40 protein-coding genes (1 of these 40 only partly in view) are annotated in these 43,376 nt (G+C 74.9%); 18 read left to right on the top strand and 22 right to left on the bottom strand.

Features of this window, described 5'->3' with window-relative positions:
- Together APR03_RS22645 and APR03_RS22640 are read right to left on the bottom strand one after the other, a co-directional pair.
- Positions 1 to 554, bottom strand: a 554-nt coding sequence (locus APR03_RS22645; protein ID WP_253839476.1) for an ABC transporter ATP-binding protein, incomplete at its 3' end; no start/stop codon positions are given.
- 130 nt (positions 555 to 684) lie between these two features.
- Positions 685 to 1,299 (bottom strand): TetR/AcrR family transcriptional regulator, encoded by a 615-nt coding sequence (locus APR03_RS22640; protein ID WP_253839474.1) that lies wholly within the window; start codon positions 1,297 to 1,299, stop codon positions 685 to 687.
- Between the two features lie 87 nt (positions 1,300 to 1,386).
- Here APR03_RS22640 and APR03_RS22635 point away from each other — a divergent pair, with 87 nt between their 5' ends.
- Together APR03_RS22635 and APR03_RS22630 are read left to right on the top strand one after the other, a co-directional pair.
- A complete protein-coding gene (locus APR03_RS22635) occupies positions 1,387 to 2,094 on the top strand; it encodes an SDR family NAD(P)-dependent oxidoreductase (protein ID WP_253839473.1) in 708 nt (235 codons plus the stop codon).
- 91 nt (positions 2,095 to 2,185) lie between these two features.
- Positions 2,186 to 2,569 (top strand): SgcJ/EcaC family oxidoreductase, encoded by a 384-nt coding sequence (locus tag APR03_RS22630; RefSeq protein WP_253839472.1) that lies wholly within the window; start codon positions 2,186 to 2,188, stop codon positions 2,567 to 2,569.
- 55 nt (positions 2,570 to 2,624) lie between these two features.
- Here APR03_RS22630 and APR03_RS22625 read toward each other — a convergent pair whose 3' ends face one another.
- The 3 genes from APR03_RS22625 to APR03_RS22615 all read right to left on the bottom strand — a co-directional run bounded on the left by APR03_RS22625 (position 2,625) and on the right by APR03_RS22615 (position 6,282).
- Positions 2,625 to 4,295 (bottom strand): alpha/beta hydrolase, encoded by a 1,671-nt coding sequence (locus APR03_RS22625; RefSeq protein WP_253839471.1) that lies wholly within the window; start codon positions 4,293 to 4,295, stop codon positions 2,625 to 2,627.
- Between the two features lie 83 nt (positions 4,296 to 4,378).
- Complete coding sequence (locus tag APR03_RS22620; RefSeq protein ID WP_275977920.1) at positions 4,379 to 5,026, bottom strand: response regulator transcription factor; 648 nt, start codon at positions 5,024 to 5,026, stop codon at positions 4,379 to 4,381.
- A gap of 83 nt (positions 5,027 to 5,109) precedes the next feature.
- Complete coding sequence (locus tag APR03_RS22615) at positions 5,110 to 6,282, bottom strand: sensor histidine kinase (RefSeq protein ID WP_253839470.1); 1,173 nt, start codon at positions 6,280 to 6,282, stop codon at positions 5,110 to 5,112.
- Positions 6,283 to 6,595: 313 nt separating this feature from the next.
- Between APR03_RS22615 and APR03_RS22610 the strand changes: the two genes are divergently transcribed.
- Positions 6,596 to 7,363 carry an SDR family NAD(P)-dependent oxidoreductase gene (locus APR03_RS22610; RefSeq protein ID WP_253839469.1) on the top strand — a complete coding sequence of 256 codons (768 nt, stop codon included), beginning with the start codon at positions 6,596 to 6,598 and terminating at the stop codon, positions 7,361 to 7,363.
- A gap of 37 nt (positions 7,364 to 7,400) precedes the next feature.
- On the top strand, positions 7,401 to 8,105 hold the full coding sequence (locus APR03_RS22605; protein WP_253839468.1) for an NADPH-dependent F420 reductase: 705 nt from the start codon (positions 7,401 to 7,403) through the stop codon (positions 8,103 to 8,105).
- A 74-nt stretch (positions 8,106 to 8,179) separates the two neighbouring features.
- Here the strand turns inward: APR03_RS22605 and APR03_RS22600 are convergent, their stop codons facing one another.
- Positions 8,180 to 8,812: a TetR/AcrR family transcriptional regulator gene (locus tag APR03_RS22600; protein WP_253839467.1), complete on the bottom strand. Its 633-nt coding sequence runs from the start codon at positions 8,810 to 8,812 to the stop codon at positions 8,180 to 8,182.
- A 241-nt stretch (positions 8,813 to 9,053) separates the two neighbouring features.
- Here APR03_RS22600 and APR03_RS22595 point away from each other — a divergent pair, with 241 nt between their 5' ends.
- Positions 9,054 to 15,284: a Spy0128 family protein gene (locus tag APR03_RS22595; RefSeq protein WP_253839466.1), complete on the top strand. Its 6,231-nt coding sequence runs from the start codon at positions 9,054 to 9,056 to the stop codon at positions 15,282 to 15,284.
- A 30-nt stretch (positions 15,285 to 15,314) separates the two neighbouring features.
- Here the strand turns inward: APR03_RS22595 and APR03_RS22590 are convergent, their stop codons facing one another.
- On the bottom strand, positions 15,315 to 15,746 hold the full coding sequence (locus APR03_RS22590) for a MarR family winged helix-turn-helix transcriptional regulator (RefSeq protein ID WP_253839465.1): 432 nt from the start codon (positions 15,744 to 15,746) through the stop codon (positions 15,315 to 15,317).
- A 68-nt stretch (positions 15,747 to 15,814) separates the two neighbouring features.
- Between APR03_RS22590 and APR03_RS22585 the strand changes: the two genes are divergently transcribed.
- Positions 15,815 to 16,252 carry a hypothetical protein gene (locus APR03_RS22585; RefSeq protein WP_253839464.1) on the top strand — a complete coding sequence of 146 codons (438 nt, stop codon included), beginning with the start codon at positions 15,815 to 15,817 and terminating at the stop codon, positions 16,250 to 16,252.
- A 52-nt stretch (positions 16,253 to 16,304) separates the two neighbouring features.
- Here the strand turns inward: APR03_RS22585 and APR03_RS22580 are convergent, their stop codons facing one another.
- Together APR03_RS22580 and APR03_RS22575 are read right to left on the bottom strand one after the other, a co-directional pair.
- Positions 16,305 to 20,153: a S8 family serine peptidase gene (locus APR03_RS22580; protein WP_253839463.1), complete on the bottom strand. Its 3,849-nt coding sequence runs from the start codon at positions 20,151 to 20,153 to the stop codon at positions 16,305 to 16,307.
- 184 nt (positions 20,154 to 20,337) lie between these two features.
- On the bottom strand, positions 20,338 to 20,931 hold the full coding sequence (locus APR03_RS22575) for a TetR/AcrR family transcriptional regulator (RefSeq protein ID WP_253839462.1): 594 nt from the start codon (positions 20,929 to 20,931) through the stop codon (positions 20,338 to 20,340).
- A 148-nt stretch (positions 20,932 to 21,079) separates the two neighbouring features.
- On the opposite strand from APR03_RS22575, the gene APR03_RS22570 reads away from it, so the two are divergent.
- Together APR03_RS22570 and APR03_RS22565 are read left to right on the top strand one after the other, a co-directional pair.
- Positions 21,080 to 22,291: an MFS transporter gene (locus APR03_RS22570; protein WP_253839461.1), complete on the top strand. Its 1,212-nt coding sequence runs from the start codon at positions 21,080 to 21,082 to the stop codon at positions 22,289 to 22,291.
- 48 nt (positions 22,292 to 22,339) lie between these two features.
- Positions 22,340 to 22,783 (top strand): nuclear transport factor 2 family protein, encoded by a 444-nt coding sequence (locus tag APR03_RS22565; protein ID WP_253839460.1) that lies wholly within the window; start codon positions 22,340 to 22,342, stop codon positions 22,781 to 22,783.
- 65 nt (positions 22,784 to 22,848) lie between these two features.
- On the opposite strand, the gene APR03_RS22560 is transcribed toward APR03_RS22565, so the two are convergent.
- Both APR03_RS22560 and APR03_RS22555 read right to left on the bottom strand, forming a co-directional pair.
- Complete coding sequence (locus APR03_RS22560) at positions 22,849 to 23,157, bottom strand: hypothetical protein (RefSeq protein WP_253839459.1); 309 nt, start codon at positions 23,155 to 23,157, stop codon at positions 22,849 to 22,851.
- 58 nt (positions 23,158 to 23,215) lie between these two features.
- Positions 23,216 to 23,602, bottom strand: a complete 387-nt coding sequence (locus APR03_RS22555; protein WP_253839458.1) for a hypothetical protein — start codon at positions 23,600 to 23,602, stop codon at positions 23,216 to 23,218.
- 82 nt (positions 23,603 to 23,684) lie between these two features.
- Between APR03_RS22555 and recC the strand changes: the two genes are divergently transcribed.
- From recC to recD, 3 genes are read left to right on the top strand one after another with little or no spacing between them, the layout of a single operon-like run.
- A complete protein-coding gene (recC, locus tag APR03_RS22550; RefSeq protein WP_253839456.1) occupies positions 23,685 to 27,056 on the top strand; it encodes an exodeoxyribonuclease V subunit gamma in 3,372 nt (1,123 codons plus the stop codon).
- Positions 27,057 to 27,083: 27 nt separating this feature from the next.
- A complete protein-coding gene (locus APR03_RS22545; protein WP_253839454.1) occupies positions 27,084 to 30,404 on the top strand; it encodes a UvrD-helicase domain-containing protein in 3,321 nt (1,106 codons plus the stop codon).
- The gene (gene recD / locus APR03_RS22540; protein WP_253839453.1) at positions 30,401 to 32,275 is read left to right on the top strand and encodes an exodeoxyribonuclease V subunit alpha; all 1,875 of its coding nucleotides are present in this window, start codon (positions 30,401 to 30,403) and stop codon (positions 32,273 to 32,275) included. The genes APR03_RS22545 and recD overlap by 4 nt, the downstream gene beginning before the upstream one ends.
- A gap of 27 nt (positions 32,276 to 32,302) precedes the next feature.
- On the opposite strand, the gene APR03_RS22535 is transcribed toward recD, so the two are convergent.
- From APR03_RS22535 to APR03_RS22520, 4 genes are all read right to left on the bottom strand, one after another.
- Positions 32,303 to 32,494 carry a hypothetical protein gene (locus APR03_RS22535; RefSeq protein WP_253839452.1) on the bottom strand — a complete coding sequence of 64 codons (192 nt, stop codon included), beginning with the start codon at positions 32,492 to 32,494 and terminating at the stop codon, positions 32,303 to 32,305.
- Between the two features lie 87 nt (positions 32,495 to 32,581).
- Complete coding sequence (locus APR03_RS22530) at positions 32,582 to 32,824, bottom strand: hypothetical protein (RefSeq protein WP_253839451.1); 243 nt, start codon at positions 32,822 to 32,824, stop codon at positions 32,582 to 32,584.
- Between the two features lie 31 nt (positions 32,825 to 32,855).
- Positions 32,856 to 33,866 (bottom strand): hypothetical protein, encoded by a 1,011-nt coding sequence (locus APR03_RS22525; RefSeq protein ID WP_253839450.1) that lies wholly within the window; start codon positions 33,864 to 33,866, stop codon positions 32,856 to 32,858.
- 255 nt (positions 33,867 to 34,121) lie between these two features.
- Positions 34,122 to 34,682, bottom strand: coding sequence for a TetR/AcrR family transcriptional regulator (locus APR03_RS22520; protein ID WP_253839449.1), 561 nt, complete (start codon positions 34,680 to 34,682; stop codon positions 34,122 to 34,124).
- A gap of 98 nt (positions 34,683 to 34,780) precedes the next feature.
- On the opposite strand from APR03_RS22520, the gene APR03_RS22515 reads away from it, so the two are divergent.
- Positions 34,781 to 35,530 carry an SDR family oxidoreductase gene (locus tag APR03_RS22515; RefSeq protein ID WP_253839448.1) on the top strand — a complete coding sequence of 250 codons (750 nt, stop codon included), beginning with the start codon at positions 34,781 to 34,783 and terminating at the stop codon, positions 35,528 to 35,530.
- 51 nt (positions 35,531 to 35,581) lie between these two features.
- On the opposite strand, the gene APR03_RS22510 is transcribed toward APR03_RS22515, so the two are convergent.
- Genes APR03_RS22510 through APR03_RS22500 form a run of 3 tightly spaced genes read right to left on the bottom strand, consistent with a single transcriptional unit; the run spans position 35,582 to position 37,289 of the window.
- Complete coding sequence (locus tag APR03_RS22510; protein ID WP_253839446.1) at positions 35,582 to 36,514, bottom strand: NADP-dependent oxidoreductase; 933 nt, start codon at positions 36,512 to 36,514, stop codon at positions 35,582 to 35,584.
- Positions 36,511 to 36,990 carry a DUF6640 family protein gene (locus APR03_RS22505; protein ID WP_253839444.1) on the bottom strand — a complete coding sequence of 160 codons (480 nt, stop codon included), beginning with the start codon at positions 36,988 to 36,990 and terminating at the stop codon, positions 36,511 to 36,513. Before APR03_RS22505 ends, APR03_RS22510 begins: the two co-directional genes overlap by 4 nt.
- A 14-nt stretch (positions 36,991 to 37,004) precedes the next feature.
- Positions 37,005 to 37,289, bottom strand: coding sequence for a nuclear transport factor 2 family protein (locus APR03_RS22500; protein ID WP_253839442.1), 285 nt, complete (start codon positions 37,287 to 37,289; stop codon positions 37,005 to 37,007).
- Positions 37,290 to 37,382: 93 nt separating this feature from the next.
- Between APR03_RS22500 and APR03_RS22495 the strand changes: the two genes are divergently transcribed.
- Positions 37,383 to 37,991: a TetR/AcrR family transcriptional regulator gene (locus APR03_RS22495; protein ID WP_253839440.1), complete on the top strand. Its 609-nt coding sequence runs from the start codon at positions 37,383 to 37,385 to the stop codon at positions 37,989 to 37,991.
- A gap of 31 nt (positions 37,992 to 38,022) precedes the next feature.
- Here APR03_RS22495 and APR03_RS22490 read toward each other — a convergent pair whose 3' ends face one another.
- Positions 38,023 to 38,868: an SDR family NAD(P)-dependent oxidoreductase gene (locus tag APR03_RS22490; protein ID WP_253839439.1), complete on the bottom strand. Its 846-nt coding sequence runs from the start codon at positions 38,866 to 38,868 to the stop codon at positions 38,023 to 38,025.
- Between the two features lie 111 nt (positions 38,869 to 38,979).
- Here APR03_RS22490 and APR03_RS22485 point away from each other — a divergent pair, with 111 nt between their 5' ends.
- Both APR03_RS22485 and APR03_RS22480 read left to right on the top strand, forming a co-directional pair.
- Positions 38,980 to 39,573 (top strand): TetR/AcrR family transcriptional regulator, encoded by a 594-nt coding sequence (locus tag APR03_RS22485; RefSeq protein WP_253839438.1) that lies wholly within the window; start codon positions 38,980 to 38,982, stop codon positions 39,571 to 39,573.
- A gap of 9 nt (positions 39,574 to 39,582) precedes the next feature.
- On the top strand, positions 39,583 to 39,834 hold the full coding sequence (locus APR03_RS22480) for a hypothetical protein (protein WP_253839437.1): 252 nt from the start codon (positions 39,583 to 39,585) through the stop codon (positions 39,832 to 39,834).
- Between the two features lie 9 nt (positions 39,835 to 39,843).
- Here the strand turns inward: APR03_RS22480 and APR03_RS22475 are convergent, their stop codons facing one another.
- The gene (locus APR03_RS22475) at positions 39,844 to 40,260 is read right to left on the bottom strand and encodes a MarR family winged helix-turn-helix transcriptional regulator (RefSeq protein ID WP_253839436.1); all 417 of its coding nucleotides are present in this window, start codon (positions 40,258 to 40,260) and stop codon (positions 39,844 to 39,846) included.
- A gap of 22 nt (positions 40,261 to 40,282) precedes the next feature.
- Between APR03_RS22475 and APR03_RS22470 the strand changes: the two genes are divergently transcribed.
- Entirely contained in the window at positions 40,283 to 40,645 is a 363-nt protein-coding gene (locus tag APR03_RS22470; protein ID WP_253839435.1) for an aldehyde dehydrogenase family protein, read from the top strand.
- A 228-nt stretch (positions 40,646 to 40,873) separates the two neighbouring features.
- Positions 40,874 to 41,566, top strand: coding sequence for an HAD-IA family hydrolase (locus APR03_RS22465; protein ID WP_253839434.1), 693 nt, complete (start codon positions 40,874 to 40,876; stop codon positions 41,564 to 41,566).
- A gap of 59 nt (positions 41,567 to 41,625) precedes the next feature.
- Here the strand turns inward: APR03_RS22465 and APR03_RS22460 are convergent, their stop codons facing one another.
- Positions 41,626 to 42,282 (bottom strand): TetR family transcriptional regulator, encoded by a 657-nt coding sequence (locus APR03_RS22460; protein WP_253839433.1) that lies wholly within the window; start codon positions 42,280 to 42,282, stop codon positions 41,626 to 41,628.
- A gap of 94 nt (positions 42,283 to 42,376) precedes the next feature.
- Between APR03_RS22460 and APR03_RS22455 the strand changes: the two genes are divergently transcribed.
- A complete protein-coding gene (locus tag APR03_RS22455) occupies positions 42,377 to 43,105 on the top strand; it encodes an SDR family NAD(P)-dependent oxidoreductase (protein WP_253839432.1) in 729 nt (242 codons plus the stop codon).
- A 100-nt stretch (positions 43,106 to 43,205) separates the two neighbouring features.
- On the opposite strand, the gene arfA is transcribed toward APR03_RS22455, so the two are convergent.
- A protein-coding gene (gene arfA, locus APR03_RS22450; protein WP_253839431.1) for an arabinosylfuranosidase ArfA crosses the window boundary here: on the bottom strand, positions 43,206 to 43,376 show its 3' portion. 1,341 nt of this gene lie beyond the right edge of the window; 171 of the gene's 1,512 nt are visible here — the last part of the coding sequence; its start codon lies off the right edge, out of view; it ends in the stop codon at positions 43,206 to 43,208.

Genomic DNA, 43,376 nt, shown 5'->3' with positions numbered 1-43,376 from the left:
AGGCGGCGCTGCAGGGAGGCGATCTGGGTGCGGGTCTGCACGCGCAGCTTGGCGTCCAGGTTGGACAGCGGCTCGTCCATGAGGAAGACCTGGGGCTGGCGCACGATGGCGCGGCCCATGGCCACGCGCTGGCGCTGGCCACCGGAGAGGGCCTTGGGCTTGCGGTCCAGGTACTCGGTCAGGTCGAGGATCTTGGCGGCTTCCTCGACCCGCTGGCGGATCTCGGCCTTGGGGGTGCCGGCGATCTTCAGGGCGAAGCCCATGTTGTCCGCGACCGACATGTGCGGGTAGAGCGCGTAGTTCTGGAAGACCATCGCGATGTCGCGGTCCTTGGGCTGCACGTCGGTGACGTCGCGGTCACCGATGAGGATGTGCCCGCCGTTGACGTCCTCCAGACCCGCCAGCATCCGCAGGGCTGTGGACTTGCCGCTTCCTGAGGGTCCGACCAGGACCAGGAACTCGCCGTCCTCGACCGCGAGCGTGAGCTCGTCGACCGCGGGCGTCTCGGTGCCCGGGTAGACCCGTGATGCGTGGTCGAACGTGACCGTAGCCATGAGAAAACATCCCTCCACCGGCAGGAACGTGCCGGACGATCCGTTGTGGTCCCACCGGGCCGGTGGGGCGAGATGCGGGGTGAACGCATTCGGGGCCCCAGTCCTTCCCGGCCAGGGCGACGCGACTCCGCTACCTCGTGGGTGAGGGGGTGGGCCCGAGCAGGCGCAGGCTGTTCTGCCACAGCGCGTCGAGCTGCGAGGGGTCGTTGAACACCTTCGCGAAGAGCACGAGCCCCTCGAGCTGCGCGACGATCGCCCTCGCGGCGCCGTCGACGTCGTCCGCCGGGCGGTCGAGCTCCCCGGACGCGACGGCGGCGGCGAGGGCGGAGCGGATCATGTCGATCTGCTCGTCGAAGATCTTCTCGAGACGCAGCCGCACCGGCTCGTTCTGCGAGCTGACCTCGAGCGCCAGGTTGCCGAACAGGCACCCGGTGACCCAGCCCGTGCCCACCCGCGCGTCGACCTGCATCTTCGTGGTGGCGGCGAACAGCGCGCGGAGCCGCTCCAGGATCGTCCCGGGGTCGTCCAGGATCCCGGCCCACACGCCCTGCTGCCACGTCCAGTGGTGGTCGATGACGGCGAGCGCCAGAGCCTCCTTGGACGGGAAGAAGTAGTAGAAGGACCCCTTGTTCACGCCGGCGTGCGCGCAGAGCTCCGCGACGCCGATCGACCCGTAGGGGCGCTGGGAGAACAGTTCCACGCCCGCTTGGACCAGGCGCTCACGTCCGTTCGAGGTTCTCGGCATGTTGACAGTATACGACCGGTCAACTATAACGGGAAGCGCTGGTAGTTGACCGACCGTCTACTAGCACCGACACCAAGGAGTCCAGACATGAGCACACGCAAGGTAGTCGTCGTCACGGGAGCGTCCCAGGGCATCGGCGAGGGCCTGGTGGCAGCGTTCCGGGAGATCGGGTACGCCGTGGTCGCCACCTCGCGCACCATCGCCCGGGAGGAGGCGGACGACCTCGCGGTCGTCGCCGGCGACATCGCCGACCCGGCGACCGCCGACCTGGTCGTGAAGACCGCCGTCGAGCGCTTCGGCCGCGTCGACACGCTCGTGAACAACGCGGGCGTCTTCATCGCCAAGCCGTTCACCGAGTACACCGCCGAGGACCTCGACACCATGGTCGCCGTGAACGTCGGCGGCTTCTTCCACATCACGCAGCGCGCCATCCCGGAGATGCTGGCCGCCGGCGGCGGGCACGTCGTGAACATCACGACGACGCTCGTCGAGAGCGCGCTCTCGGTGTTCCCCTCGGCCCTCGCCTCCGTCACCAAGGGTGGGGTCGCCTCGGCGACCCGCGCCCTCGCGATCGAGTACGCGGAGCGGGGCATCCGCTTCAACGCCGTCTCGCCCGGCGTCATCAAGACCCCGATGCACCCCGAGGAGACCCACGAGGCGCTGGCCGGCCTGCACCCCGTCGGCCGCCTGGGCGAGGTGGACGACGTCGCCCGCGGCGTGGTCTACCTGGAGCAGTCGCCCTTCGTCACGGGCGAGTTCCTGCACATCGACGGCGGACAGATCGCCGGTCACTGAACCGCACCGGGGCGGCCCACCCGGGCCGCCCCGGAGGGGGCGGGGAACCGGCCCGCCGCCACCACCGATCCACCGGACCAGGAGGTCCCGCATGACCAGCCCCGACGTCACCGGCCCCGACATCAGCACGGCCGTCTCCGCACTGCTCGACCGCTGGGCCGACGGCATCCGCCGGCGCGACCTCGACCAGATCGCCGCGCAGTTCACCGAGGACGCCCTGTTCCAGGGTTTCGATCCCGAGCCGGCCTTCGGCCGGGCCGCTGTCGTCGCCTACTACGGCAAGCAGCCGCCCGGGCTGACCGTGGAGCACACCGTGCTCCACGCCCGTGAGCTCGCGCCCGGCGTCGCCGTCGGCTACGCGGCCGTCACCTTCCACCGCCCCGACCAGCCGGTGCGGGTCTACCTCACCGTCGTCGCCGTGGAGGCGGACGGCGTCTGGCTCCTGCGCCACTACCACGTCTCCCGCAGGTCGTGACCGAGAGCGGGACCCGGGTCCCACCGGGACCGGGCCCCGCTCGGTGCGCGGGCCGCTACGCGCCGGCGCCCGCGGGCGCGGCGAGCGGCTTCGTGGTGGCGGGCGGCACGTCGCACACGGTGCCGTCCTCCGGCAGGATCCCGTCGATCAGCACGGCGTCCACGGCGTCGTCGACGCACGGGCCGCTGGTGCCGTAGGAGGTGTGGCCGACGCCTTCCCGGGTGAGCAGGACGGCGTCGTCCAGGCGCTCGGCCATGGCCTCGGCCCAGTGGTGCGGGGAGACGTTGTCCAGGCGGCCGCCGACCACGAGGACCGGGGGAGCGCCGGCGCCGTCGAGCACGTCGGTGAAACGGTCCCTGTTGTCGACGGGCCACAGCGCGCAGCTCAGCGCGCTGTACGCGGCCCGCCCGCCGAGCCGGTCGTGCCGCTCGGCGATCGTCCGCGCCGCACGGTGGTGGTCGGACAGCCGGTCGACCTCCGGCCAGTCGGCGCACCGCACCGCGGTGTGCGGTTCCTGGAGGGTCGCGAACGGTCCGCCGAACGGGGCGACGGTCACCGACGACACCATGGCGTGCAGCAACGTGCCGTTGCCCTGCTCCGCGCCGATCAGGCCCGCCGTGAGCAGCGGCCAGAGCGCCTGGTTGCCCGCGGCGGCCCGCACGCCCTCCAGTGCCGCGGCGCCGTCCAGGGGCCCGCCCGGCGTGAGACCGTCGACCGGCTGAACCTGCAGCGGCCGCTTCTCGAGCTGCCGGACCAGCGCGTCGAACGCGGCCTCGGGGTCCCCGTCGCCGAACGAGCACACGGCGGTGCCCTCGGCGCGGCAGGTCTCGAACCAGGCGTCGAGCGTCCGCTCGTTGGACACCTCGACGTCGTCCAGGAGCCGCAGCGGGTCGTTCTGCCACAGGTCGGTGTCGACCGGCCCGTCGATGACCATCTGGCGCACCCGCTCGGGGAACAGCGTGGCATACACGGGGCCGACCACGGTGCCGTAGGAGGCGCCGTAGAAGGTGATCTGCTCCTCGCCGAGCGCCGCCCGCACCTGGTCCAGGTCCCGGGCCACGTTGTCGGTGGACAGGCTGGCCAGGAACGTGCGGCTCTGGTGGTCGAGGCACCCGTGCGTGAAGGTGCGGGCGTCGGTGAGGAGCCTGCCGAACCGCTTGCCGCCGGGGATCGTCGGGTCCCGGTCCTCGGCGGCCTGTGCGGCGCGCTGCTCGTCGGTGAGGCAGCGCACGGCCTCGGAGTCGCCGACGCCGCGCGGGTCCACGCCGACGACGTCGAACCGGGCCACGACCTCCGCCGAGAACGGGCCCGTGCCGTGGGCGACGTCGATGCGCTCGACCATCTCGGTCGCGGACACCCCGGGGCCGCCGGGGTTGACGAACAGGCTGCCGATGCGCCGGTCCGGGTCGGTGGCGCGGTGCCGCGTCACGGCGAGCTCGATCCGTTCACCGCGCGGGCTGCCGTACTCCACCGGCACCTCGACGGTGGCGCAGTCGAAGCCGGTGCCGCACGCCTGCCAGTCGACGGGGTCCGGGGCGGGCGCGGCCGGTCCGGCGGTGGCCGCTCGGTCCGGTGTCCGAGCCGCCGCAGCGCCGGCCGCGCTCGCGGCGCCCGCCGTGCCCGCCCCGCCGGCGCAGCCGGTGAGGACGAGTGCGGCGGCGGCCAGCACCGCGGCGAGTCGCAGGGAGACGTGGGACGGACGGGTTCGTGGAGGTGAGGATGACATGTCCTCGACGCTAGGCGGGCCGTCCGGCGGTGGCCTCGGCCGAACGGTCCGAGGTGGCCGACCAAAGTCGGAGCCGGCGGTCGTCAGTCGTCCGTCGTGAGCCCCGCCTCGTGCGCGAGCAGTGCGACCTGCACCCGGTTGTTGAGGTCCAGCTTGGTGAGGATCGCCGACACGTGGGTCTTGACCGTCGTCAGGCCGAGGTGGTGGCGCGCGGCGATCTCCGCGTTGGTGCGGCCCGCGCCGATCTCCGCCGCGACGACGCGTTCCCGGTCGGCGAGCACGTCCAGCCGTCGGCGTGCCTCGGCCTTCCGGTCGTCCTGCCCCGCCTCGGCCACCCGGTCGATCAGCCGGCGGGTCACGCCGGGCGAGAGCACGGGACGCCCCTGGGCCGCGTGCCGGACGGCGACGACGAGCTCGTCCGGCGGTGTGTCCTTGAGGAGGAACCCGGCGGCACCGGCGCGCAGCGCCCGCAGCACGTGGGCGTCGGCGTCGAAGGTGGTGAGCACGACGACCTGCGGCGCCCCCGGCCGGCTCCGCAGGCTCTCCGTGGCCGTGAGCCCGTCGGTCCCGGGCATCCGGATGTCCATGAGCACGACGTCGGGCCGGTGGCGCCGGGCCAGCGCCACCGCCTCCGCCCCGTCGCCGGCCTCGGCCACCACGGACAGGTCCGGGGCGCCGCTCAGCATCATCCGGAGCCCGAAGCGGACCACGGGGTCGTCGTCGACGAGCAGGACGCGGACGGCGGGAGCGGACCCGGCGGACCGAGCGGCGACAGGCCCGGTCTCGTGCTCGGCGCCGTCCGGCGGGGTGCGTGTCACAGCGGCCACGGTAGACGTATCCGGACGCGCCAGCCGCCCTCGTCCGTCGGGCCGTGCTCCAGCCGGCCGGCCACGAGCCGGACCCGCTCCTCGAGCCCGCGCAGCCCGGTGCCGGGGACGGCGGACCGGGGAGGGGGCGGTACGCGGGCCGGCGACCGTCCCGCGGGCGGGGTGTCGACCACCTCGGCGGTGACGTGGTCGCCGGCGCGGCCCTCGATCCGCACCGTCACCGAGGAGCCGGCCGCGTGCTTGCGCACGTTGGTCAGGCCCTCCTGCACCAGGCGGTAGACCGTGCGCCCCTGCGTCTCCGGGAGCGTCTGCCCACCCGTCGTCAGGCCCGCGCCGTCCCGCAGCTCCACGGGCGTACCGGCCTGGCGTGCCTCGTCGACCAGCTCGCGCACGTCCTCGACCGCCGGCAGCGGCAGCTCGCCCACCGGCGCGCGGAGCACCCCGATCACGTCGCGCAGGTCCTGCAGCGCGCGGTGCGCGTTCTGCCGGACCACCTCGGCGGCGCGCGCCACGTCCTCGGGCGGCGCGCCCCGTGCGTAGGAGAGCGCGCCCGCGTGCACGCTCAGCAACGACAGGCGGTGCCCCAGGACGTCGTGCATCTCCCGGGCCAGCGCGTGGCGCGCCTCGTGCTCGGACCGTTCGGCCCGCAGCCGGGCCTCGACCTCGGCGGCTGCGGCCCGCTCGTGCAGGGACGCGACCAGCGCGCGTCGGCTGCGCACCGTGAGCCCCCACGCCACGGTGGCGAGGTGTCCCAGGCCGATGATCGTGAACACCGTGAGCGGAGGGGTGACGTGGTCCGGCCGGAGCAGCTGGTGTGCGGTGAGCGCGGCCAGGCTCGTCCCGCACACCGCGACCGTCGTGCGGACCGGGCGGTGGACCGCCACCGTGAACAGCCCGAGGACGGCCGCGCCGGCCACCGTCTCGGAGTACACGGTGGCGCAGGCCAGGGCCAGGGCGATCGGCACCGGGAACCGTCGTCGCCACCACAGCGCGACGCAGCCGACCACCCCGGTGGCGAGGTCGGCGTCCAGGAGGGCGGCGGGCAGCGGCTCCGCGGCAGCCTCCTGGATCCGCGCGGTGAGCAGCCCCCAGGCGACCGCCACGACGAGGACGGCGAGGTCGCCGGCTCTGCCTCGCAGCGCGCCCCCGGACCTGTCCATCGCCCAGAGCCTAGCCGCGCCCGGCTCCCGTCACAGCGACCGCAGGACGCGCACCCGGTCGGCGACGGCCCGGCGGGCCACGTCCGAGTCCGGCTCGCCCAGCCCATGACGACCTTCCCGGGCTGGGACGAGGCCGCGGCGGAGCAGCGCGCGGTCTTCCTGCGCGGGATCGCGGGCACCGCCGCCTGAGGGCCTGGGTGGTACCTGCGTTCCCCGGGAACGCGGGCGCCTGGAACCCTGGCGCGCCCGGACCGAGGATCGGTGCCGGCTGATCCAGCCGTGGTCCCGCACCTCTTCGAGCAAGGAATGTTCTATGCCGCAGCTACTTACTGGGAAGACCGCTCTCGTCACCGGGGGCTCACGAGGCATCGGCCGGGCGGTCGCCGAGCGTCTGGCGAGCGAGGGCGCGGCCGTCGCGCTGACGTACAACGCGAGCAGGGCGGGCGCGGACGAGGCGGTCGCGGCGATCGAGCAGGCGGGTGGCAGCGCGTTCGCGCTCCAGGCCGACCTCTCCGACGCCGGTGCGGTGCCGGACCTGTTCAGCAGGCTCGACCGCGAGCTCGTGGAGCGCACCGGGAGCACCTCCCTCGACGTGCTCGTCAACAACGCGGGCAACTCCGGCTGGGGCGGCCTCGCCGACAGCACGCCGGAGAGCTGGGACACGATGTTCGCGGTCCAGGCCCGCGCGCCGTTCTTCGTCGTCCAGTCCGCGCTGAGCCGCCTCGCCGACGGCGGGCGCGTCGTCAACGTCTCGTCCGCCGCCGGCGCGCGGCCGATGCAGTCGGTACCGGTGTACTCCATGGCCAAGGCGGGCATCAACAACCTGACCCGCGCCCTGGCCATGGAGCTCGGGCCGCGCGGCGTCACGGTGAACGCCGTGGCACCCGGCTGGGTGCGCACCGACATGAACACCGCCGTCCGCGAGAACGCGGACCTGGTGGCCTCCATCGAGGCGGACACCGCGCTGGGCCGGTTCGGCGACGTCTCCGACATCGCCGCGGTGGTCGCCTTCCTCGCCTCGGACGAGGGCCGCTGGGTGACCGGTCAGGTCATCGAGGCCAGCGGCGGCTACCAGCTCTGAGCCTGCCCGGCATCCCACAGCACCACCGGAGGAAGACATGCGTATCGGAGTAGTCAACGCAGGAAACATCGGTCGCGCCCTGGCGCGGGCCTGGCTCGCCGCGGGCCACGACGTCATGGTGGCCAAGGACGGCGGGCAGCAGAAGCTGGACGCGTTCGTCGCGGAGAACCCGGGGGCGGTCCCCGGCACGCCGGCTCAGGCCGCCGAGTTCGGCGACGTCGTGCTGTTCTCGGTGTACTGGCCCCGGCTGGACGCCGTGCTCGACGCCGTCGGCCCCCAGGCGGGCGGTCCGGCGGGCGGTCTGGCGGGCAAGGTGGTGATCGACACCATGAACCCGCTGCAGGTGAGCGGCGACTTCGAGCACTCGTACGACGCCGCGTTCATGGCGCGGACGTCGACCAGCGAGGAGCTGCAGCGGCGGCTCCCGGCGGCGCGGGTGGTGAAGGCGTTCAACACCGTGCCGTCCACCCTGCTCGACGCGCGGCGGTGGCCCGCGCCGGAGCCCGCGCCGCCGGTGCTCCTCGCCGGTGACGACGCCTCGGCCAAGGCCCAGGTGCGCACGCTGGCCGGGGACGCCGGCTTCACCGCGCTCGATGCCGGGCCGCTGACGTCCGCGCGGAACATCGAGCAGCTCAACGTGCTGGTGCACCTGCTGGCGGACCACCAGTTCGAGGGTGCGCTCGACCGCCTCGCACCGGCGGTCCTGGTCGCGGCCGGAGTCCCCACGCCCGCGCAGGGCTGACGGCGCACCCGTCGGCCACCCTGGTCGGCACGCCGGCCGGGCCGTACCGGGGGAGACCCGGTACGGCCCGGCCGTCACGCGCGGCCCACGGTGGCGTGCCCAGCGGCGGGCGCCGGCGGGCACGCCTCGCGCAGGCGGTTCACGGACGCCGTCACCATGGTGCGCACGTCCGCCTCACGCAGCGGTGCGGAGTGCAGGGCCGAGCTGAACGAGAGGCCCTCGACCAGGGCGAAGAGCAGGAGCGCCTCGCGGTGCAGCGTCTCCTCGTCGATCACGCGGCCGGTCAGCGCCGCGCCCAGCAGCGACCGGATCGTCTCGGCGCCGGCGGCGGAGGTGGCCGTGATCTCGGCCGCGAGCTCCGGGTCGGTGCGCCCCATGACGCGGTACTCGACGAGGGCCGCGTTCTCCTTGCGTTCCTGGTCGGTGGTCGGCGCGGCGAAGGCGATCGCCTCCGCGATCCGGGCCACCGGGTCGTCGGACAGCGTCTCGGCGCGGCGCAGGGCGCGCTGGACGAGCACGTCGAGCGTGAAGCGCATGACCTCGCGGAGGGTGTCGCCGAAGTAGTGGCGGATGCTCCCGATGGCCAGGCCGCTGCGGGCGGCGATCCGGGCGAGGGTGACGGCGCGGAGCCCGTGCTCGGCGATCTCGTCGATCACCGCGTCGGCGACCTGCTCCCGGCGGGCGTCCGGGTCGACTCTCTTCGGCATGGCCTCATCCTATCTAGCATGAGCGTGCCACCTTGACGGCGCGGGGATGCTCCGCTCCGCCCTGCCGTTGCCGATTCCCACCGCCTTCGTAGCATGGCAGGGACGCGCCCGAGCGCGGGTGCGTCGCGCGATGTGACTTCCGCGGGCAGCCTGGCCAGGGCCGGCGCCGGCGGTCACCGGGACCGGGCCGGACGAGCACGGCGGTCCCGCCCAGGTCTGGCACGAGGCGTAAGGGATCACCGTGCACCGTCGTCGCAAGGGTTCTGCCGGGTCGTGGCGTGCGCGGGCGCGAACCCGGGCGCACCGTCTGGTGGCCGCGGGGGCCGCCGCCGCGCTGGTCGGGTCGGGACTGCTCTGGGCGGCCGGGCCGGCCGCGCGGGCGGATCCGGTCCGCGGCGGCCTGACGCCCGCCGCGAAGCTGACCGACCACGCCTCCTGGCACCGCTACCCCGGGTCGCGGCCCGACAGCGACAACCCGAACGTCACCCACCAGTCCCAGAACCCGGGCCGCATCTGGACCGACAAGACCGTGTTCGGTGACGACGAGGCGGCCGAGGAGGCCGGGGTCGACCACGACCTCGACATCGCCGACGACGAGATGGCGGTCGTGCTGTCCGCTCTCGGCACCACGCGACAGGTGCGGTCCACCCGCGAGCCGGTCATCGACCTCGTGATCGCCATCGACAACTCCAACTCGATGACGCTGTGCGTCGGCACGTCGAGCACCTGCAGCTCGACCGGCTCCGGCGCGACGAGCTACCGCAACTCCCGCGCGTACGCGATGGTCGAGGGCGTCAACGCGGCGATCCAGCACATCGTCGAGGCCGACCCGGACGCACGCGTCAGCATCGTCGCGTTCGGCACCGCCGCCACCACCGTCACGCCCCTGACCCGGCCGCAGACCGTCACCGGCACGGACGACTACCTCGTGTTCGGCCCGCCCAACGCCCAGGGCCGCATGACGATCACCACGGTGGGGGAGAACCTCACCGTCGGGTACGTCGGCACCAGCGCCCAGTCGACGAACATCCACCGCGGTATCGACCGCGCCAGGTCGGTGCTCGCCGACCAGGCGACGAGCGCCGTCGCGGGCGACGAGCAGCACATCCCCAGCGTCATCGTCTTCTCCGACGGGGAGCCCACGCTGTCCGCCAACGAGGCGGCCTGGTGGAACCTGCAGGGCACGGCGAACCACGGACCGGCGTCCCCGACGGCGACCCAGTACTTCGGCAACGGCTACCTCGCCGCGCTCTCCGGCGCCTACCTGAAGAACCAGGTCACCGACGTCTACAACGACGAGGCGTACAACACCGCGCACGGCTTCTCGCCCGTCGAGACCAACGTCTACACCGTGGGCCTCGGCATGTCCGCGCTGCAGCCGCAGGGACAGCAGCTCGCGTACGCGACCCTCGACCCGCGCGGCACCCTGCCCGCACAGGGGCAGGTCAACCCGGCCAACGCGATGGCGACCTCGTTCGGCAGCGCGATGGGCACCTACGCCACCACCGGCTCCACCACGGTCACCGTGAACAGCACCGCCGCGTTCCGGGTCAACCGCCCCAGCGGCCAGGTGAGCAGCGGCTCGGCCTCCGTCAACGCCGTCACCTACGACCCGACCTACGAGCAGCTCCGGTACAACACGACGTTCGACGCGCCGAACACCGCCGAGGAGCTCGTCGCGGTGTTCGAGCGGATCGCGAACCAGGTGCTCACCGAGGAGCCCGTGCTGCCCGTCGAGACCACCACGCCCGACCCCAACACCGACGGGTACGTGACGTTCACCGACCCGCTCGGCCCCTTCATGCGCGTCAGCAAGATGGACAGCGTGGTGTTCTGCTCGATCCTCCAGCAGGACGGCCGCACCGACTGCGACCCCGAGGAGTTCACCGAACACACCACCACGACCAGCGGCAACACGACCACCTACGTCTTCGACGGCTCCTACGCGGCGAACGACCTGTTCCCCGAGACCGACCTGGCGAACATCGTGGTGACGGTCGAGTCCAACGTCTCCCTCGCCGTGGGCGACATCGTCACCGTCAAGATCCCCGTGGCCCTGCTGCCGATGATCAACACCTCCGTGCTGGAGGACCTCGACGGTGCGCCCCGGAGCATGAGCTGGTGGTCCTCCCACCCGGTGCACCTCTACTACAAGGTCGCGCCCAAGCCCGGCGTCGCGTCCGCGCTCACCGACCCGACGGCCCTGCCGGCCGCGGACCAGGCGGCGCTCGCGGCGTACGTCGGCGAGCACACCGTGGACGGCGCGCTCCGCTTCTACGCCAACGCGTTCGACACGGCCGACGACGGCACGCGCACCTCGCGCGCCGGCGTCACCTTCCGGCCCTCGACCCGCAACGACTTCTACCGGTTCGCGCGCGACTCCGTGCTGTACACCGCACAGGACCCGGGCGCGACGATCACGCCCGGGGAGTGGGACGCACTGCCGGGCACGGCCACCGTGTACCGCGCGCTGCCCCGCTACAGCACCACGGGCGGGCAGGGCGACGAACCGACCAAGACGCTCGTGTACCTGCCCACCACCAAGGCGAACCTGCTGGCCGGGCAGACGGAGGGTGCGCAGATCCGCCCGGTGGGCGGGGTGATGGTGGCGCCGGCCGGCCTGTACAACCTCTCCGAGCGGGTCGCGAACCTCGACATCCACAAGTGCGCCGAGGAGAACGTGGTCTGGGTGTCGGACAGCCTGACGTGCGCCGTCGAGGACCCGGCGGCCAACCGCACGCAGACCGACGCCTTCTCGCGCGAGGCCGCCGTGGAGCCCGACGTCGCGCAGTCGGTGCGCATCCGCCTCGGCAACAACGGCTGGCTCGAGTACGCGTCCCCGGGCGCGTTCGAGGTCGGCAAGACGGTGACGACGGCCCAGGCCGGGCTCGCACCCGACCCGGACCAGGAGTTCGCCTTCCGGGTCACGCTCACCGACCCGGCGGGCGGCCCGCTCGCGGGAGAGCTGCCGTACCGCGTCTTCGACGCCGACGGCGTGGCCGGGCGCGCCGGCACCGTCGCCACGGGCGGCACGATCACCCTGCGCGACGGCGAGCACGCGCGCGTCATGGGGCTGCCCGACGGCGCCGGGTACGCCGTGGCCGAGGTCGCGCCGCCCGGAGCGTGGACGCCCGTCGCACCCGAGGTGACGGACGGGACCGTCGCCGTCCCGCAGGCCACGGTCCCGCGGCTGGTGTGGGACAACGTCTACGACGTCGAGCCCGTCACCCTGACGACGGTCGCCGCGACCAAGGCGATGAGCCCCAGCTGGCTGGACGGCGCGTACCGCGTACGGCTGTGCCCCGTGGGCACCGCACCCGTCCCGGCGGACGGCGACGCCGAGAGCGGCTGCGTGACGCGCACGATCGACGCCGAGGGTCAGGAGACGGACTTCGGCGCCGTCACGTTCACGCGGCCCGGCACGTTCGAGTACGGGCTCGTCGAGCTCGCCACGGACGTGCCGGGCGTGCAGGACTCGCTCGCGCAGTACCGCTGGACGGTCGAGGTCACCGACACCGGCACCGGGCAGCTCCGGACGACGACGGCGCTCGCCCGCGTGCGCGACGACGCGGGCGGGGAGGCCCCCGGCGTCGTCGAGCCGCCCGCGACCTTCACCAACACGTGGAGCGCGGGCGACCTCGACCGGGCGCTCGAGGTGGTCAAGCACGTCCGGGACGCGTCGCTGGCCGGGCCGGGGCAGGTGCGTCCGCCGCTGATCCCGTACGCCTTCACCTTCGGCGCCGTCGACGAGGAGGACCCGGCCGAGCCGCCGCTCGAGTTCGCCGACGGCGGCCGTACGGCCCAGGTGCGGGCCACGCCGGGCAGCATCAGCGTCCCGTCGCCCCCGCTGCGCTACACCGAGGACCACGTGGGCGGCACGTACTTCTACGCCGCCCGCGAGGACCCGTTCGACCCGCCCGTCCCGGGGCTCACGCTCTCGGACGCGGTGTGGTTCTTCCGGATCGACGTCGGCAGCGTCGCGTCCCCCGACGGTCCGCTCGTCGACCCCGTCGTCACCACCTGCGAGACCACGGCCGACGCCGTCACCGAGGCGGACCCGTGGGGCGGCTGCGACCCGGCGACGGGCGACTACGGACCCGAGGGCGACGGCCCCGTCTTCGTCAACGCCTACGACCCCGAGCCGGCGGACGTCGCGCTCACGGCCACCAAGACCCTGGACGGCCGCCCCTGGGCGGACGGCGACGCGTTCACGTTCGACCTCGCCCCGGCCGACGACGTGACGCGCGCCGCCGTCGAGGCCGGGGAGATCGAGCTGCCGGACCCCGCGACCGCGACGGCGACGGCACCGGCCGACGGGGCCCCGAACGTGACGTTCGGCGCGATCACGTTCCACCGCCAGGGGGTCTACGGGTTCACCGTGACCGAGCGGGCCGAGCCGGCGGTGCCCGGCGTCGAGCCCGACCCGCGGGCCGTCGTCTACACCGTGACCGTGACCGACGAGCCCGCCGGCGACCGCCTCGACGGGCAGCTCGAGGCGGCCGTGAGCACGGCCCGCGGTGAGGCCGAGCTCGTCAACCGGTTCCGCGCGCGGGTGCCGTTCGCCAACGTCGTCGTGACCAAGACGCTCACCGGGCGCGAGCCGGTGGCGGGTGAGTTCGAGGTCGTGGTCGAGGCGCAGGACGACGCGTCGCGCGAGAAGCTCGGCTGGGACGAGGCCCGCCAGGTGTTCGCCACGACCGCCGACGCGCCGGACGGACAGCCCGCCCCGGTGGTCCAGCTGCCGCAGATGGAGCTCACCCAGACGGACCTCGGCCGTGCGTACACCTACGTGATCACGGAGCAGGAGAGCGCCGCAGGCGGCGTCACCTCGGACGACACCGTGCACACGGTCGAGGTCCGGGCCCGGTACGACGAGGTCGCGCGCGAGATGTGGGTCGAGACCACCGTGACGTCCGAGCGCGGCGGCACCGTGGTGCACGACTCGCGGACCGGCGGCGTCCCCGAGGTCGGCTTCGCCAACACGTACGAGGCGGGTCCGGGCACGGCGACGATCCCCGTGGACAAGCGGATCGTCGGGCGCGACTGGCGCGCGGGCGACACGTTCACGTTCCGGCTGTCCCCGGCGACGCCGGGCGCACCGATGCCCGAGGAGACCACCGTCGAGGTCACCGCGGACTCGGCCACGGCGTCGCCGCTCATCCGCAGCGCGGAGCTCGGTCCGATCACGTTCACCGAGCCCGGCGAGTACGCGTACACGATCCGGGAGGTCGCGCCGTCGTCCGACCCGATCGAGGACATCGTGTACGACACCGAGCGGGTCGTGAACGTCACGGTGCGGGTCACCGACGACGGGTCGGGCACGCTGCGGACCGAGGTCGTGGGGCCGGACGGCCACATGGAGAACATCTACCGCACCCCGTACCACTACGAGATCCGCAAGCGGCTGGACGGCCGCGACAGCGCCGACGGCGAGTTCGGCGTGCGGGTGGTGCCCCTGGACGAGCGCTCCGCCGAGATCACCGACGGCCAGGTGCCGTACCCCGACGGCACGGTGTTCGCGATGCCGGGTGCGGCCGACGGCGAGCTCGCCCTGTTCGAGCGCGAGGCCCGGCCGGTCCTCACCGAGGATGTGCTCGGGTACTCGTACTGCTACGTCTATGCCGAGGAGATCCCGGACCCGCCGCTACCCGGCATCACCTACGACGAGACGCGCTACCAGGTCTGCACCACGCCGAGCCGGCGCGAGGACGGCGTGCTGCAGGCCACCTCCGTGATCCGCGACGCGGACACGGGCGAGCTGCTGGACGAGGTCGTCACGGCCGAGGACGACGTGCCGCGGCAGTTCCCGCAGATCGCCTTCCGGAACACGTTCAACGCGTGGACCCTCACCAAGACCTCGGACCCGGGCAGCGGCTCGACGGTGGCGCCCGGGTCGGTCGTGACCTACACCCTCACCGCGACCAACACCGCCACGACGACCCTCGTGGGGGCGGCGGCGACCGACGACCTGACCGGCGTGCTGGCGCACGCCACGCTCGGCGACCTCCCGGACGGTCTCGTCCTCGACGGCACCACGCTGACCTGGACGGTCCCCGACGTCGCCGCGGGGGAGCGGGCCACGGTGTCCTACCGGGTGACCGTCGCGGACGACGCGGGCGGGCAGGCGCTGCGCAACGTCGTCACGGGAGCCGGCTCCGCCCCGCCGCCCGCGCCCTGCCCGGACGACGACGCGGCGTGCCGCGCCACCGAGCACACCGTCTCCGACCCGGGCCCCGAACCCTCACCGCCCGGGGAACCGACCCCGACCCCGACGGCGCCCCCGGAACCGCCGCCCTCTGCCGAGGACCCGGGGGACCCCGGGGCAGCGGGCCCGCCGGCGTACCCGGGGGCGGGTGACCTGCCGGTCACGGGCTTCGACGCGGTGTGGCTGGGCCTGCTCGGCCTGGTGCTGATCCTGGTGGGCGGCACCCTCGTGGCGGTGCGCCGCCGCTCCGCGGGCCGGGTGGCGTGAGGCGCGGCCGACCCCGCGCGCGGTGCCCGGTCACCGGAGGGTGTCGAGCACCGCGCGCAGCGTCAGCCGGGCCGCACGCAGCTCCGCGCCGGTGAGGCCTCCGGCGGCGAGCCGCGCGCGCCGGTCGGCGTCGGAGCGCTCGACGAGCTCGGCCAGCACGGCGGCGCCCCGTGCGGTGGTGCCGATCAGCGGTGCGGTGCGGTGGTCCGGGTTGGGGGAGGACGTGAGCAGGCCCTCGGCGAGCAGGTCGCGGACGACGCGCTGCACGCTCTGACGGGCGAGGCCGAGCCGGCGTGCGCCGTCGGCCACGGTCATCGGGTCGGCGGAGAACACGCTCAGCGTGTGCCAGCGCGCCACGGTCTGGCCCGCGTCGGCGGCCAGGGCCTCGCTCGTGCGCCGGGACGTCCCGGCGAGCTCGTACACGTCGGCGATCAGGAGGCGGTACTCCTCGGCGGCGCTCACGGGACCACTCATGAAAAAGAGGCCCCGCGCAGGAGCACGCGGCGCGGCTGGCGACCTTCGGGCAGTTCGTGGGCTCGTGGGACCTGCGCTGGTCCGGCACGGACGCGACCGGCGAGCAGCGGGCCGCCGTCGGCGAGCTGCACGTGGGCTGGGTGCTGGGCGGACGCGTCGTCCAGGACGTCTGGATCGTGCCGGGCCCCGGGCAGCCCGGTGCCGGCGTCGCCCCGCGGGCGTTCCACGGATCGACGCTGCGCTTCCCCGACCCCGCCCTCGGGGCCTGGCGGTCCACGTCGATCGAGCCGGTCAACGGGCGGGTCCGGACGTTCGTCGGGCGCGAGGAGGGCGACGAGATCGTGCTCGTCAGCCTCGGCGGCGACCCGCTGCTGCGCTGGCGGTTCACCGACATCACGCCGGAATCCTTCACCTGGCTCGGCGAGGCCTCCACGGACGAGGCCCGGACCTGGGTGCTCGAGGAGCGGATGCTGGCCACGCGCCGGCCCGGCTGACGGCGAAGGCCCCCGCCGCGAGGACGGGGGCCTTCGTCGTGCCACGGGTCGCTCAGCGGCCGACCGCGTACGCGTCGATCACCGTCTCCGAGAACGTGGCGCCCGCCGCGTCCCGGGCCTCGGAGCGCAGCGAGACCGTGGTCGCGCCGGGCGGGGCCGTGACGGTGGCGGTGTACGCGCCCGACCCGCCGTGGCCGGGCTTACCGGGCTTGCCTGGCTTACCGGCCGGCGTGACCGTGACCGGGGTCCAGTGCGCGCCGCCGTCCGCCGACGACCACAGCTTCAGGCTCGTGACCGGGGAGGCCCCGGCTGCGCCGTCCTGGTGCGACACGCTCAGGTCCAGCGTCGCGGTGCGCCGGCTCGTGGTGTTGTACGCGTCCAGACCCTGCACGCCGTAGTCGAGCTGCAGCAGCGGCAGCACCGCCGGGGCCGTGGTGCGGCCCGAGGTGAAGCCCCACTCGGTGGTCACGTCGGTCGACAGCGGCCACCACGGCGTCTCGCGCCGGGTCTCCAGCCGGATGCGGAACCGGTCGGTGCCGGTGCCGACGTCCTGCGTCGTGTATGTGCCGAACGCGTCGTCGGTGAGCAGGTCGTCGCCCTGCCAGACCCGGAAGCGGCCCGTCGAGGCCTCGTCCGGACCCCACTCCTGGGCGTGCCCCGCGCCGTCGACCCGGTAGGGCAGGTCGATGCCGAGGGTGCTGCCGTCGCGGTGGACCGCCGCCTCCTGCGGTGCGGACGGGGAGGGCCAGAAGCCACCGTGGTAGACCGCGGCGTTGTAGGTCTCCTTCGCGCGGCGACCGGGCGCGTAGGTGACCGGCTCGCCGAGCATCCACGCGGGCCAGGCGTTGAGACCCTGGGCCGCGGTGGCGTCACGCTGGAACCGCACCCCGGGCTCGGTCGAGTAGTACACCGTGCGTCCGCTCACGGCCCCGTCCGGCCACGACTGCTGCCAGCCGCTCAGCGTGCTGCCGCTGGTGATCGTTATCTGCTCCGCGTTGCGGAGGCCGGGCGCGAACGGCTTGAACGAGCGCAGCTCGGTCTCGACCGCGGCCAGGTCCTTGTCCCTCGACCGGTACGTGAGCGACCGGGGTACCGCCCGGCCGTCCTCGTGGTAGCCCAGCACGTACTGGTAGGCCGGGGTCACGCGGCCCGTGCCGCGCAGCGTGGCTCCGCGGCGCGCGGCGTCCAGGAGCGCCAGACCGAGATCGCGCTTCAGCGTGAGCGTCGGCAGGGCCTGGTCCTCCATCGTGTTGATCGTGTAGTTGTCCACCTGGTGGAAGAACGGCCCCGGCGTGGAGCCGTACACGACCAGCGCGGCGGCCCCGGCGGCCCGGGCGGCCTGGGACTGCGGGTTGAGCGACGGGTCGCCGGTGTCCTCGATCAGCACGACGGCGCCCTTCGCCCGGACGGCCGCCAGCTCCTCGGGGGTGCCGGTGCCGCCGTCCACGATCCGGGCCGCCATCGTCCCGTCGTACCGCGGCGAGCGGACCGCGTAGGCCAGCTCGCGGGACACGTCGAGCGGCTTGCCCTTGCCGGTCGTGGCGACGTCGAGCAGCGGCTGGTCCAGCAGGAACCGCGACGTCACCGTCAGGTCGCCCGCGAGCGGTGCCGTGTCCGGCAGCACGTACGCGTCGAGGTCCATGCCGCCCACGTAGTCGCCCGTGCTGGCCGAGATGCTCGTGGCCACCGGCCACGGCCGGCCGGGCAGCATGCGGGTCACGTCCGCGCTGAGCGCGCGGGGCCGGACCTTCCGCGGCGTCTCGGCGCGGACGGGGACAGGCTCGCCGTCCAGCACCAGCGTGGCGCCGCTGGTGGTCAGGTCGGCGTCCCGGGTGAAGGTCACGACCGTGTCGAGGAAGTCCGCCTCCGGGGAGACGGCGTCGAACAGCTGGCCCTGCACGGCGTACCGGCCGGCCGGGAGGCGCACCTCGGCGACGCCGTCGGTGAACTGGAACCACTGGTTCACGTCCGGGTCGTCGATGCCGTGGATCCAGCCGGAGTCGGGGTTGCGCGCCGGCGTACCGCGCAGGCGGTCGGCCTCGATGCGCAGCGTGTACATGTCCGGGTCCACCTGGAAGGCGAGCACCGTGCGCACGGTCGGGAACCCCGGCCCGGAGGCGCGGAGCACGCCGGCGAACAGGTCGGGGTCGTCCGCGCGGGGGTCGACGGTCACGTCGGCCGACGCGGTCCCGTGGGCGGGGACGGTCAGGGTGTCGGTGGACAGGGAGCCCACCCCGGCCGGGACCGGCTCGCCGTCCCCGGCGTTGAGGGAGAGGCTGAGCGTCACCTCGACGTCGGCGTCCGAGTCGTTCGTGTACGTCACGGTCTGCGTCCGCGGCTCCTGGTCGGCGCGCAGCTCGTCGAACAGGCCGAACGAGAGCGACGCGGGCGTGGCCCACACCGTCTGCGCGATCGCGCCCGGCACCCAGGTGCGGCCCGCGCCCTCGGCGAACACCGAGTTGCCCGTGGGCTCCGCGGAACCCATGAGCACCGACTTCATGGCCTCGCCGTCCAGGTCCGGTCGTGCCTGCTTGAGCAGGGCGGCCGCCCCGGCGACGTGCGGCGTCGCCATCGAGGTGCCGGACATCGCCGCGTAGTGGTCGCCCACCGGCTCGCCGATGGAGGTCCCCGCGGCGCGGGCGGCGACGATGCCGTCCCCGGGCGCCGTGATGTCGGGCTTGATGGCCAGGTCGCCGTACCGCGGGCCCATGGACGAGAAGTAGGCGATGCGGTCGTCGTCCGACACCGCGCCCACGGTCAGGGCGGAGTCGGCGGTACCGGGGGTGGTGACGGTGAACGGCGTGCCGCCGTTGCCCTCGTTGCCCGCCGCGATGGCCACGAGCGTGTCATAGCGCGCCGAGATCGAGTCGACGGCGAGCGCGGAGGGGTCGGTGCCGTCGGTGTACCCACCGCGCACCCCGAGGCTCATGTTGATGACGTCGGCGCCGTTGGTGGCCGCCCACTCCATGGCGTCGATGGCCCACGACTCCTCGCCCTGGCCCTCGTCGTTCAGCACGCGGGCGTTGAGCAGGCGGGCACCGGGCGCGACGCCGCGGTTCTCGCCGTCGGACGCCTCGCCGGTGCCCGCGATGATCGAGGCGACGTGCGTGCCGTGGCCCAGGACGTCGGTCGTGCTGCCGGACCCGGTGAAGTCGTGCTCCAGGGTGACCACGCCCTCGTCGAGGTCCGGGTGGCCGGTGTCGATGCCCGAGTCGAGCACCGCGACGGTCACGCCGGTGCCGTCCACGCCCTCGGCCCAGGCGTCGGTGGCACCGATCTGCGGCGTGGAGTCGGCGTCGGTGGTCTCCAGCGGCGCGTCGAGCCACACCTTGCCGACGGTCGCGCCGTCCTTGACGGCGTCCAGGAGGGCGGGTGCCCCCTCGGCGGGGACGTCGCCGGCGACCGCGTCGATGGACTCGAGGGTGCGGTCGGCCTCGACGTCGAGCGTGCGCCAGGTGGGTGCCGCCGCGCGGGCCGCCCGGGCGGTGGTGGTCTGCACGATCACCGGGAGCGGCTTGTCGCGGCCGGCCGCCTTGTCCACCGCGGCGACGTCGAACAGGCGGAGGTCCAGCTTGTCGGGCACGAGGGCCGCGACGTCGGACGGGACCACGAAGTAGTGGCCGGCGGCGTCGCCGAAGGCCTCGTAGGTGACGGGCAGGCCGTCGGGCCGCGGCGCGGCCTCGAACCCGACCACGGGTGCGCCGTCGGCGGCGGTGCCGGTGGTGACGCGGTCACCGGTGATGAGGGTGACGTCGGTGTCGGGGACCGACGGCGGCGACTGGTCCGCGCCGGCCGCGGCCGGCGTGGCCGGTGGTGCGGTGCCTTCGGCGGCCGCCGTGGGCAGGACGCCCACGACGAGGGCGGCAGCGGTGGCCGCGACGACCGATCTGTGTCTTCTCACGACGAACTCCAGTGCTCTGCGGTCCGGGGAGCCGGACCTGTCGCGGGAGACGCTGGCAGGCGTCGGGTGCACCTTAGTGACGGGCGTGTGTCGAAAACGTTTCTTCGGTCCCGGTCGAAGTCCCCGCCGCAGGGTCGAGCGGGCCGTCGTCGGGCCTCGGGCGTGACGTCGCCGGGGTCACGCGTCAGTCCGGCGCGGCGAGGCGCCGGGCCGCCGCGACGACCGCCGCGCGCTGCCGGGCCGCGTCCGCGGCGTCGTCCGTCGAGGTGCCCGTGACCATGCGCGCGACCTGCGGCAGCACCGTCCAGTAGGCGGCGACCGCGAGCAGCACGAGGTGCAGCTCGGCCGGGGCGAGCGTCGAGGTCAGGCGGCCCGCCGCCTGGCCCTGCGCGAGGGAGGCCGTGCGCCCCTCGTAGGTGGCGCGCCGCTGGTCCTCGTCCGGCACCTCGCCGGTGTGCGTCAGCGCCTCCCACATGAGCAGCCGCACGAACTGCGGGTGGTCGCGGCTGTAGTCGTACATGCGCCCGGCGAACTCGCCGACGGCGTCGGGTTCCGTCGCGTCGAGCGGCACGGCCCCTGCCGTCGTGGCGAACTGCTCGCGCAGCACGACGGCGAAGAGCTCGGCCCTGCCGCCGTAGTAGTGGTAGATGCGTTCCTTGTTGACGCCGGCGCGCCGGGCGATCCGCTCGACGGTGGTGCCGTCCGGGCCGTGCGCGACGAACTCCTCGGTCGCCGCCTCCACGATCTTGCGGCGCGTTCCCTCGACATCCCTGACCACCGGCGGGTCCTTCCTCTCGACCGACCACCTCGACTGGCGCAGACGCTACCTCCGGAGGCCTACGGTACGCCGGGAACAACGCCAACGTTGGCGTTGTTACTATCGCCGTGAGGGCACCCGCCCGCACGACCTTCCCGCAGGAGCAGCGATGACATCACTCGCAGAGGTTCGCCGACGGCCCGGCATGACCCGCGGCGCGGCCTTCCTCTTCGCCCTCGCCGCCGGTGCCGCCGTCGGCAACCTCTACTGGGCGCAGCCCGTGCTCGGCACCATCGGCGACGAGCTCGGCACCACCACCGACACGGCCGGGCTGCTCATCACCCTGACGCAGGTGGGGTACGCCGTCGGCGTCTTCTTCCTCGTGCCGCTCGGCGACGTCGTCGACCGCAGGATCCTGGCGCCCGCGTTCATGCTGCTCGCCGCCGTGCTGCTCGGCGCGGCCGCCCTCGCACCGACCTTCCCGGCGCTGCTGGTGCTGCTCGCGCTGGTCGGCGCGAGCACCGTCTCGGGCCAGCTGCTCGCGCCCCTGGCGGGCGACCTCGCGACCGAGGAGCAGCGCGGGCGGGTGCTCGGTGTGGTCGCCTCCGGCGTGCTGCTCGGCATCATGGTCGCGCGTGCCGTCAGCGGCGTCGTCACCGACCTCGTCGGCTGGCGTGCGCTCTACGCGACCGTCGCCGTCGTCATGCTGCTGCTCGCGCTCACCCTGTACCGGGTGCTGCCCCGGCTGGAGCCGCGGGCCCGTGTCGGCTACGGCGCTCTGCTCGCCTCGGTGCTGCGCACCACGGCGAACGCGGACGTCCGGCGGCTCGGGCTCGTGGGCGCCGCCGCGATGGCCACGTTCACGCTGTACTGGACCGGGCTCACCTTCACGCTGTCGGACGAGCCGTTCGGCCTCTCGGGCGCCCAGATCGGACTGCTCAACCTCGTCGGCATCAGCGGGGCGCTCGCGGCGCAGTACGTCGGGCGGCTGCACGACCGCGGCCTGGCGGTGCCGGCGATCGGCGTCGGCCTCGCGGTGGCGCTCGCGGCGTTCGTGGTCGCCGGCGTCGCGCCGGGCTCGATCGTCGCCGTCGTGGTCTCGATCGCGCTGTACTCCGCCGGCGTGCAGTCGGTGCTGGTGCTGGTGCAGGCCCGGGTGATGGCCGTCGACCCGTCCGCGCGCAGCCGCCTCAACACCGTGTTCGTCGTCGGCAACTTCGTCGGCGGCACGATCGGGTCCGCCGTCGCGAGCGCCCTGTGGGGCCTGCGCCCCTGGGGTCTCGGTGGCTGGCCCGTCCTCATGATCGCGGCCGGCGTGCTGCTGCTGCCCGCGGGGCTCGGCTGGGCCGGCCTGCGCAGGAACGCGGTCCGCGCCCGCTAGACCCGTCCCCCAGATCCCACCCGATAGATTCCAACCAAGGAGACAGAGATGACCACCGATTCCGTACTTCCTTCGGGCGACCCCCACGGCTCGCTCGTCCGCACCGCCGTGACCGGGTTCTTCGACGCGCGACTCGCCGGGGACTCGCCCCTGGAGCTGGCGGAACGTTTCCACGAGGACGTCGACTGGTACATCCAGGGCGACACCGAGACGGTGCCCTGGATCGGCCGCAAGAAGGGCCGGGCCGGGGTGGCCGAGCACTTCACCCAGCTCGGTGAGGGCGTGCGGCCCGAGGGCTTCGAGATCGACACCGTCCTGTCGGACGGCAACCGCGCCGTGGTGCTGGGCACGTTCCGCACCAGGGTGGCCGCCACCGGCAAGCTCATCGACAGCGAGTACGCCTTCGACGTCGCGGTCGACGACGCCGGGCTGTTCACGCGCTACCACATGCTCGAGGACAGCTACGCCGTCTCGCAGGCGGCCCGGGCGTAACGCCCCCGCGCACCACCAGCGGCCGGATCCCTCGCGGGGTCCGGCCGCTGTCCCTTCCTGCCGGCTCACCGCCGTCCGGTGCGCCGGGGTGCGTCCGTGACGTGCAGCCACACGCCGTGGGTCCAGCGCCGCGGGTCGAGCACCTCGACGAGCACGAGCCGGCGCGGGGCCCAGGCGTAGGCGATCGTGTCGCGGTACTCCACGCCGCTCACCTCCCACACCAGGCGGGCCTGGACCGGCACCCAGCAGTCGTGCTGCAGCCGGCGGCGGGGGATGGGGTGCTCGTTGAGGATCCGCTGCCACTGGTCGTGGTGGGAGTCCCAGCTGTGCCGGGCGGGGTCGTGGAAGCCGGGTGCGGTGGTGCGGTGGTGCATGCACGCAGTGTGACCCACATGCGAACACATGTTCTACTCCGTGGCTGGAGCGACGCGGCTACCGGGGGCGCATCAGCCGGCGCGTGATCGCCGCCACGATCGTGCCGCCCCCCAGCGTGCCGACCAGCACGAGGATCGCGCCGACCGCCCACAGCCCGGAGTCGTCGGAGGACGCGGCCTCGACCGTCCAGGCGGCCGTGAACGGCAGGGCGACGCCGAGCACCGCGAGCCACGCCGGGAGCAGCACGGAACCGATGACCACCAGGCCGACGAGCGCCACCACGCAGGCGATCACCTGGACCGGCCCGTAGGGGCCGCTGACGTCGCCGGTGGCCGGGTCGACCGTCCGGGACGTGTCCTGGCCGAGCGCCCACCACGTGGCGACCGCGAGCGCCGCGAGCGTGAACGTGCCGAGCGCGATGAACGAGGGGTTCCGGTTCGTCATGCCCCTATTCAACCCTCCGCCGGTCGGCCCTTCGTCCTCCCTTCGTCCTACGGGGCGTCGCCGACCGCGATACGTTGGCGCGATGGCAGTCGTGCTCCACCGGGCCCCGCGCACGGACCTGCTCGCGGGGGCGCTCGGCGACCTGCTGGCCGTACCCCTGGAGGACCCGTTCGCGACGGAGGTCGTGGTGGTGCCCGCGCGCGGCGTGGAGCGGTGGCTCGCGCAACGCCTCAGCCATCGCCTCGGCGCGGCCCCGGGAGGAGACGACGGCGTGTGCGCGGGCGTGGACCTGCGCTCGCCGGGGTCGCTGTTCGCCGAGGTCACCGGCACGCGCGACGACGACCCCTGGGCGCCCGACGCCCTGACCTGGCCGCTGCTGTCCGTGGTCGACGCCCACCTGGACGAGCCGTGGGCGGCGCTGCTCGCCCGGCACCTGGGCCACGGCATGCCGGGGGAGGAGGGCGACCTGCGCAGGGGCCGCCGGCTGTCCGTCGCGCGGCGGCTCGGGCGGCTCATGGCGGCGTACGCCGGCCAGCGCCCGGCGCTGCTCGCGGACTGGGCGGCCGGGCGCGACACCGACGGGTGCGGGCGGCCGGTCCCGGCCGACCTGGCGTGGCAGCCGCCCCTGTGGCGGGCGCTGGCCGAGCGCGTCGACGCCGACCCGCCGCACGTGCGGCAGGCCACCGTCGTCGAGCGGCTGCACGCCGCGCCGGACGCCTTCGACCTGCCGCCGCGCCTGTCCCTGTTCGGTCACACGCGCCTGGCGGCGAGCGAGGTCGAGCTCGTGGGCGCGCTCGGCGCGCACCGCGACGTGCACCTGTGGCTGCCGCACCCGTCACGGGCGCTGTGGTCGGCGCTCGCGGGCCTGGGCGGACCCGTGGACCGTGCCGAGGACCGCTCCCACGAGCGCGTGGGGCACCGGCTCCTGGCGACGCTCGGCCGGGACACGCGGGAGCTGCAGCGCACCCTGTCCGCGATCGACCTGCGCGACGAGCCGGTCGCGGCCAGGGACGACGCCCCGCCGTCGACCCTCCTGGGCATGCTGCAGCACGACCTGCGGGCCGACGCCGTCGGCGACGCGGGCGCGCGGGTCCTGGATCCCGGCGACCGGTCCGTCCAGGTGCACGCGTGCCACGGCCCGGCGCGGCAGGTCGAGGTGCTGCGGGACGTGCTGCTCGGCCTGCTCGCCGACGACCCGACCCTCGAACCGCGCGACGTGCTCGTCATGTGCCCCGACATCGAGACGTACGCGCCCCTGGTCACGGCGGCCTTCGGCCTGGCGGACGTCGTCGGGCCGGGTGGGCACCCCGCCCACGGCCTGCGCGTGCGGCTCGCCGACCGGGCGCTGGACCGGACCAACCCGCTGCTCGCCGTGGTGGTGCGCCTCCTGGACCTGGCGGGCGGCCGGGCGGGCGTCGGCGACGTCCTGGACCTGGCGCACGCCGGGCCCGTGCGCCGCCGGTTCGGGTTCCGCGACGACGACCTGGAGCAGCTCGCCGGCTGGGCGCGCGAGACGGGCGTGCGGTGGGGGTTCGACGCCGCGCACCGGGCCGGCGTCGGACTGGCCGACTACGGCACCGGCACGTGGCGCGAGGGCGTGGACCGGCTGCTGGCGGGCGTCGCCATGTCGGACGACACCGGTACCTGGCTCGAGCGCACCCTGCCCCTGGACGACGTCGGCAGCGGGCAGGTCGACCTCGCCGGGCGCCTGGCCGAGCTGGTCGAGCGGCTCCGCGACGTCACCGACGCGCTCACCGGCGAGCACCCCCTGGAGCACTGGCTCACCGCGCTCGAGGACGGCGTCGCGGCCCTCACCACCGTGCCCACGGCGGACTCCTGGCAGCTCGCCCAGGTGCGCCGCGAGCTGGCCCGCGTGCGCGCCGACGCCCCCGACCACGGCGTGCCCCTCCGGCTGCCGGACGTGCGCGCCCTGCTCGCCGACCGCGTCTCCGGCCGCCCCACCCGGGCCAACTTCCGCACCGGGACCCTGACGGTCGCCACGCTCGTGCCCATGCGGTCCGTACCGCACCGCGTCATCGCGCTGCTCGGGCTGGACGACGGCGTCTTCCCCCGCGTCGGTGTCACCGACGGCGACGACGTGCTGGCCCGCGAACCCCGCACGGGCGAGCGCGACCCGCGGTCCGAGGACCGGCAGCTGTTCCTGGACGCGGTCCTCGCCGCCACCGAGCACCTCGTGGTGACCTACAGCGGCGCGGACGAGTACTCGGGCCAGGACCGGCCGCCCGCCGTGCCGCTGGGCGAGCTGCTCGACGCCCTCGACGAGACCGCCCGCACCCCGGACGGCCGCCCCGTGTCGCGCGCGGTGACCGTGCGCCATCCCCTGCAGCCCTTCGACCGCCGCACCGTCGAGCCCGGCGCCCTCGTGCCGGGGACCGCCTTCACGTTCGACCGCGCCGCCCTGGCCGGCGCCCGCGCCGCGGCCGGCCCGCGCACCCCGGCCGCCCCGTTCCTCACCGCGCCGCTCGCGCCCGCGCCGCAGGACGACGTCGTGCCGCTCGACGACCTGCTGGCGTTCTACCGCTCGCCCGCGCGCGGGTTCCTGGCCCAGCGCCTCGACGTCGGCCGGCCCTGGGACGAACCACCGCTCGACGACGGCCTGCCGGTCGAGCTCGACGGGCTGGGTCGCTGGGCCGTGGGCGAACGGGTGCTGCGTGACGTGCTGCGGGGCGCCACGCTCGACGACGCCGTGCAGAAGGAGTGGCGCCGCGGTCAGCTGCCGCCCGGCCGGCTCGGCTGGCGCCCCCTGACCGGCGTGGCGCGGGAGATCGAGCCGCTCGCCGACGCCGCGGCCGACCTGCGGCGCAGCCCCGCGCGCGTCGTGGACGTCGATGTCGACCTCGGCGACGGGCGCAGCCTGCGCGGCAGCGTGCCGGGCGTGCACGGCGACCGCCTCGTGACCGTGTCCTACGCCCGGCTCGGCGCCAGGCAGCGCCTGCGGACCTGGGTCCGGCTGCTGGCGCTCGCGGCGTCCGACGACGACCGCCCCTGGGTGGGCTACACGCTCGGCCGGCCGACCGGGTCGCGCTCGCGCAGGACGTGGCAGGGGTCCCGGGTCGGGCCGCTCGACCACACGGCCGCCGACCTGCTGCGCGACCTGGTCGCGCTGCGCGACCGGGGCCTCACCGAGCCGCTGCCGCTGCCCGTCAAGGCATCGGCGGCCTACGCGGAGGCGCGCCGGAACCGGTCCGACGCGGCCGACGCGCGCTACCGCGCCGGACAGGTCTGGGCCGGGCAGAGCTGGGGCGGGCAGCAGCCCGACGGCGAGGCCGCGGAGCCCGAGCACGTGCGGGTCCACGGTGCCGGCGCCCCGCTGCCCGGCGTCGACCAGGAGCCGCGGCCCGGCGAGGAGCACCACGGCGAGACCACCCGGTTCGGTGCGCTCGCGATGCGCGTGTGGACGCCGCTGCTGGAGAACGAGAGGTTCAACGACTGATGGGCACCGACTGATGGGCACCTGCTGATGGACGTCTTCGACCTCGCCGGGCCCCTGCCCCGCGGTACCGCGCTGCTGGAGGCCAGCGCGGGCACCGGCAAGACCTTCGCGATCGGCGCCCTGGTGACCCGGTACGTCGCCGAGGGCGTGGTGCCCCTGGACCAGATGCTCGTGGTCACCTTCGGCCGCGCCGCCACGCAGGAGCTGCGCGACCGGGTCCGGGGCGCCCTGCTGCGGGCCGAGCGGACGTTCGCCGCCGCGCTGGCCGGGCGGGACACCGGCCCCGTGGACGCCGTCCTGGCGGCGCTGCTCGACGTGGACGACGCCGAGCGGGCCGCCCGGCACCGTCGCCTGTCCGACGCCCTGGCCTCGTTCGACCACGCCACCATCGCCACGATCCACCAGTTCTGCCAGCTTGTGCTGCGCTCCCTGGGCGTGGCAGGCGACACCGAGCCGGGCGCCGAGCTGGTCGAGTCGCTGACCGAGCTCACCGTCGAGGTGGTCGACGACCTCTACCTGCGGCGGTACGGCAACGCGCCCGAGCCGCCGCCCTTCGACCGGGCGTGCGCCCTCAAGGTCGCCACGGCCGCCGTCGAGGACCCGCGCGCGGCCCTGGCCGACGCCGACCCGGAGGACGCCGTCGGCTCCGCGCGGGTCGCGTTCGCCCGCGAGGTGCGGGACGAGATGGAGCGGCGCAAGCGGCGCCTCGGCATCCTCTCGTACGACGACCTGCTCGGGCGGCTCGCGGACGCCCTCGACCCGGCGTCGGGCGACGGCGGGGCCGCCGTCGGGGCGCGGATGCGGGACCGCTGGGCGGTGGTGCTGGTCGACGAGTTCCAGGACACCGATCCCGTGCAGTGGCAGGTGCTGGAGCGCGCCTTCGGGGGTGCCCAGGGGCGCACCGCGGGTGCCATGGTGCTGGTCGGCGACCCCAAGCAGGCCATCTACGCGTTTCGCGGCGGCGACGTCGTGGCCTACCTCGACGCCGCCCGGCACGCCGGCACGCGTGCCACGCTGGGCAGCAACTGGCGCTCGGACGCGCCCCTGGTCGAGACCCTCGCGGTGCTGCTGGGCAACGCGGCGCTCGGCCACGCCGAGATCGTGGTGCACCCGGTGGTCGCGGAGGGCGGGGCGGAGGGCCGCACGAGCCGGCTGACCGGTGCGCCGCACCCGGAGCCGTTCCGGCTGCGCCAGGTGCTGCGCGAGGGGCTGCCCACGGTCCGCAGCGGCGCGATCCAGGTGGGCGCCGCCCGCCGGCACGTCGCGGGGGACCTGGCCGCCGACGTCGCGAACCTGCTCGCCTCGGGCGCCACCTGGGACGGACGCCCGCTGCTGCCCGGCGACGTCGCCGTGCTCGTGTCGGCGCGGGCCCACGGCCGGCTGGTGCAGGACGCGCTCGCCGAGCGCGGCGTCGCGGCCGTCATGCCGGGCGGCGACGTGTTCGAGACCCCCGCCGCCGACGACTGGCTCACGCTGCTCGAGGCCCTGGAGTCCCCGCACCGCGCGGGCCTCGTGCGCGCGGCGGCCCTCACGCCGTTCCTCGGGCGCACCGCGGCCGACCTGGACGCCGGCGGGGAGGACCTGACCGCCCGCGACGCCGACACCCTGCGCGGCTGGGCGCTGCTGCTGCGGCACCGCGGCGTGGCCGCGCTGCTGGAGGCCGCGGAGGAGCGGGGGCTGAGCGGCCGGGTGCTGGCCGGCGCCGAGGGCGAGCGGCTGCTGACCGACCTGCGCCACCTGGGTCAGCTGCTGCACGAGGTGAGCGTGGCCGAGTCGCTCGGCCTGACCGCCCTGCTGGCCTGGTTCCGCGACGAGCGGCGCCGGGCGGGCACCGCCGAGCGGCCCCGGCGCCTGGACTCCGACGCCGCTGCCGTGCAGATCGTCACGGTGCACGGCAGCAAGGGGCTGCAGTACCCCGTCGTGTACCTGCCGTTCGGCTACGACAACTACGCGCGGCCGGTCGACATCGCGCTCTACCACGACGAGCACGGCGCCCGGACGATCGACGTCTCCGGCTCCGGCGCGCAGTGGGACGCCCGCTGCGCCGCGCACCGCGCCGAGGAGGACGGCGAGGAGCTCCGCAAGCTCTACGTGGCTCTGACGCGTGCCCAGTCGCAGGTCGTGGCGTGGTGGGCGCCCACGTCCAGCACCCCGACCAGCGGGCTGCACCGGCTCCTGTTCGGCCGCACGCCCGGCACGCGCGAGGTGCCCGGCACACAGCCGCTCAAGGACGACGAGTACGCGACGCGCGTGCTCGGCCTGCTCCAGGAGCTGGGCGGCCCCGCGGCCGAGCTCGCCGTGCCCGTCGAGGCCTCGGCGCCCCTGCCCGCGGACCGGCACGCCCCGTTCGAGGTGCGTGCCTTCGGGCGCGCCGTCGACACCGCCTGGCGCCGCACCTCCTACAGCGGCCTGATCGCGGCGGCGGACGACGCCCCGCACGTGGGCAGCGAGCCCGAGACCACGGGCACCGACGACGAGCCGGATGCCCCCGAGGCCGCCGCCGGTGCGCCTGGTCGGCCGGAGGCGGCCTCGCCGATGGCCGACCTGCCCACGGGCGCCGCATTCGGCTCGCTCGTGCACGCGGTGCTCGAGCACGCCGACCCCTTCGCGCCCGACCTGCGCGCCGAGCTGCTGGCGCACGTCACCGAGCAGCTGCGCTGGTGGCCCGTGCCCGCCGACCCCGAGGCGGTCGCCGACGGCCTGCTGCCGCTGCACCGCACCCCGCTCGGCCCGCTGGCGAACGGTCTGACGCTGGGCGAGATCGGGCTGCCGGACCGGCTGCGCGAGCTGACCTTCGAGCTGCCGCTGTCCGGCGGCGACCTGACGGGCGACGGCGGTACGGAGGCGCGGCTGCGCGACCTCGCGCCCCTGCTGCGCGCCCACCTGCCCGCCGGTGACCCGCTCGCCGCCTACGCCGAGCGCCTCGAGCAGCCCGACCTGGGGGACCAGCCCCTGCGCGGCTACCTCACCGGCTCGGTCGACGTGGTGCTCCGTCTGCCGGGCGGGCGGTTCGTCGTCGTCGACTACAAGACGAACTTCCTGGGCCCCGCCGTGGCCGACTACTCCCACGAGCGGATGGCGGAGGCCATGCTGCACTCCCACTACCCGCTGCAGGCCCTGCTGTACGGGGTGGTGCTGCACCGCTACCTGCGCTGGCGGCTGCCGGGCTACGACCCGGGGACCCACTTGGGCGGCGTGCTCTACCTGTTCGTGCGCGGTATGGCCGGGCCGGACACCCCGGACGCCGGCGGCAGCCCGGCGGGCGTGCTGTCGTGGCAGCCGCCGGCCGCGCTCCTGGTGGCGCTGTCGGACCTGCTGGCGGGCACCGCGGGGGAGGTGGCGGCATGACGAGGTCCGGCACGGGGTCAGGTATCGAGCGCTGGGCCGGCGACGACCCGCACGACGCCCGCCGTGCGCTCGGCGCGACGGGGCTGCTGCGCGCCTTCAACGACGCGGGCGTGCTCACCGCCGCCGACGTCCACGTCGCCCGCCGCACGGCCGACGTCGCCGGCGAGGACGACGAGAGCGTGCGGCTCGCCGTCGCGCTCGCGGTGCGCGCGGTGCGGCAGGGGTCGGTGTGCGTGGACCTGGGCGCGGTGGCCGGAGACGGCGCGGCCGGCAGCACCGCCGCCGACGACGCCCCGCCCCTGCCCTGGCCCGCCGCGGGCGGGTGGCTCGACCGTGTCGCCGCGAGCCCGCTGGCACGGCGCTCGGTGGTGCGGGCCGACCTCGGGCTGCTCTACCTCGACCGGTACTGGCGCGAGGAGAGGCAGGTGCACGAGGACCTCGCGGCCCGGCTCGCGGCCCCGGCCCCCGCGGTCGACGACGCCCTGCTCCGGGACAGCGCGGCGCGGCTGTTCCCGGGTGACGCGTACGCCGAGCAGCGGGCGGCCGCGACCGCCGTCGCGCGCCACCTGACCACCGTGCTCACGGGCGGTCCCGGCCGCGGCAAGACGACGACGGTGGCCGGCGTGCTGGCGCTCCTGGCCGAGCAGGCCGAGCACGCCGGGCGCCGCCTGCGCATCGCGCTCGCCGCCCCGACCGGCAAGGCGGCCGCGCGCCTGCAGGAGGCGGTCGCGAGCGAGATCGGTCCGCTGCCCCGAGATCGGTCGCTCGACCGACCGATCTCGGGGCAGGCGACCGATCTGGCGGGGGGTCGGTTCACCGACCTCGACCGGCGGCGGCTCGCGGGGGTCCAGGCGAGCACGCTGCACCGGCTGCTGGGGTGGCGGCCCGGGTCCAGCACCCGGTTCCGGCACGACCGCTCCAACCGCCTGCCGCACGACGTGGTCGTGGTGGACGAGACCTCGATGGTCTCCCTCACCCTCATGGCCCGGCTGCTGGAGGCGGTGCGCCCCGACGCCCGCCTCGTGCTCGTGGGCGACCCCGACCAGCTCGCGTCGGTCGAGGCGGGCGCGGTGCTCGCCGACCTCGTGGCCGGCCTGGGGCAGCGGGACGACGGCGTCGTGGCCGCGCTGGTGACCGACCACCGGTCCGAGAGCGCCGGGATCACGCGACTGGCCGCCGCCGTCCAGGCCGGCGACCCCGACGCCGTCCTCGGGGCGCTGACCGGCGCCGACGGCGTGGTCGAGCTGGTCCACCCCGACGACGCCGCCGCGACGGCGGCCCTCCAGGACGAGCTGGCCCGACACGCGCTCGACGTGCGGCGCCGAGCCCTGGCGGGCGACGCGGACGGCGCCGTCGACCTGGCCGAGCAGCACCGGCTGCTGTGCGCGCACCGGGACGGGCCGTGGGGTGCCGCGCACTGGAACCGGCTGGTCGAGCGCCGGCTCGGCGAGGCCTCCGGCACCTACCTCGGCGCCGGCGGCACGGAGTGGTACGCCGGGCGCCCGGTGCTGGTCACGGCCAACGACTACAGCCTGGGCCTGCACAACGGCGACACCGGCGTGGTGGTGGCCGACGGCGAGACCCTGCGCGCGCACCTCGGCAGCGGCAGGTCGTTCGCGGTGTCCCGCCTCGGCGACGTAGAGACGCTGCACGCCATGACCGTGCACAAGAGCCAGGGCAGCCAGGCCGACGTCGTGACCGTGCTGCTGCCGGACGAGTCGTCGCCGCTGCTCACGCGCGAGCTCTTCTACACCGCGGTGACCCGCGCCCGGCGGCGCGTGCGCGTGGTCGGCACGCCGGAGGCGGTGCGGGCGGCCGTGGGGCGGCGGGCGCGGCGCGCGACCGGGCTCGCGCGGCGGCTGGGCGGGTGAGCGCCCGGTGCGTGAGTGCCCGGTGCCTCAGCGTCCGGACCCGGCAGGATCGTCCCCGGCGAGCCGGAGGGCCTTCTCGGTGAAGTAGCCCACCTCGCCTGCGGCGTCCTCGACCCCGAAGACGAACTTGCCGGAGGCGGTGGACCGCACGTCGACGACCGACCCGCGCCCGCGCGTGGTCAGGACGGCGGCGCCCGGTGTGAAGATGCTCTCGCTCATACCCTCGATTGTCCGTGGCAGGACGGCGGGCCGCCTCCGCCCGGAGGCGGAGACGGCCCGTCCGTCGTGCTGGGGAGGGACCCGCGGTCAGCGCAGCGTCGGGCCCGCGACCTCGACCGGACCGGGCGCGACCCGGTGCTCGATCTGCAGGTTGACGGTGCTGCGCGACGTGGGGATCACGGCGAGCTGCGCCTCGCTGCCGCCCGTGTCGATGGCGCGCACGTGCAGGTGCCCGTCCTTGAGGCGGATCGCGAACTGGTCGGCACCGGCGACGAAGCGCACCTCGCTGTCGTCGCTGATCACCGTGGGTCCCGTGGGCAAGGTCTTCATGGGTACAGCATGCCTGGTGCGCCCGCCCCGGTCACCCGGCGCGCAGGTCGCGACTCTCGTCGGGCGGTGCGCCCGCGTCCCGCCGGGCCAGACGCACGATGACCACACCGCCCGCGGTCAGCGGCGGCACGCGGTCGTCGGGGATGAGCTCCTCGGCCTGCAGCTCGGTGCGCAGCTGCTCCTCCAGCTCGTCGTGCGGCACCACGGGCGCGGGGCGCTCCCCGGTCCGGATGCGCTCCCGGTAGGTGCGGCCCGCCGCCGCGACGGCCGCCGCCACCGCGTCGTCCACCAGGTCCAGGGGCGGCCTGCCGAGCTGCGGCAGCACCGTCCGGCGGATCGCCGTCGCGAGCAGCTCCGCCGCCTCGAGCGGCGAGCCGGCGTCGCCCGCGCCCGGCCTCGCCATCCGGACCGGCAGCACCTCCACCTCGATACCCCGCTCGTGGGCGATCTCGTGCAGCGTGTCCGTGAGGGCGTCCTGGTACGTCTTCTCGTCCTGGCGGGCCAGGGCGTCGACGGCGTCGCGGTCGTCCGTCGCGGCCCGGGTCCGCTCGTGCTCGGGTCCAAGCTCGTCGTGCAGCGCCCGCACCTGCCGGTCGAGGTGGTCGAACTCGGTCCAGCCGTCCACGCCGAACCGGGCCAGGACGTCGCCCGCGTCGACCCAGACCTGGACCGGCTGGTGCCAGGCGACGTCGTCGCCCGCCGTGCTGCTCTCCGTGCCGCTCTCCGTGGCGTTCGCCGTGGCATTCTCGGCGGCGTCCCGCGGGTCGTCGTCCGTGCGCGCGGCCGGCTCCGCGGGCTCGCCCACGCCGTGCAGGTCCAGGGTCAGGGCCAGCTCGTCGGCGAGCTCGACCGCGAGCTCCAGCTCGGTGGTCACCGCGGGCCCGTCGAGGGTGAGCGGTGCCACCGGTGTCGTGCTGGGGGCCGTCGTGGGCAGCACCGGGCTCGTCACCGATCCGGCCCCGTTCGGCACCGCCACGGGAGCGGGGGCGGGATCCTTGACGGCGGACTCGTCACCGAGCTGCCCTGCGTCGTTCGTCGTCATCGTCGCACCTCTGGGGGAGGCGTCACCGCCGGTGCCGACGAGGGCCGGCAGACGGCGTGTGACGCGAGATACCTGTCGCCTCGTCCCCTCGGCCGGGCAGCGTGGACGCTGGGCGAGGGGTCGCAGAGGCGGGCCGTCTGCTTGACCAGCGGTCATAGTACCCATTGGTCGGCAGTCACGCGCGGCGGACACCACGCCAGGTGCGCACCATGCCGCGCACCATGCCACGCACTATGACGGGCGCGCTGCTGCTGCTCAGCGGCGGGCGAGCCCGCTCAGCACGACGTCGAGCAGGGCGGCGACGCGTCGGTCCCGCTCCGCGTCGACCTCGAGGCGCCAGAGGAAGCCGACGAGCAGCAGCAGCTCCTCGGCGCCGACGTCGTCCCGGAGCGAGCCCTCGGCGACGCCGGCCGCCAGGAGCGTCGCGATGGCGCCGACCACCGGCTGGTAGCCCTCCTCGGCGAGCTGGGCGTGCGTCGCCGCGTGGAAGGCGCCGGACAGCCCGTGCTTGATGCGCCCGTAGCGCGCGAGCAGGTCGAGCCATGCGCGCAGCGCCTCGACGGGCGGGTGCTGTCCCAGCAGCTGCGGCGCCGCGCGGACCAGCTCGTCGACGTCGTGGCGGTGCACCGCCAGGACGAGCGCCTCCCGCGTGGGGAAGTGGCGATACAGCGTGGCCTGCCCGACGCCCGCGGCCTTCGCGACCGCGTGCATGGTCGCGTCGCCGTCCTCGGCCAGGGCTGCGCGCGCGGTGTCGAGGATGAGCTCCCGGTTGCGGGCGGAGTCTCGCCGGGTACCGGCTGCGGGCTGGGTGGGCACAGGGGTGCTCCTTCTCGGGCGAGGACCTCGGTTGCGGAAACGGACAACTGTCCGTTAGCGTGACGGACACGTGTCCGTTTCAGCGTACAGGAGACCTCATGCAGGACAGTGCGACCAGTGACACAGGCGGCGGGATCGCGGGCAAGGTCATCGCCGTGACCGGTGCGAGCGGCGGCATCGGGGCGGCGATCGCCGAACGCCTCGCTGCGGGCGGCGCGACGCTCCTCCTCGGCGCGCGGCGGGTCGAGCGGCTCCAGGACGTGGTGGGGCGCATCCGGTCCGCGGGCGGCACGGCGACGGCGGTGCCGGTCGACGTGCGGCGGCGTGCCGACCTCGTCCGCCTGGTGGCGGCGGCCCAGGAGGAGCACGGCCGCCTCGACGTGCTGGTCGCCAACGCCGGTTCGATGGCGACCTCGCGGTTCGACGAGCTCAGGCAGGACGACTGGGACGACGTCGTGGCGACGAACCTGACGGGGGTGCTCAATGGCGTCGCCGCAGCGCTGCCCGTGTTCCGCGCGCAGGGTTCCGGGCACTTCGTGCACCTGGCGTCCACCTCGGCGCACCGGATCGTGCCCACGCAGGGCGTGTACGCCGCCACGAAGACGGCGGTCCGCGTGCTGTCGGAGGCGCTGCGGCAGGAGGCGGGGCCGGACCTCCGGGTCACGGTCGTCTCGCCGGGGCTGACCCGTACCGAGGGGACGCTCTCCGCGGGCGAGGAGATGGCGGCGTGGGTCGACGCCGTCGCGCAGCCTGCGGACGCCGTGGCGCGGGCGGTGGCATACGCCGTCGAGCAGCCGGCGGGTGTCGACGTCGGCGAGATCATCGTGCGGCCGACGGCCCAGGACTGACGGTGCGTGCGGTGGGCCGCGCCGGTGTGGCGCGGCCCACGGCCCGGACCGTCACGCGGGGACGACGACCAGCTTCCCGTTCCTGGGGGTCGCTGCCGTCTCGAGCTCGGCGAGCGCGGGGATCGCCTTCTCCAGCGGCACCGTGCGGGCGACCGGTACGTGCAGGTCGCCGCGCGCGGCCGCGTCGGCCACGGCCTGGAGGTCGGCCGTGACCGCCCGCCCGCCGAAGAGCGAGTACGGGCCGGGCAGGAGGCTGCGCACCAGCTTCGGCATCGAGGGGACGAGGTCGAGGATGCGGCCGTGCGGTGCGAGGAGGGTGCGTGCCGTGCGGCCGGGAAGGGTTCCCGCGGTGTCCAGCACGAGGTCGAACCGGCCGGCCAGGGGCGCGGGGTCGACGTCGAACCCGACGACGGGGTCGACGCCCAGCTCGGCCGCGAGGTGGGCCAGACCCGGCCGGCAGCTGCCGGCCACGACGGCACCGCGCCGCGTCGCGAGCTGTACGGCGGCCCGCCCGACGCCGCCGAGGCAGCCGTTGACGAACACGGACTGCCCGGGGCGCAGCCTGCTGGCCTCGCCGACCGCCTGGTAGGCGGTGACCCCGACGATCGGGAGGGTCGCGGCCTGCTCGAACGTCAGGGCGGGGGGCTTGAGCGCCACCGACCTCTCGTCGGCGACCACCATCTCGGCGAACGCCCCCGGTTGCCGCGCGCCCGCCGCGCCGAGCACGCTGTCGCCCACCTGCAGGCGGGTCACGTCGGGGCCGACGGCCTCGACCACCCCGGCGAAGTCGTGGCCGACGCCGCGGGGGAAGCCCCGCCCGGTCATCAGGCGCAGCTGGCCGCTCCGGATCTTCCAGTCGAGCGCGTTGGCCGCGGCGGCGCGCACCCGGACCAGCACCTGCCCCCGGCCCGGCGCCTGCGGCTGGAACTCCTCCAGCCGCAGCACGTCGGGGCCGCCGTAGCGGTGGTACTGGATGCGCTTCACCGTGCCCGCCCCGGCTGCGCGCCGGTGGGCCGCGGTTCCGGGGACCGGGCGCTGCCCGCCATCCGGCGCCGTTCCAGCGCGTAGCCCGTCGCGACCACCACGAGGAGCGGCACGGTGGTCCAGAGCTGGGGCCAGTTGTCCGCCCCGGGAGGGTCGACGGTGGCGGTGCCGGGGTAGAGCCCGGCGGTGAGCTGGCTGACGTGGTAGATGCTCGCGGTGATCGCGGCGCTGTCGAGAGCGATGCGGGAGTGCCGCCGCACCCAGAGGTTGTAGAGGGTGGCGAGCCCGAGCGCGACACCCATGCTCATGGTCTGCGCGGTGTGGAACTTGGCGTGCGGCATCCACGCGTCGTTGAAGAGGTGGGTGTCGTTGAAGTCGGCGGCGAACGGTCCGATGATCAGGCCGAGCCCGGCGACGGACAGCAGCACCCGGCCCACCGGGAAGCTCCGGGCGGTCGTGCTCGTGGTGGTGGTCATGGTCGGTTCCTCTCTCACGCCTCGACGGGCGTGATCACGCGGCGGCTGATGAGCCAGCGGCCGTCCTGGTGACGGAGGGCGAGGTGGGTGCGCGGCGCGTGCCCGTTCTCGCTCAGCGCGGCGGCGGCGGCCCCGATCGCCGCGATGCCCTGGTACGTGCCCATCCCGGCGGCGCTCATGTCGTAGACCGCGTCAGGCACGAAGAGCTCGCCCAGGCGGTCCAGCTGGTTCTCGTCGAAGACGAAGGCGTGGTGCGCCAGGGTCTCGGCGATGTCGTGACGGTCCTCGATGGTCAGCATGCGTGCTCCCGTATACCGATGAACTGGTACTCAGTACCGTACCACACTGCGTACCAATCGGACCTGAGGTCCGAAGCGGGTAGGATGGGTGACGTGACGACCCCTCCGGCAACCCCTCCGTCCGACTCCCTGGTCGAACGCAAGCAGCGCCGCGCGCGGCAGCGCATCGTCGAGGCCGCGGACGAGCTGTTCGCGCAGCGCGGCTTCGACGACGTGTCGGTGACCGACATCGCGGCCCGGGCCGAGGTGGGCCGCACCACGTTCTTCCGCTACTTCGGCGACAAGACGGAGGTCGTGTTCGCCAAGGAGCGGGCCATGCTCGACGCGATCGAGGCGGCCGGCCGCGACACCGCGGTCGCCGCCGCGCAAGGCGTCCGCGAGGCGATCGAGCAGCTCCGGCCGATCGTCGTCGACCTGTGCGAGCGAGCGGCGGAGGATCTCGCCGCCTACGACCGCCGGGCCGCCCTGCTCGACCAGCACGTCGAGCTGCGCGCCCGGGACGCGTTGAAGAGCCGGCAGATCGCGACCCGGCTCGGCGAGCTGCTGGGGGAGCGCGGCACGGCGGAGGCTACCGCCGTGCTGGCCGCGCAGGTCGCCCTCGGGTGCTACGAGACGGCCCGGATCCGCTCACGCTCGGGCGGCGACCTCGTGCGCGAGGCGCACGCCGCGTTCGACGAGCTCCTGGCGCTGCGCGCGGGCTGACCCGGGTTCCGGGGGCGGCGCTCCGGCCGGTTCAGGGCTGCGCGACGGCGTGCTCCGCCGCACGGCTGACCTGCTCCCACGCGGCCCACGTCGCGACGCGTTGCCGCGACACCTCGTGGGCGAGGTCGTACGTCATGCTCCCCAGCGCGAGCCGCAGGGGCGGTTCGTCGGCGTCGACGACGGCGAGCATGGCCTCGGCGGCGAGCCGCGGGTCGCTGTCCACCGAACCCTCGGCGAACTGACGCTCGAGCTCCGCCCGCAGCGGCCCGTAGGCGGCCAGGGGAGTGGTGGAGACCATGGCGGTGTAGAGGTTGGTCCAGTACCCGCCGGGCTGCACGATGGTGACGTCGACCCCGAAGGCTCCGGCCTCGTGCGCGAGCGCCTCGCTCAGGCCCTCGAGCGCGAACTTGCTCGCGCTGTACAGGCCCGTGGCCGGGAACCCGCCGAGCCCGGCGATGCTCGAGATCTGCAGGATGTGCCCGGACTCCTGGCGCCGCAGGTGGGGCAGCGCGGCCTGGCTGACCCAGAGCGCCCCGAAGAAGTTGACCTCGAGCTGGGCGCGGGCCTGCTCCTCGGTGAACTCCTCGACCATGCCCATGGACATGGTGCCGGCATTGTTGACCACCACGTCCAGCCGCCCGAAGTGGGCGACGGCGGCGTCGACCGCCTGGTGGACCGCGCCCCGGTCGGTGACGTCGAGGGTCAGGGCGAGCAGCCGGTCGTGGTGGTGTGCGTCGAACGCGTCGACGGACGCCGTCCTGGCCGCGGTGACCACGCGGTCCCCGCGCTCGAGGGCCGCGGTGGCGAGCGCCCGGCCGAGGCCGCTGCTGGCGCCCGTGACGAACCAGGTGCGGTCGGTGCCGGAGGTCTGGTGCATGCGTGCTCCCTTGGTAAGACGAGACGATCCGTCTCGTTGGGTTCACCGTAGACGCTCGATAGGTGGTAGCGCAATACGCAACGTCTCGTCTCGTTCGGCTAGAGTGGACGCATGCCGAACCCCGACCCCTCCCGCCGGAGCGAGAAGTCCCGCCGGGCCGTGCTGACCGCCGCGTTCGAGCTGGTGCAGGAGGTGCCTTACGCCCAGCTCACCATCGAGGGCATCGCGGGGCGCGCCGGCGTGGGCAAGCAGACCATCTACCGGTGGTGGCCCTCGAAGGCCGCCATCCTGTTCGACGCCTTCCTGCTGCTCAGCAGGTCCGACGACGGCGCCACCCCCGAGCTGCCCGACACCGGGGACCTGCGGCGCGACCTGGCGGCGGTGCTGCACGCGACCGTCGCCGAGCTGACCGACCCCCGGACCGACGCGCCGATGCGCGCGCTCGCCGTCGAGATCGCCCAGGACCCCGCCCTCGCGCGGACCTACCACGAACGACTCGACGGCCCGTTGCGGGACGCGAAGAAGCGCCGGCTGCGGAGCGCGCAGGACGCCGGCCACCTCGCCCGCGACGTCGACCTCGACGTCGCGGTGGACCTGATCTGGGGGCCCTTGCTCAACCGCTGGCTGCAGCACGGCGGCCCCCTCACGGACGACTACGCCGACGCCACCCTCGACGCCGCGCTGAGCGGCCTGCGCCCGCGCTAGCGTGGGCGGATGAGACGTACTCGGATCCGCTGGGGGTGGCTCGTCGCCGCCCTGGTGGTGGCGCTCGCGGTCGGCGCGTCCCTGCTGGTCCAGGGCGGCGGTTGCCCGAGCGGCTCGGTGGAGGGCTGTGTGAGCGAGCCCGTCGGCGGCTGGGCCGGTGCCTGGGTGCGGATCGTCGCCGGCACCGTCGTCGTCGTGCTCGCGCTGGGGCGGGCCCTGCGCGGGCGGGGGTCCCGCGGCAGGGGGCCACGGGACCGGTGACCCGCCAGGTCAGAACGCCGTCGACGCCCGCATCAGGTCGCGCCGCAGCTCGGCGAGCCGGTCCGCGCCGATCGCCTCGGCGATGCCCGCCTCGAGCCCCGCGATGATCCGGGTCGACGCCGCGACCTCGGCCCGACCGCGTTCGGTCGGCACGAGCAGCTTCGCCCGGCCGTCGGTGGGGTCGGGCACGCGCGCGACGTAGCCCAGTGCCTCGAGCTCGTCCGCGATCGTGCCGATGACCTGCTTGTGCTGGCCGGACAGCTCGGCGAACTCCGAGAGCCGCCGCCCCTCCGGGACGAGGTAGGCGAGCACGGCGCCGTGGCGCGGCCGGACGTCGTCGAAGCCGGCCTCGGCGACCTGCCGGAACATCTCGCGCTGCAGGCGCAGGAAGAGGCGTCCGGCGGCCTTCGGCAGATCGGTCTCCATGCTGCCATGGTAGTCACCGTCGGTGATCAGTTCGGCCAGGAGCGCGTCCCGCCGGCGGGTTGAGCAGGTCCGTACGGAGAGCAGGACCGCGGCCGCCGGGCTGTGGGACCTCACCGCCCTGGTGCTCATCCACCGGGGGTACCACGTCGCCGCGCGGGTGTGCGCGGGGACGGTCGGGATCGACGACCACCGCGTGGTCGGCCCCGGGATGCCCTTCGGCGGCTTCGACGACAGCGGGCTCGGCCGCGAGAACGACATCGGCCCACCGGGCGGGCTTGCGTTCTGCTGCGTGGCACAGGGGTGCACGCTCCTGGGCCGAGCCGGCCGGCGAGGCGGCGCCGTCGCCGGCGGAAGCGTCGGTGCGACGCGCGGAGCGGCTCGGTAGATCGACGGGTGCCGGCTGTGCCGGATTCCGTTCAGCGTGGCCTCGTCGAGTTCGGCTGACCCGAACTATTCGGCTCAGCGAGATCGGGCACGGCTGAGCCGAACGCACTGCGCCGCGGCCGGCACCCCGCAGAACGCGAGGACGCGCCCCGCGGCGGTGCCCGCCGTGCGGGGCGCCCGCCGGCCCGCCGTCCGGCAGGCGGGTACGGACCTCGTTACGGTGGACCGCATGTCGCAGACCCCGTCGAGCTCTCGCCCCGTCGTCATGTTCGATGTCCTCGGCACCCTCGTCGACCAGGCGGGAAGCCTGCGCCGGCGGATCACGGAGGTGACCGGGGTCGACGGCGCCGTGGCCGCGGGCCTGGCGGACCGGTGGCTGGGCCAGGTGGGCGAGCAGGAGGAGGCGGTCGCCGCGGGTCGCCGTCCGTTCGCCCCGAGCGACGAGCTCGACCGCGCGGCGCTGGACGAGCTGGTGCGGGAAGGTCTCCTGCCGCCGGAGGCGGTGGCCGGGCTGGCCGACGCGTCCCGGTGGCAGTGGCCGTGGCCGGACGCCCTCGCGGGGCTGGACCTGCTCGCCGCCGAGTGCACCGTGGTGGCGGTGTCGAACGCGAGCCGCCGCGACCTGACCGGCCTCAGCACCCGTGCCGGCCTGCGGTGGCACCAGACGGTGTCGGCGCAGGACGTCGGCACGTACAAGCCGGCCCGCGCCGTGTACGAGCGGGCGCTGGCCTGCGCGCCGTCCGGGGCGCCGACGCCGTACCTGGTGGCAGCCCACGCCTGGGACCTGCGGGCCGCCGCGGCGGCGGGGATGCGCACCGCCTACGTGCCGCGCCCGGGCGGCGACGAGCCGCGGGCGGACGACGCCTTCGACCTCTACGCGACGGACCTGACGGACCTGCACGCACAGCTCGTCGGCGCGTAGCGCGTCGTCGGGGGCGGCCCGCCACGACCGGCCCGGGGCAGGGCCAACTCGGTGCCGGCTCAGGGCCAGGTCGGGGCCGGGTGCGGCAGCGGGCTCGCGCCGTCGGGCCGCAAGCCGTCGAGGATGACGCCGACATAGCGCCGCCAGAGCTCAGGGGGCGGGTCGGCGAGGTAGTCGACGGCGTGCACCGGCGCGCACATGAGCAGGAAGACGTCCGTCCCGGTGACGTCGGGCCGCACGACGCCCGCCGCCCGCGCCTCGTCGACCAGCAGGACCACCTCGTCGTGCACCTCGCGCTGGAGGTGCGCCAGCTCGGAGCCGGGGGCCGGCACCGTCATGAGCACGGCCACCCGGCGGCGCTGCAGCCGGCCCGCGGCCTCGGTGAGGAACTCCAGGAGCGCCGCCTCCGCGTCCGCCGCCCCGCGCAGCCGCCGGGCGAGCGACGTCAGCTCCTGCGCGTGCCGCGCGGCGATGGCCGTGGCGAGCTCCTCCTTGGTCGCGAAGTGGCGGAACACCGTGCCCTTGGCGACTCCAGCCCGCCGCGCGATGGCGGAGATCGAGGCCTCGAGCCCGTGCTCGGCGAACTCCTCCTCGGCCGCGGTCAGCACCGCCTCGCGGTTGCGCGCGGCATCGGCGCGCAGGGGTCGGCCGGCGCCGGGCAGGACGGCGTCGGTGTCGGCAGGGGCCGTGGGGGTGGTGGAGGCGGCGGGGCTCACGTCGCAGATCCTAGCAAGTTGACCGAGCGGTCATGTTCTGCCTACAGTCCCGTTCGCCAACATGACCGAGCGGTCATCTTACGGGAGGAAGCGTATGGATCTGCAGGGCGCCACAGCACTGGTCACCGGGAGCAACCGAGGCCTGGGGAGGGTCTTCGCCGTCGAGCTGCTCCGGCGCGGCGCGAGGGTGTACGCCACCGCACGCCGGCCCGAGCTCGTCGACGTGCCGGGGGCGGAGGTGCTCCCGTTGGACATCACCGACCCGACGTCGGTCGAGGCGGCCGCGGCGGCGGCCGGGGACGTGGACGTGCTGGTGAACAACGCGGCCTTCATGGACGGCGGCAACCTCGTGGCCGGCGATCTCGAGCGGATCCGGCTCGCGATGGAGTCGAGCTACTTCGGCACCCTCGCGATGATCCGGGCGTTCGCCCCGGTGCTCGCCCGCAACGGCGGCGGCGCCGTGCTGAACGTCCTGTCCGGGGCGGCGTGGCAGACGGTCGACGGCAACTCCGCGTACGCGGCGGCCAAGGCGGCGCAGTGGAGCCTGACCAATGCCGCGCGCATGGAGCTGGCGGGCCAGGGCACGCAGGTCACGGCGCTGGTGCCGGGCATGATCGACACCGAGCCGATGCGGGAGTTCGCGCGGGTGCACGGGTACGACCTGCCCGAGGGGGCGCTCGACGACCCGGCGAACGTCGTCGCCGCAGGGCTCGACGGGCTGGAGGCCGGCGAGCCGGAGGTGGTGCACGGGTTCGCGGTGGCCGCCAAGGCGGCGCTGGCCGGCCCGCCCGCCCCGCTCGACGTGGCGACGGCGACGGCCTGAGCCGCCACCGCTCATCTTCGAGACCGAGGTTGCTTCGCTGTGGCGTGCCGCAGAGCGAAGCAACCTCGGTCTCGAAGGTGATGGCGGGACGGCTACCGCGTCAGACCCGCTCCAGGCGGATCATCGACCACGACACCGGGGGCAGCTCCGCGCGGGCGTGGTCGTCGGCCACCTTCGCCGTCGTGTTGGTCCGCGGCAGCACCGAGGTGGCGTCGTCCGCCGTCGCCGACCACGTGTGGTCCGGGTTGGAGAGCGTGACCGCCTCGGCCAC

The sequence above is a fragment of the Promicromonospora thailandica genome, assembly GCF_024171955.1.
GTDB classification, from domain to species: Bacteria; Actinomycetota; Actinomycetes; order Actinomycetales; family Cellulomonadaceae; genus Promicromonospora; species Promicromonospora thailandica.
The sequence above is the reverse complement of the archived record's forward strand: the minus strand, read 5'-3'. Positions and strand labels throughout refer to the sequence as shown.

Coding starts and splice junctions, on each gene's coding strand:
- APR03_RS22640 (WP_253839474.1), bottom strand. CDS start 1,299: ATGCCGAGAACCTCGAACGGACGTGAGCGCCTGGTCCAAGCGGGCGTG.
- APR03_RS22635 (WP_253839473.1), top strand. CDS start 1,387: ATGAGCACACGCAAGGTAGTCGTCGTCACGGGAGCGTCCCAGGGCATC.
- APR03_RS22630 (WP_253839472.1), top strand. CDS start 2,186: ATGACCAGCCCCGACGTCACCGGCCCCGACATCAGCACGGCCGTCTCC.
- APR03_RS22625 (WP_253839471.1), bottom strand. CDS start 4,295: ATGTCATCCTCACCTCCACGAACCCGTCCGTCCCACGTCTCCCTGCGA.
- APR03_RS22615 (WP_253839470.1), bottom strand. CDS start 6,282: ATGGACAGGTCCGGGGGCGCGCTGCGAGGCAGAGCCGGCGACCTCGCC.
- APR03_RS22610 (WP_253839469.1), top strand. CDS start 6,596: ATGCCGCAGCTACTTACTGGGAAGACCGCTCTCGTCACCGGGGGCTCA.
- APR03_RS22605 (WP_253839468.1), top strand. CDS start 7,401: ATGCGTATCGGAGTAGTCAACGCAGGAAACATCGGTCGCGCCCTGGCG.
- APR03_RS22600 (WP_253839467.1), bottom strand. CDS start 8,812: ATGCCGAAGAGAGTCGACCCGGACGCCCGCCGGGAGCAGGTCGCCGAC.
- APR03_RS22570 (WP_253839461.1), top strand. CDS start 21,080: ATGACATCACTCGCAGAGGTTCGCCGACGGCCCGGCATGACCCGCGGC.
- APR03_RS22565 (WP_253839460.1), top strand. CDS start 22,340: ATGACCACCGATTCCGTACTTCCTTCGGGCGACCCCCACGGCTCGCTC.
- APR03_RS22560 (WP_253839459.1), bottom strand. CDS start 23,157: ATGCACCACCGCACCACCGCACCCGGCTTCCACGACCCCGCCCGGCAC.
- APR03_RS22555 (WP_253839458.1), bottom strand. CDS start 23,602: ATGACGAACCGGAACCCCTCGTTCATCGCGCTCGGCACGTTCACGCTC.
- recC (WP_253839456.1), top strand. CDS start 23,685: ATGGCAGTCGTGCTCCACCGGGCCCCGCGCACGGACCTGCTCGCGGGG.
- APR03_RS22545 (WP_253839454.1), top strand. CDS start 27,084: ATGGACGTCTTCGACCTCGCCGGGCCCCTGCCCCGCGGTACCGCGCTG.
- recD (WP_253839453.1), top strand. CDS start 30,401: ATGACGAGGTCCGGCACGGGGTCAGGTATCGAGCGCTGGGCCGGCGAC.
- APR03_RS22535 (WP_253839452.1), bottom strand. CDS start 32,494: ATGAGCGAGAGCATCTTCACACCGGGCGCCGCCGTCCTGACCACGCGC.
- APR03_RS22530 (WP_253839451.1), bottom strand. CDS start 32,824: ATGAAGACCTTGCCCACGGGACCCACGGTGATCAGCGACGACAGCGAG.
- APR03_RS22525 (WP_253839450.1), bottom strand. CDS start 33,866: ATGACGACGAACGACGCAGGGCAGCTCGGTGACGAGTCCGCCGTCAAG.
- APR03_RS22515 (WP_253839448.1), top strand. CDS start 34,781: ATGCAGGACAGTGCGACCAGTGACACAGGCGGCGGGATCGCGGGCAAG.
- APR03_RS22505 (WP_253839444.1), bottom strand. CDS start 36,990: ATGACCACCACCACGAGCACGACCGCCCGGAGCTTCCCGGTGGGCCGG.
- APR03_RS22500 (WP_253839442.1), bottom strand. CDS start 37,289: ATGCTGACCATCGAGGACCGTCACGACATCGCCGAGACCCTGGCGCAC.
- APR03_RS22490 (WP_253839439.1), bottom strand. CDS start 38,868: ATGCACCAGACCTCCGGCACCGACCGCACCTGGTTCGTCACGGGCGCC.
- APR03_RS22485 (WP_253839438.1), top strand. CDS start 38,980: ATGCCGAACCCCGACCCCTCCCGCCGGAGCGAGAAGTCCCGCCGGGCC.
- APR03_RS22480 (WP_253839437.1), top strand. CDS start 39,583: ATGAGACGTACTCGGATCCGCTGGGGGTGGCTCGTCGCCGCCCTGGTG.
- APR03_RS22475 (WP_253839436.1), bottom strand. CDS start 40,260: ATGGAGACCGATCTGCCGAAGGCCGCCGGACGCCTCTTCCTGCGCCTG.
- APR03_RS22465 (WP_253839434.1), top strand. CDS start 40,874: ATGTCGCAGACCCCGTCGAGCTCTCGCCCCGTCGTCATGTTCGATGTC.
- APR03_RS22455 (WP_253839432.1), top strand. CDS start 42,377: ATGGATCTGCAGGGCGCCACAGCACTGGTCACCGGGAGCAACCGAGGC.